This is a genomic window from Micromonospora sp. 4G55, assembly GCF_016803375.1.
The window spans coordinates 1-53,851 of record NZ_JAEVHN010000002.1; the positions used below are offsets into that span (position 1 = coordinate 1).

A 53,851-nucleotide genomic window follows, 5' to 3' on the forward strand; every position below is an offset into this window, starting at 1 on the left:
GAACGGACGGTCCTGGCTGCGGGGTCCGCGGCCGACCTCGGCGGAGGCGCCTTCGGCGGTACCGGTCGGACGACCGCACGAGAGTCCGGGGCCGTCCCGGCGGGGGCCGCCTCGGCGGGCCCGGTAGCGGGCGGAGCAGGGCTCCGAGCCGCACTGCTGGGACGGGTCGACCGCGACGGTTCCGGACGCTCGTCCTCGGCGTCCGGTGCCCGCAGGCGCCGTCGCGCACCCTCGAGGGCGGCCCGTACCCGGGCGACCAGGTCGGCCGCGGTGAAGGGCTTGACCACGTAGTCGTCGGCACCGAGGTCGAGACCCTCGACGGCGGCGTCCGCGCCGGCGCGGGCGGAGAGCACCACCACCGGCAGCGCCCGGGTGTCCGGCTGTCCCCGCAGGGTGCGCACCAGGGCGAAGCCGTCGACCTCGGGCATCATCACGTCGGTCAGCACCAGGTCCGGCGGGTCCCGCCGGATCGCGTCGAGGGCCTGCCGACCGTCGCCGATCGTGTCCACCCGCCAGCCCTGCGCGGTCAGCAACCGGGCCAGGTACGCGCGCATGTCGGCGTTGTCGTCGGCCACCAGGATCCGCACGCCCCGCCCGGCGTCGGGCAGCGTCCCGGGCGACCCTTCCTCGCCCGGCTCGGGCGAGACGGGGTCGACCAGCCAACCGCTCGCCTCCTGCGCCACGGCGCGGGCCGTGTCACCGAGGTCGCTCGCCGCCACGGTGTCGTCCGTGCCGCGGCGCAGCGCCGACCAGGGCAGCGCGACGGTGAAGGTGCTGCCGCGCCCGACCTGGCTGTCCACCCGTACGTCGCCGCCCTCGAGCCGGGCCAGCTCGCCGACCAGGGCCAGCCCGATGCCGGTGCCCTCGTGGCTGCGGGAGCGGGCCCCGTCCAGCCGGTGGAAGCGCTCGAAGAGCCGGGGCATCTCCTCCTCGGCGATGCCGATGCCGGTGTCGGCGACGGTCAGCCGCAGCTCCGTGGGGTGGGCGTGCAGCCCGACGCTGATCCGCCCCACGAACGTGTGCTTCAGCGCGTTGGACAGCAGGTTGGTGACGATGCGCTCCCAGTTGGCCGGGTCGAGCGTCACCGGCCGGGGCAGCGGCGGGCAGTCCACCTCCAAGCGCAGCCCGGCGCGTTCCACCGCCGAGCGGAACACGCCGGCCAGCTCGGCGGTCAGCTCCGGCAGGTCCACCTGTCGCGCCCGGCTGCGGGCGCGCCCGGCCTCCAGGCTGGAGAAGGTCAGCAGGCTGTTGACGAGGGTGAGCAGCCGGGTGGCGTTGCGCCGGGCGGTGTCCACCCGTTCCCGCTGTTCCGGTGGCAGCGGGTGCCGCTCGTCGGCGAGGGCGTCGGTCAGCGGGCCGAGCATCAGCGTCAGCGGGGTACGGAACTCGTGGCTGACGTTGGTGAAGAAGCTGGTCTTGACGCGATCGAGTTCGGCCAGGGCCTCGGCCCGGCGACGTTCCTCCTCGTACGCCCGGGCGTTGCGCACCGCGACGGCCACCTGCTGCGCCAGCAGGTGGAAGAACGACCGGTACGCCTCGTCCAGGGCGCGGCTGGGGCTGACCCCGGCCACCAGCACCCCGAGGGGCTGATCGGCCTCCGCGGAGGGCAGCGGCAGCGCCACGGCGGTGGCCGTCGGCTCGTCGAACGCCCCGGCCGGCAGCATCATCCGCTGGGCGACCCCGTGGACCTCGGTGGTCGCTCCCCCGCCGGCGGCCCACAGCCCCCAGGCCGGGTCGCCGTCGACCACGACGTCGGGCAGCACCGCCGCCACCGGACCGTCACCGGTGCAGGCCACCCGGCGCAGTTCCGTACCCTCCCGCAGGTAGATCGCGGCGAACGGTACGTCCAGCCGGTGCCCGCCGATCGCCTCGACCAGCCGGGCGCAGGTGCTGGCGACGTCCACCGTGCGCCCGTCGCCGCGCACCGAGAGGTCCCGCAGCAGTCCCAGCCGCCGTTCCCCGACCACCTGCTCGGTGACCTCGCTGCACACCGTGAACACGCCGACGGTACGGCCGTCGTCGTCGCGGGCCGGGGCGTGGGAGACGCTGAAGTAGGCCTCCTCCCGGTAGCCGGACCGGTCGAGGAGCAGCTGGAGGGCGGGCACCCAGCTGGCCACGCCCGTCGCCATCGCATCGTGGATCAGCGGCGCGAGCACGTCCCAGCCCTCGGCCAGCGTGGTCCGGACGTCGTCCCCGAGCGCCCCCGGATGCTTGTCGCCGATCAGGGCCGAGTAGGCGTCGTTGTACAGCTGGGTGAACTGTTCGCCCCAGAGCAGCAGCATCGGGTACCGGGAGGACAGGACGATCCGCACGGCGGCGCGCAGGCTCTGCGGCCAGGACTGGACGGGGCCGAGCGGGGTGGCCGCCCAGTCGAGCCGGGCCATCAGCCGCCCGGTGGCGCTGCCGCCGCCGAACAGCTCCTCGGTGGGGCTGGTCACGTTCGAGTACACCTCATCGCCGTGCCCGTACCCCGTCGCCGGGTCCGCCGAACCTCGGTGCCCGGGACGAGGGTCGTGCGTCCGGTCGGAGCGCGGCGCCCGAGGTCAGACAGCGCACCGCCGGGCCGGTCGCCGCCAACCGCCAGCCGCCCCGCTCCGGCATCCACGCCCCCTCGATCGCCCGACCCTGATGCCACCGCCGAGCAGGGGAAATGACCCCCGGACCGGAGCAGGGCCCCAGGCTAACCGCCGGCCCGGGTCCCCGGCGAGCGGGCGACCGGGTGTCGCGACAGCGGCTGGGGGACGCGGGCGCGGTCCGGGTGGCCGAGTGACGAAAGCCACTTCCTCGGGTGCTCGACCGGGTCCGGTGGCGGGGGGGTGAGCCGACCCGCCCGCCACGGCGGCACCTGTCGTACCCGGCTGCGATGCTCCCGCGGTGGAGATGACACTGCAGGTGACGATCGACTGCGCCGACCCCCGCCGGATGGTGGCGTTCTGGGCCGAGGCGCTGGGCTACGTGCCGGAGCCACCGCCGGGCGGCCACCGCACCTGGCGGGACTTCTGGGCGGCGACGGGCGTGCCGGCGGAGGAACTGCCCGAGGGCGCCGGTGACACCCCGGAGTCGGTCGTCGATCCGACCGGCCGGGGGCCACGCATCTGGTTCCAGCGGATGCCCGAGCCCAAGGTGACCAAGAACCGGGTCCACCTCGATCTCAAGGTCGGCGGCGGCCGCACGGTCGACCTGAAGCTGCGCACCGAGCGGGTCGACGCGGTGGTCGACCGGGCCGTCCCGGCGGGCGCCACGATCCTGCGGACGATGGACGAGCCGGCGATGGACTACTACGCCGTGGTCCTGGCCGACCCCGAGGGCAACGAGTTCTGCGTCGTCTGACGGGTGTCGCGGCGGGAGGGTGGCCGGCCCGCCACCGTCGCGGCCCGTCCGCGTGCCCGATGCGCGGGAAGCGGTTGCTGCCCCGGTGCGGGGCCGGCGCAGCCCTGCGGAGCACCTCCGCGCGGCCGCGTCCGCGGCTACGGTCACGCCGCATGCCGAGATCGAGGATCGACGGCGGAAGACCATTGCTCTGCCGACTGAGCTACCGACGGCAACGCCGGAGGGGATTCGAACCCCCGACCCATGGATTAGGAAACCGATGCTCTATCCCCTGAGCTACGAGGGCGCGATGGCCCAGCGTACCTGCCAGCGGATAGCCACGAGTGCCCAGGAGTGCCCGCCCGTGCTCACAGCTGGCAGCCGCCGTTGCTCCGACCGGTGGAGCACACACCGAGCATCTGATCATCGCCTGGCAACGCCTGGTACCCACCGCTGCCCGACAATGACCAGAGCTACCCAGGCCTGCCCATGACTCACCGAGCACGTTCCGAGCGCTACCACCAGTTCCGCTCGGTCAGGCGGCGGGAACGCGACAGGCTGCCGGCCCGTGCGGCGAAACGCGTCAACAGCCAGTCACGCCGGCGTCTTAGCCATCGAGCGCGTGTTGGCGCCACTCCTGACTGGGCGGGTCGAACTCCAGACCGTTCTCGTCCAGGGCGTTGTAGACCGTCAGCTGTCCCTCGGTGAAGGTGAAGCCGACAGCGACACTGCCGTCTGCCATCGTGCCGCCGATCCACTCCAGTAGTTCGGCGTGGTCGAGCTGCTGCCCGTGAAGCGCAGCCAGCTCTGGTAGGGGATCGGCACGCCAGGCAAGCGAGAAGCCATCGGAGGTTGGCCAGACAACCGGCTGAGCAAGGTCGATACTGCTGAAGGTGACAGAGAGATCGTCGGTCTTCTGATGGTTGACCTCGACCTGATCGTCGTCGAAGGCGAGGACCACTGGACAGTCGGGGAACCACTCGTCAGCGTCGAGGTCCCAGACCAGCCAGACGTGATGCAGGGTCTGACCGGCTAGGGCAGCCAAGCGGCGACCGTGTGCCGCGGCGATCGCACTACGGGCTTGCACCCACTGCGGCCGGTAGCCGGAGATACCGAAGTCGAACACGGGGTGATTGTGCCGCCGGAGCCTGTGTCCGGGCACGTGACTTTGCACTGCCCCTCAAGGGCTGTTGCTCCCAATCTCGGCAGGTGACACCCAGCGTCTGGGACACGTACATGTGCCCCGCCGCCCGGCACGCCGCCGACTGCCGGGGCGGCCACGGCCGGTTCAGCTCCTAGACGGCGGCGGTGAGGGCCTGCACCTGGCTGGTCAGCTCCGCCAGCCGGCTGGCCATCGCCCGCATGTCGCCGGCGACGTTGTCCCGCACCCGTTGCTCCGCCTGACCGACGGACCACACCACCGTCCAGCCCACCCCGCCGATGACGAGGAACGCCGCCAGGGTCGCGTCGGCGCACGCCGCTTCCGCTGCCGAGTGGATGCCAGCCGGACAACTCCGGTGGCGAGTGAGATGATTCGGCGGCCGACCTGACTGCGTACAGCGAGTAGCGCCCCCGCTGCCGCGCAGCGTTGCTGCTGGCCGGTACGTTGCCGCCCATGACCCGCACCCTTCACCTCGCCGCCGCCCTGCTCCTGGCTGCCACCGGGCTCGCCGGCTGCGCCAGCGACGAAGAGCCCGCCGCCGCCCCGTCACCCACGCCGGCAGCGGCCACCAGCGCGGCACCCACCGCCACCGCGGTGGCCACGACGTCGCCGAGCCCCACCGCCGCCGGCGACACCCCGCTAGCCCTCGGCAAGAGCCGCCCGTCGCCCGACGGAGCGGTCGTCTCGACCGTCTTCGCCTATAAGCAGCCCGTCGCCCGATCAGCGCCCCGCCCCGACGAGCAGCCCAACTTCGAGTGGGGTGCCGCCGACATCAAGGTGTGCGTAAACAAGGGCTACATCGAGAACCAGATCGTCGTCAGCAACTCGTCGTGGGCGCTGACGTACGCCGATGACACCCAGATCGAAGCGTCGAGCACCGGCTACGACTCGTTCCCGAAGCCGGAGTACCCGTGGGGTGAAAAGGCGCTCGCGCCGGGCCGGTGCGTGCGCGGCTGGATCACCTTCCCGGTGCCGGCGAGGAAGCGGCCGGTCTTCGTGGAGTACGCGGCCGACAGCGAGCCGGTACCGCCACGGTGGGCGGTGAAGTAGCCCTGACAGCAGGAAGCGCCCCCGCCTGGCCGGAGCCGAGCGGGGGCGCTGCACGTTGGCGGTGCCTGACCGGGACGTCACCGGCAGCACCGCGCCGACCATCCTACCGCGGATCACCTCCCCGGCAGGGCGCGGACGCCTGACCGATCGGCGGGCAGCACGCGTTGCCGCAGGTCGGTACGGTGCCGCCCATGACCCGCACCCTCCACCTCGCCGCCGCCCTGCTCCTGGCCACCGCCACTCTGGCCGGCTGCTCCGACGACGCTGAGCCCGCCGCCGCACCCACCACTTCGAACACCAGCGCCGCCCCGTCCAGCGCGGCGCACGTTCCCACGACCGCCTCCCCCACGCCCAGCGCCCCCCGGCCCCCAGCGGACGGCGGTTCCTACGACAGCCCGCTGGTCCTGGTCGAAGCCCTCGGCAAGGGCGGCATCACCTGCACCGGCTACTCGGCCATCGCGCAGCCGAGAGGGGCCCTCGCCCGCGGCAACTGCTACGTAGGCGGCGAGGAGTACACCGTCGGCATCTACAAGTCGCCGGCGCAGGCCCGGCAGCAGCCGAACACCATGGCGGAGCTGCTCGAAGGCGTGTCGGACGTCAACCTGGTGCTGGGACGCAACTGGACGGTGGGATGCCCGGACCAGCCGTCCTGCCAGCAGGTCGCTGCGGTGCTTGGCGGCGAGGTGTTCCACGAACCGGCGTGACCCGGACAGCACGAAAGCGGCCCCCTCGCCCGAAGGCAAGGGGGCCGCAGTCTGTGCAGCGGAAAGGTTCTACCGGCGGAGCAGCTTGCCGCGGCCACGAGCCCGCGCGGCGTAGGGGAGGGCACGCCGGCTGCGTCGGCGAGCTGGCGGCGGTCGCGGGGTTGCGGTTACTGCTGCCTCCGGCGGGGGCGCTCCGGCTCCAGGATGGCCGGGGCTCCGTCGGCGGGTCGCGGTTCGTGGGTGGTTGCGGTAGGCCATCCCGCCTGCCATCGACCCGGACGAGCCGAGCAGACCACCGCCCGGCCCGCCATCGTCCGTACGAGCCGTCAAGGTCCGCTTGACGTGGCGAGCCGGGCGGCGGCCGGCTCCCCGGTGGGCGGGTCGACGGCATACAGTGAGGATGGTGGGGTGGGTCGCCGGGTTGGTCTGACTCACCGGCAGACCGACGGTTGCTGTCCTCATCCCCGATTCGTCGGCCAGCTCGGTGGCTCCGCGATCTGCATGTCACCGGTCAGAATTCACCTCCGAGAACATCAAGGTGGCACCCGCCAGGCCCCGGCCTACTGGCGACCTCCGGCCAGTAGCAAATCAGGAAGACTCGCCGAACAACTCTTCGGTGAACGCTTGGTCGGTCAGCTGGCTGGCGCTGGAGAGTCTCTCGCCCAACTCGTCAACATGAGCTACCTCGGAAAGAATCTCAGCATTCAAGAGCCAGTACATGTTGCCATCGCGCTCAAGTTCTCCACTAACGGCGAGAATGAGATCCCCATCGTGGGCGTTAACAGCGCGATGGTAATTCTCAGCGTCGCGCAATCGAACTCGGACCTTCCGAACCGCGCCCGAGATGCTGTCTAGCCCGAAGACGCCAGGGCCGCCAAGATGCTTCTTCGTTAGGAGATGGACTCGGCCAATTACTGTTTGCCGCACCGTTGGTTCGCTCTCCGCGGCTAGGTGGGTTGCCGCCCGCGCGAGCGCCTGGCCGTCTTCGCGAGTAAAGACGAAATGACTATCGGCGATTTCGCCGAAGAGATCGGCACCTGAATCCCATGTGATTGTGATGTTCCCGCCGTCTCCATCGCGTGCTAGGCTCTCGAGCGCTGAAGACAGCTCGAAAGATACTCCTCTACCGACGCCAGCATCGAAGCCGCTTAGTGATGAGGTGCTTCGGTAGTGCTCTACGGCTTCAGCAGTTGCTTCTAGCGCGGAAGCGAAGTGCAGAGTGATGTCCCTGCCTTGGGCTATCCTGCCGGACGTGCTCGAGCCCGACGTGATAGGGATGGCGGCATCTGTTGGCGCATAAGCCGTCACGATGTAGCTGCCAACTCCTGTTTGCCCCATCAGGATGGAGTCTAGGAACCTGTTGGAGAACTGGCCGAACCGGTTACTGTACCGACGTAATCTTTCTACGTACGACTTCGCTCCTGCAACTAGAGCCAGTCGGGCAGCACCAAATAGTTCCTCTCCCTGCTTCCATGGGATTGTTCCGGGGGGAGCGTCAGTCTCCTTACGGAACTGGAACTGGTCCGCTGTATCCACGATTATTCTCGGTTGGATGACCCGTCGCCATAGGTCGCCAGCATCGGTATTGCTTACTTCCCGGACTGCTGCGGACATCATCTGGGGGAACTCTGGAGCGCCGCGATCAAGCGGGATAATCAGAGAACCTCGAAAACCGCTGGGATCATTTAAGCCCGGTGGAGCGAAGCGCTTATATTGCCCGCGACGGGCTCCAACAAGTTTCCAGCCAGCTTCTTCAAGTAGCAGTGTGAACCGGTCTGGGTCGATTCGCTCAGGTGAGGGGAGAGTGCCGGGGTTTGTCACAGGTCCTCCCCTCTTTCGAGTTTATCCATCATACCGCCGAGCACTTCCGCGTTGAAGACGTTCGCTGTCCGAATCTTCACGCTTGGCGACTTAATGCTCGCGTCAACCTGATGCCCTTCAGGTTGACCCAGTAGCAGCAGTGCTCAAGCCTCAGGAACTCATGGCTTGGGGTAGTCCAGCTCGCCTGACGCGGTGGTGAGGCCATCACGAGGCAGACACCCTGCACGCCTCGGCGGGGGAAGGCCAGTGCATCGAAGTACTTGCGTTGCTTGAACTGGTAGCTGAAGGTACCGCTGTTCGGGTCAGGCTTGAGTGTGGTCGTGTTCTTGAGTTGGACAGCTAGCGGAACCTCCTCGCCGACCCCGATTTGTAACGGAGGGCGAATCAACCAGGCATCAAAGCCCCAGACGTCACGGTCGACAGGCTCCATCGTGCATCCCGCTGTAGCGGCGACCGCCGCAACGTAAGCCATCTGTAGTTGCTCAAGCAGCGTGGTGAAGGTTCGAGCGTCGACCGGCTCGATGCGCTGGGTGGGCATGTGTAACGCAGCAGGCTCGTGCGTCAGACCGGCAGGCCCCGTGGCGAGCGGCGTGGGAATATCGCCTACCTCAGCCAAGGAACACCATCCACAGCCCCGTCGATGACTACGTTCCGCCTAGGCTAGATCACTCTCACGTAAGTTAGAAGCTTTCGCGGGTTGTGCCGCGTGGCGTCCGACCTTTGATCTGATCTGTGTAAGGCAGGGGTCGGCGGCGTGCCCGCTTCGTGGCCGACCGCGACCAGGCTCCCCCAGCCGGGGTCGGAGCCTCGTCCCGACCTGGTTGCCGAACAGCACAGAAGTACAGCAACGCACCCAACGGCTGGAGCTTCAGCCCGGCCGATCAGGGTTTGTGACCTGCTCACCCAGCCGTCAGCTACCGCCTCGCCGGCAATCGATAGGTCCAGGCCGGGTAGGTATGCCTACTCGCTGAACAATCGCGAAGCAGCGAGGAAGCATCGAACGCGTCGCTCTCGGGCGACACGCGACGGCAGCAGACGGGGCGCTGGCCGAGCTGAGCGGTACAGGCTGACAGCCCATGGCAGTAGACGATGGGCCGCCACCGCGTCCCCCGACGGGGGTCGGAAACCAGCGGGCCGGCGCTTTGAGTAGCCACGCGAGTAGCCAAGGCGGTGCACCCGGACGGACAATCCCCTACGTCGGCGGAACCGTTGAGCAGCGCCGCGCCACGCCGACCGCCCTCTGCCTGCTCCTGGCAGTGTGGGGCACAGGGGGCACAAGAGGTCGTCAAACGTCGTCAACCAGCGCTCAGCTACGGCAACCTCGTCAGCAGGTGTCGAGCGGTATTCCCGCTGGTTGACGGACAGCGGCTCTAGGTTCCGCTTCAACGTCTGACATTCGGCGCTTCAGTCCCGCTCCCAGTCCGGGTCGTCCACGGTCAACGTCTGCGGGATGGTGTCTGCCAGGTGTCGGGGCCATCGATCCGCCACGAGCGGACACAGCAACCGCAGCCGCCCTCCGATATCGAGGTCACGGCGTAGCGGTGGCGCTCGACCCACGCCTCGGCCTCAGCAACTTCGGTAGGACTATCCGACCGAGCCATCATGCTGAAACGTGCCACGGAATCACCGTAGCGGGACCGGTGCGGGAGTTCCGCGCGTCGTCGAGGAGGGCCAGGTCCAGCGGTCGGACATCTACAGCTGACATCAACAGTCGCGGACGGCGAGAGACGGACGCGCAAGTACGGCGGCGACGAGCAGGCTGTGGCGACCGACGGCGGACGCTACGACCCGTGTCGGAAGCGCCTTGTAAGCGAGAGGTCAGCCGGGCCAGGGCTGGCGGGACAGGCTTCCAACCCCGTCAGGTGAACCCGGTCGGCCTCGGAACGCAGAGGTCGTCCCCTGGCGGGTTTCCCTTCTAGACTGCGACGGTGATTCGGTCCGGTCGTGCGCTGTTGCCCCGCTACTGGCGTGACACGAACAGCACCACCAGCACGTATGAGGCCGGGTCCGCGTTGGCTCAAGGCCATGCTGGTATCGCCGGTCTTGTCCCGATGGCGGAGGCTGCGCCCACCGTTGCAGCGTGTTCCTCGCCCCGCCGGGTGCGGGAAAGTCGACGGAGCTGGAGAACCTCGTCCGTTCCCTAGGTGATGGGGCGGCGTTGGTCTCGCTCGGCAGTTCCGACAGTGAGGACCGGCTGGTCGGCAGGATCAGTCGGGCGGTTAACCGGATCGTGGGCGGCCCGGGTGCACTGCTTGCGCTCGACAGCCTTGACGAGTGCTCGCTGACCACGACGGCGCTGGCCGGACTGATCGAGGAGGTGGCGGCCGATCTGCCTTCGGGTGCGCGGCTTGCGCTCGCTTGCAGGACCGCCGCCTGGCTGCCGGGCGTCGAGCGTGTCCTACGGCAGTCGTTCTCCGACGTCGCGATCTTCGATCTGGCACCGTTGGCCGAGGATGACGTCGCCGCATACGCGCGCTCGGCCGGTGTCGACGAAGCCGCCTTCATCGGAGCCCTCCGAAAAGCCAACGCAATGGCGCTCGCCGCCAGTCCAAAGACGCTCGAACTCCTGGTCGACCAATACCTGTCGGGCGACCTGGCGATACCGGGCACCCAACGAGACCTGTTTGAACGTACCTGTCGCCGCCTGGTGACGGAGCCCAATCCGCTGCGGCGTCGGCCGTTGGCAGAGTCGGATGTGCCGGGGCTGGTGGATGCTGCTGGCCGGCTCGCCGTGCTCAGCCTGTTCACCGCAAGGGCGTCGTTCGCGCTCTCCGCCGAGCCTGCATCGGACTGCCTCACCGCCGAGGACTGCGAGGAGCCGGGATACTCCGAAGTCCTCAGAACGGCTCTTTTCGAGAGCGCGGGCGAGGATCGGCTGCGGTTCATGCACCAGACGATCGTGGAGTTCCTCGCGGCGCGTTACTTGGTCGGCTTGGGCCTGTCGCCGGTGCAATTGGATGCCCTCCTGCGCGGGCGGGGTGGTCGCCTGGCGCCACAGGTGCAAGCGGTGGCCGCCTGGCTAATCGCGTTGGATCCGTCCCGCTTCGCCGGGCTGTTAGATGACGACCCGGTCTCCTTCCTGCGCAGCAGCGTCGAGCTGACCGATCCGGTCTACCGACGGAACCTGGTCGAGCGACTGCTGGAGCTCGCCCAGCGGTTCGAGTTGCCGAACTTCTTCTTCGGCACGAGACTCGACGGGCTGGCGTACGACGGCGTCGTCGATCGGCTGCGCGATGTGCTCATCGACCCCGCAGCCAATGCGGACGTCGAGTACCTTGCGATCGGCATCGCGGTGAGCAACCGGCTGACCAGCCTCGCCGGCACGTTGGTCGAGTTGGCCCTCGATGATCGTCGGTCGGTGCCGACCCGGACGGGTGCCGGCCGGGCCGCTCTCGACCTGGCCGACGCGGCGACGACCCGCCCACTTGCCGTGCTGGCCGACCCTGAAACGGCACCTGCCGACCGGGAGGACCAACTGTTCGGCGTCGGCCTGCGCGCGCTGCTGCACGGCGGTCTGTCTCCGACGGCCCTGCTCTCTCGGCTGAGGCCGCCCGAAAATCCCGACTTCTTCGGCAGCTATCGGTCGCTGCTGACAATGGAGCTGCCCAGTAGGTTCGGGGCATCTGCGCTGTCTGTCGACGAGGCCCGCGATGCCCTCGCCTGGGTGGCCGACCTGGAGTCCTCGGCGAATCCATTGGCTGGTCCGGCCGAGAAGCTGTGTGACGCGGTTCTGCTCGCCGGGCTGCGCCGGCTCGACAGCGTCGCCGTTCGGACCGAGGTTGTGCGGCTGATCCGCATCCGGCTCGAGACCCGGAATGAGTTGTTCCGCGAGCGAAGATCCACCTTGCCGGAGCTCCCCGACCAGGTCCGCCGGGAACTGCTGCTAGCCCTGAGGCATGAGCTGACGGATACCGAGCTGGCCTGGGACCTCCAGGACAGCGGTCTCGTGGGGCCCGGAGAGCTCGTCTGGCTGCTCGATCGGGCCTCGGCCGCCGCAACTGACGAAGAGGCACAGCGATGGTCGCCGTGGCTATCGCTGGCCTACGACCGGACCCGCCCGGACCATCAGGCCGCGCTCCGGGCGGTGCCCGAGGCGTCGCCGCTGTACCGGCAGACTGTGCAATCTCTGCTGCAGCCCCCGGCGCCGAGACGCCGTAGCAATGTTGAACGGGTGTCACTCCCGATAGCGGACGAGATTAGGCACCGGCTGGTCGAGAGCCTGACGCTCGACGCGTCGGAGGCTTTCCCCGCCTTCTCTCGATATGTCGAGTTTAGGGCCGGTAACCGGCTCCCCCACGATTCGCTGAATCCGAGGATCACCAGTCTGCCGGGCTGGGCGCTGCTCAACGAGGATCAGTGGCAGCTCGCGGTGTCGGCCGCCCAGCGCTACCTGCCGGTGGCGACCGACAACGGCGAAGACCTGCTAGGCGTGGACAAGTACCGCCCGAGCGTGGTCGCCGTCGTGCGGGCGCTAGTACTGCTTGCCCAGTACGACATCGTTCCCGACTTGGAGCAGGACCGGTGGCGGTTCCTGGCCCCGGCCATTGTCCAAAGCCTCTTCGGATCCTCGAACGATTCAGCGGTCATCCGGGCGCTGCGTTGGGTCTCCGAGAAGGCAGCGGATGCCATGCTCGCCGCTGCCGAGAAGGAGATGCGCGGCCAGCCGGAGCATAGCGAGTTCACGCTGCGAGATATCGCCCCGGTTCTGACCCCAGCGATGGTCCCCTGGCTGGTGCGACTCATCGATGATGAGACGGTTGATGGCGGCGCAGCCTTCGAGCGGCTGCTCGGCCTTGATGAGCAGGCAGCGCTAGCCATGGTGCGCACGGCGGTAGCGAACCGGACGGAACTGCTGCGGAGGCTCGCGGTGATCACCGTTGCGCGAACCGGCTCCGCGGGCTGGGCGCTGGTCCGCGAGCCGCTCATGTCCGATTCCGCGCTGGCCGAATACGTCGTCGGTGAGCTGGCGGATGGCCGCGAGTTCCAGGCCACCACTCTGAATGAGGCCGACGTGGTGGAGCTATGGGAGCTGACGCAGCGGCGGTTCCCACCCGATGAGGACCCGGTCGTGTACGGGGCGCACTGGGTTGGCCGCCGGGAAACCATAGGCAACTTCCGCGACCGGCTGCTGCCCGCACTCGCTGAGCGGGGAACCATCGCCGCGGTGGTCTGCCTGCGCCGCCTCGCCGACAGCCGCCCCGATAACCCCGGACTCAAGCGACTCACCGCCCAGGCCCGGGCCGCCCTCGGTCGAGCCGACTGGTCGCCCCTACTCCCGCCCGAGGTCGTCGAGGTCCTGTCCAGCGCCCGGCGCGTGATGCGCAACGACGAGGATCTACTACACGCCGTGCTCGAAGGGATCGACCAGACGCAGCTGCGATTGCAAGGCGCGACGCCTGCTGCGACCTTTCTTTGGAACCACGGCCCCTCGTGTACGCCAAAGACCGAGGACGAGATATCTGACTACCTCAACGCTGAGATAGAGCGTTCGGTGCCCGGAATCGTCGTAAACCGCGAGGTACAGGTGACTCGCTTGCGCACATCCGGGATCGGTCAGCGGGTGGACCTGCTCGTGCAGGCTCTCGCCCCGGCGGACAGCGACCGGGTCCTACGGGTGGTGATTGAGGTCAAGGGCAATTGGAACGATGAGATCAAGGACGCCCTGGAGAGCCAGCTGGTGGAGCGGTACCTGGCCAAGTGGACCGGTGCCACGGGGATTTTCCTTGTCGCCTGGTTCGATCCGGCGCACGGGGCCAAGCCCGGCACCTGGCGCCGCGACCCCATCCGGGGCAAGCAGGCGGCGTTGGCAGCGAACCTGGCCGACCGTGCAGCGCGAGCTACGGCGGAAAGCGGGCACATAGTCCGGGCCGTCGTCCTGGACTGTTCCACGGCGGTCAGGTGCGCCGATCGGTCATGACCAGGTCAGGGCTGGCGTCTTTTCAGTGACCAGCCTGGACGTAAGGGGTCCATCGGCGGCAGAGCTACGACAGCCGCTACCTCCACCGACAGTAGTCGCAGGACGTCCGGGGCGGAGCGGGAGAGGCAGCACAAAGGCAGCGAGACGAGCAGCGGCGGACGGCAGGGGACGACACGGGACGGCAGAGGGGCCTTGCTTGGCGGTGCAAGACGACACCGGACGACAACGAACGATGCCGGGTACCCGCGTTCGGGACGAAGAGGCCATTTCCTTCGTGATGGGCCGGCATCGCAGTCATCGTCGCCGCTGAGGAGGCGCACAGGACCTTCCACAGCCCCGCTCGGTCAAGCCTGCGGACGCCGGGTGCTGCGCTGCCCAACGATGCGGCTTGGGCGTGCTGAGGCATCTCGTCTGATCCGTGACGCGCCTCGGGTAGCCCATCGCCGTTACCGTACTTGTTCGTGAAGACGTCCTTACTGACCTCCGAAGCACCCAAGGTCACCGACTGGATACAGGCATGGGGCACGATCGGCGGCGCCGTCTTCGGTGCGCTCGCCGTGCTGGCTGCGGCCCTCCTGCTGCGCCACGAGGCGCGATCGCGGAGCGACGAACGGCGCGATACTGAGGCACGTCAAGCAAGACTGATCTTTGTCCGGCTCGGACTCGGTGGGGGCAATCATAGGACCGGCATGACCTCAGTCACCTATGAGATCAAGAATTACAGCGACGGCCCGATCTTTGGGCTCTCGATGACGCTGACTCGGAGCGACCGGGAGGATGACTGCTTCTCCGATCCTGTCAATGACATTGATCCGGGGAGTGTCATGAAAGGGAAATGGAAGCTAGACCCGCCAGTGGCATGGGAGGACGGCGAGTCAGCCCCGCCGCTGGGGTGGATCAGTAGCCACATCGAGTTCATGGACTCGGCCGGCGTCGTCTGGGGTCGGGAAGACCGTGAGCCTCCAGTGCGTCACATCTGGCCGCGTGAGCCGGGGTTGGTGGGACGCTACCGGGCACGCCGAGTGCTTCGAGAACAGCGCAGGCAACTGGATACTCGCCTCTATGGCCCGTGAAATCGCTTCAGCGAGACCCTCCGGCAACACCGCGAGCAGCCAACCGAGCAGCCAAACCAGCGAGCAGCAGCGGACTGTCGGCTCCGCCTGAAAAGTTCCGCCGGCGTTGACACGGACGATCGCGGACCCGGACGCCACACGCGGCACGAGGACCAAGCGGTGATGCAGCAACCGGCCGCCGACTCGTAATGTGTAGGTCCCCCAAGGTAAGGGCGGCACTGTCGGCGGCCAGTGAAAGATCCCCATATGCGGCCATTTACCGCCCCGCTGGTGGCCAGGGTTCTCCCCGTGGACGGCCAGATACCTCCCCGCTGATCATGACGAGACGCTGGTCGGCGAGGGTCGGCGGCGTGAAACGCGGCAGGGAGATCGTGGAAATCTTGGAGGCATACGACCTCACGGGTAGTTACTGTGCGGCGGCCGAGCTGGCGGGGTGTGATCACCACATTGTGGCTCGGTATGTGAATTTGCGGGCCGAGGGGCGCAGCCCCGAGGAGCGGCTGCAGCGGGCTCGGCCGATCGACGAGTTCATGGACAAGATTGAGGAGTTGGTGGCCTGCTCGGGTGGCCGGGTCCGCGCCGATGTGGTGCACCGGCGGATCACCGCGATGGGCTTCGCCGGCGGGGAACGCACCACCCGCCGGACGGTCGCTGCGGTGAAGAAGTCCTGGCCGGCCGGTCAGCGGCGGGTGTTCCGGCCGTGGATTGTCAAGCCCCGGGTTTGATGGAGACTGGATTATCTGGTTTCCAGGGTTGCGGTGACCGGGTGGGTCATCGCGTGTAACGCCTCGTACTCGGCGGGCGGGACGTGCTCGAGTTCGCCGTGCAGGCGCCGGCTGTTGTACCAGTCGATGTATTCGACGGTGGCGACCTCCAGGTCGTCCAGCCCGCGCCAGGGTCCCTTGTTGCGCACGAGTTCGGGCCGCGCCCGCCCGACCCGTCGTGATCGACTCCGGTGCCTTGAACAGCGAGTTGAACGCCTCGGCCATCGCGTTGTCGTACGAGTCGCCGACCGAGCCGACCGACGCGACGCGCCGGCCTCGGCCAGCCGTTGGGTGTAGCGAATCGCACGATATTGGACTCCCCTGTCGGAGTGGTGGACCAGGCCGGTCAGGTCAGCGCCTGCGGCTCGCCGACGCCAGATCGCCATCTGCAGCGCATCCAGGGCCAGGTCCGTGTAGAGCGAGGTGGCCACCTGCCAGCCGACGATCATGCGGGAGAACACGTCCAGGATGAACGCCGCGTACACCCATCCCGCGCTCGTGCGCACGTAGGTCAGGTCCGCGACCCACAACTCGTTCGGGCCGGTCGCGGTGAAGTCACGGTCGACGAGGTCACCCGGGCGTGCGGTCTCGGGCGTGGTCCGCGTGGTCCGCGGCGACTTGTCCCGCAGCAGCCCTCGCAGACCGGACTCACGCATGAGCCGCTCGACCGTGCACCTCGCGATGGCCACACCCTGGCGGTTCAGCTCGTGCCACACCTTCCGGGCGCCGTAGACACCGTAGTTGTCCTCGTGCACCTGCTCGATCTTGACGATCAGCTCGCCGTCGCGGATCGTCCGGGCCGAGGCGGGGCGGGTCTTGGCGGCGTAGTAGGTCGACGGTGCGATCTGTGCCGGCGTGCCGTGCAGCGCCTGCAGGACCGGCTGGACACCGTGCTCCTCCGGCTGGGAGTCGACGAACCCGGCCTTCATCGCGACGGACGGTCCAGCTCCGCCGCAGAGAAAGACGCCGCGGACTTCAGAATCTGGTTCGCCCGCCGCAGCTCACGGTTCTCCCGCTCCAACTCGGCGAGCCTGGCCGCCTCCGGCGACGTCGTCCCCGCCCGGACCCCCTCATCGATCTCGGCCTGCTTCACCCACGTCCGCAACGCCTCCGGATGCACACCGAGCTGCCCCGCGATCCGCCTGATCGCCCCGACGCTCGACGCCGGATCCCGCCTCGCCTCGACCGCCAACCGCGTCGCGCGCTCACGCAACTCGTCCGGGTACTTCCGTGGTGCCGCCATGACAGTGAATCCTTCGGGTGTTCGATGTCTCCATCAAACCCGGGGCGGGACATAGCGCCGGGCGGGCACCCAGTGTTCGCCAATCTTCGTCATGTTCGTGCAGACGCGCCACGCGCTGACCACCTCATCGTCGGCGTTCACGCTGCCCCTGCGCGTTCATAGGGCCGTTGGTCTATCACATAGTGGATTACAACGACGTCAAGAGCGTGACGGCGGCGGTGACCTGCCGGCGGATGATCGTGTGGTGCGCGTCGTCTGTCGCGCGGCTATGGTGTCCGGCGGCGGCTTGGCTGAGGAACCAGTGGGCGGCCCAGATGCGGTGCCAGCCCAGTGCCCACCGGTCTGCGGGAAGCCCACCGCGACGACTCGCCACGCCTGCGTGGCCGCCAGCGCGAATGTAGGCATGGATGAGACGGTCCAGGTGCTGGGGTTGGGGAAGAGCACGGGTGCCGAACCAGGTGGCCAGATCCAGCAGGCCTGGGCCGTTGAATGCTTTGGCGAGATCGATGAGCCGGGTGCCCTTGGTGCCGACGTGCAGCGATGTCGGGTGAAGCTCGCCGTGGCATACGCCGAAGGGTGGTCGCTCGGCGCCGGCTGCTAGGGCCTTCGCGCACAGGGCGAGGCGCTGCAATGCTCGATTGATATCCCATGCGTTGAGGAAGCGACCCTGACGTTGCAACGCGGCGAGCGCGGCCAGCCCTCGTTCGGGCAAGCTCGTCAGTGCCTCCTCATCGAAGGTGTCGAGGTGGCCGAGGACGGGGGCGGCGTGAAGCAGTGCGGCCGTGGTTGCGGCGTCCTTCTCGGTCGCGGTCCGCACGGGTACGCCGAGGTCTTCCGTGAGCATGCCGAGCGTGTGGCCGCGTATAGCCCAGGCTTGTACTGCGACGACTGGGATGCCGCGTCCGGCGAGGTTGATCAGGATGTCCGCTTCGGTCATGAACGGCTTCACCGCGAACTTGAAGATCACGCTGGTGTCGGTGGTCAGGTGGAGTCGTTCGACTCCTGACAATTCCCATGTCCGGATGACTTCGGAGGTTCGCATCGTTGCGCCGGTCTGAAGCAGCAAACGCTCGCGGAGGACGTCGACAGAGGCTCGACTCCACCGGGTCCTGCTCATCGGGCCGCCTGCGGGCGTACGTTCGAGGTGGCCCGGTCGAGCAGATGAAGCACCCCTTCCAGGGCCGCTGACAGGCTCGCAGGGGTGTGAGGGCGACAGGCGTAGCTGTATGCCCGGAAGTATGGGAGCAGGGCGAGCAGCATCGGTCGCCCGGTAAAAAAGTCGGTGACTTCGCCGCTGGCGCGGGCGCGGCGTAGTAGCGAGGTTAGGGCGACGATCTTGTCGGCTGTTGAGGCGAGCACGACAGCGGCGTCCGCGACGATGATTGGCGGATTCGGCTGGTCGAGCGCCTGATGCTCCACGTGCAGCGCGGCGATGATCCGGGGCACTTCGGGGCCGTAATCCTCGGTCAGCGTCCGGTACAGGTTCTCCCTCGGCGGGGCAAAGTCGGGCACGTCGTGAAGAAGAGCTGCGGCGATCAGGGCTGGTTCTGGGGCGGCGACGTGGTCGCCGATGGTGACTGCGACACGGACTGCGTGTGCGAGGGCGGGCCGGTCGTCGATCGTGTGGCCGATGCACCAGCGTTGGGCGTCCCTCAATGCCCGGTCGACGAGTAGAGGACGGGGACGGGACAAGACGGTCATACCCGGATACCTCCCGGTTGTCGTAGCATCGACGCCGTGACAGGTCCACGGTCGGAGTGGTGTGAGCAGACCTGCGCGGTGTGCCCGGCTCAGGAACTGGGACCGGGCCAGTTCGACGTGATCGACCGACCCGGCCCCGAGTTCGCCTACAACAAGGACATCGGATGGCGCGTCGCGCGTCCGGCACCGCGGTGTGCGTGCACCCCTACCGGGTCGGGTTGCCTCCCGGCCGCTACGCCTCCGCCGGCGAGCCTCTTCCGGTGGAGTCAGCGCGGCCGGCGCCGACCGCTGCGGCTCTGGAGCTGCCCACCGAGCTGGTCGACCTTGAAGGCTGGCTGGTAGCGGTGTTGCGTAACGCTGACCCGGACGGCATTTTCACCGCGGTGGCCCGCGCGGAGCGGCTCGCTGGCGAACGGTTCGACCCTCGGCAGGTCGTGGCCGCGATGCGCCGGGTCCTGTCGGTAGAGCTTGCTAACCGTTGACCGACACCGCGGTGGCCGGGGGTCGGCGCGTCGAAGTCGAAGTCGTGGCTGCGGCCATCGTGCCCCAGCCCGGCCTGCTGGTAGTGCGCGTTGAGCACGGCCAGGCGGCGGGAAACTTCGGCGGAGTCGAGCCAGTACCGCAGCGGCTGCTCGCCCCAGCCGGCGGCGGCGTAATAGGCGTCGGTGATGCACCCGCGCGCGTAGGTGAAATCCTCGAGCTCGGTGGCGTGCGGGAAGACGACCTGCAGGTCGGCCTGCATGCGGCACATGAGCGTGAACTGGGCCAGCACCGCGTGGATCATCTCGTCGACCGGCGCCGGCACGAGCAGTTCGGCGGCCTGCTCGTCGCCGCCGGAGAGCTTGAACACCGCGGCCTTGAGCGCCAAGACCCGGAGGGCCTCCATGAGTAGCGGTCCAGCGTCGCGCTCCAGGGACCAACGGCTGATGGCCGGGTAGCCGGTGAACGTGGCCCAGCAGCTGGAGTACTTCATCGAGGAGCTGTGCAGCCGGTCGTACGCCGGGTGCTCCTTCATCCGGTCGAGGATTTCGGCGGCCCTTTGGCCGACCGCAGTGCACTCGGGCATGCTCTCCGAGGTCATGGCCTTTCCCTTCTGGCGACGGTACCGACGCTGACGCGCCGCTGGTTTGGATGTGAGATTCCCGCTGCCTCAGCAGGAGGCGGGGTAGTGACGCCTTCAAGGGGACGCCGTCACCGCTGATGTCGGTAAGGGTTGTCAGCCGCCTTCGACAATCGGCCGACATCGCGACAGGAAGATGCAAGCCGCGGGCACCCAGCGGCGTAGACATCGAGGATGCTCGCGCTCCATCACGCGAGCGACTCGGAGCCCTTGGGAAACTGGGAAGGTGTCGACAAGCCCGTTGGAGCAAGCGATGACATTTTGTTGACATTGTCGGCCCCCGAGCTAAGAGCTCCCGACACATAAGATCGGCAAGGAGATGGAGGCCGTGATCGATCGATAGCGAGTTCGTCGGGTGCAGGTGAGATGACTGAGGAAGCCATGCAGGGCGCGATTGGCCTCGACGACCGCTGGCAGCAGCTCGGGCGCCAGCTCGCACGTCTCCGCACTCTGGCCGGCTACACGCAGCACTCTCTAGCGCCGCTACTTCACTACGGACGTAGCACCGTCGCTAACGTGGAGGTTGGCCGTCAACGGCCCCCGAGGCGGTTCTGGGAGCGTTGCGACGAGGTCCTCGGCACCGGTGGGCAGCTGACCGCAGCGTTCGATCAGCTGCAAGTGCTCCGGCGTGCCGCTGGAGGGACAGGCTCGGCATCACAGGGCTTTTTGGCGGACCGCCAGCCAGCCAGATCCAGCCCGAGCTCGTGGAGGAGAACAAGGAGATGCACCGCCGGGAGTTCATCGAAGCCGCCGCGATGCTCGCGGCGGGCGGCGCGGCCTTGGTATGCCCCGCGGCAGGTCGTCGCATCGGCGTAGCGGACGTGGAGGAGCGTGCGAGGCGCACGGCGCGGCTGCGGCGGCTCGACAACTACCTTGGTGGCGTCGACACGCTCCGGCTTTATGAGGCAGAACTCCGAGCGACGATGGCCATGTTCAACACGACGTCGTTCAGCCAGTCGACGGCCAAGGCCCTGCTGTCACTCCTCGCCGAGCAGGCCCAATTGGCCGGCTGGGCGGCCTTTGATGCAGGCGAGAACGCCCACGCGAACACTATGTTCGCCATGAGCCGGTCCATCGCGATGCAGGCAGACGACGTGCAGTTGGCGGCCAACGCCATGGCGTTGTCGGCTTACCTGCGGGCGAGCCTCGGCCAGCCCGACATCGCCACCGCGGAAGCGTCCCGTGTTCCCATGAACGCCGGTGCCAGCCCCGCCGTTCAAGCCCTGCTGCTGGAGCGACTCGCGTTCACCTACGCGGTCGCCGGTCAGGAAAGGCAGGCCATCGCCGCGCTCGACGCCGCACATGATTCAGTCGCCCAATCCGGAACCGACGTTGCTCCGGACTGGGCGGCATGGGTCGATCACGACGAGATTCAGATCATGACCGGCCGTGTCTGGGCGGAGCTACGGCGCCCACTGAGGGCAATTCCTGAGCTGGAAGGCGCCCTTGAGCGATTCGACGACACGTATGCACGGGACAAGGCCCTTTACTCCACCTGGCTGGCTGAGGCCTACCTCGATGCTGGTGAGGTCGAGCGGGCGGCGATCCTGCTGGACCGGTCCAGGCGCCTCTGCCGTGGTGTCGCGTCTCCGCGTCCCGCCATTCGGATCGCCACCGTGCGCCGTCGCATCGCACCTCATGAGGCGCTGTCCGCAAGTGGGGACATCCTGGCGTAGACCACCAGGCGCCGTCACCTGTCCTGCGAATCGGTGGCCTCAGTGATACTGAGGACCCAGGCCAGGTAAGGCTCCGAACCAGCGACCACCTGCACTGCGGTTACCTCCGGGTTGGCCCACTCATGGTGCTCTTTGAGGTAGCTCTCCAGTGCGGGATACCGCCGGCTGCTGGACCTGAGCACCACCTGCCACTCCTGGCCTGTACCGAACTTCCCTTCGTGCCAGAACACGCAGTCCACCGGCCCGACGATCTGTCCACCAGCCGCCAGCCGCGCTTTCACAGCGCCCTCTGCCAGCCGCTGGGCGGCTTCCCGGCTACCTGCTGCGGTGTAGACCTGCAGAACCTCACTCATGCCCGCGACACTACGCATCCGTGCGTCGATGCGTCGCCTGCGACTGCCGCTCCTATCCGTTGCCCACGGACCTCGACCACGCCAGATCGGCTGATCCGTGCGTGGCTTCCCACGACGGCATCGAGACCTCTGGGGTTATCTGCCAGCCAACATGCTGTCGGCAGATTGTCGCGATCTACGGCTCGCCCCTTTCCGACATCAAGGTCCGCCCCATTGGCTGTAGTCGTGGCCCACACGCCAGCCGGGGCTGTTCGTCACTCCTACGGGCGCGGCTTGGCGTGGGAACCGGTCACCTCCCCTTGCAATCCGTCCGGAAGGTCCTTCATGTACGACCCTGACGAGCTGCTGCGATACGGCTATCAGCAGGAGCTGAGCCGGCAACTGCGGTTCCGAGACCTGATGGCGTATGGCCTGGTCTACATGGTGCCGATCGCGCCGATGGCGATCTTCGGCAGCGTGTACGCCGCCTCCGGCGGGATGGCGGCGTTGGCCTACGCGATCGGGGTGGCCGCGCTGGTGTTCACGGCGTTCTCCTACGCCCAGATGGTCAAGGCATTCCCCATGTCGGGCAGCGTCTACAACTACGCCGGCCGTGGCATGCACCCGGCGGTCGGCTTCCTCGCCGGCTGGGTGATCCTCCTGGACTACGTGTTGGTGCCCGGGCTGCTGTACCTGGTCGCGTCGGTGGCGATGCACACGACCGTGCCGGCGGTGCCGGTCTGGGTGTGGCTGGTCGGGTTCGTCGCCGTCAACACGCTGGTCAACTCGGTGGGGATCCGGCTGACGGCGGCGGTTACCCGGGTGATGCTCGTCGGCGAGCTGATCGTCCTGGGGATCTTCCTCGTCGTGGCAGCGGCGGCGCTGGTCGCTGGGAAGGGCCGCTTGAGCTGGGAGGCCTTCTACAACCCGCAGACTTTCACCTGGTCGCTGATCGCCGGGGCGGTGTCGGTGGCGGTGTTGTCGTTCCTGGGCTTCGACGGGATCTCCATGCTTGCCGAGGAGACCCGGGGCGGTTCCCGGCAGATCGGCCGGGCGATGGCGGCTGTTCTGGTCCTCGCCGGGGTGTTGTTCATCGCCCAGACGTGGCTGGCCGCCATGCTGGTCCCCGACTCTGCCGGCCTGCTGCAGGGGGGCGACCCGAACGGCACCGCCTTCTACGACGCCGCCGGATCCGCCGGCGGGGAGTGGCGGGCCACGTTGTGCGCGGTCGCGACCGCGATCGCGTGGGGGCTGCCGAACTCGATGGTGGCCCAGGTCGCCACCAGCCGGCTGCTGTACGCGATGGCTCGCGACCGGCAGCTGCCCCGCTTTCTGGCGAAGGTGTCTGTGCGACGCAGCGTCCCGATCAACGCCACCCTGCTCACGGGGGCGGTGTCTCTGATCCTCGGCCTGTACACGGCCACCCGCACCGACGGCATCACCCTGCTGTCGTCGCTGATCAACTTCGGGGCGATGGTCGCCTTCCTGGTCCTGCACGTCTCGGTGGTCGTGCATCACGTCGTCCGCCGCCGCAGCCGAAACTGGTGGGCGCATCTCGTCATGCCAGCGGTGGGGTTCGTGATCCTCGCCTACGTGGTGGTCAACGCCAACATCGCCGCGCAGCGCCTCGGGCTGGCCTGGCTCGCCCTCGGCGTGCTCGTCCTCGCCGGCCTCTACGCCACCGGCCGCCGGCCGGTGCTGTCCGGACTGGCGCCGGTCCAGCCGCTGCGCCGAGACGCCGAGCGGGTGTGAGCGCCATGGACAAGATCGTGTACCGGCCGGCCCGCGACGAGCTGGCCTACACCTTCGGCGGCCGGATGCCGGTGGCGCACCTGCGCTCCGGTGACATGCTGCAGGTCTTCACCGAGGACTGCTTCGGCGGCCTGGTCCGCGGACCGGCCGATCTGCCCTCGCAGAAATGTCGCATGCCCTACCTCAACCCGGTGTCCGGCCCGTTCTTCGTCGAAGACGCCGACCCCGGCGACACCCTGGCCGTGCACATCTGCGCCATCGTCCCGGCCAGGGACTGGGGAATCTCGACGACCTTCCCGCACTTCGGGGCGCTGACCTCCACCACGCACACCGCCACCCTCCAACCGCCCCTCGAAGAACGGGTATGGGTGTATCGGGTCGACCGGCGCGCCGGCAGCGTGCGGTTCGCAGCGACGGACAGCGACCACAGCATCGACCTGCCCCTCGACCCGATGATCGGCACGATCGGCGTCGCCCCCGGCGGATTCGAAGCCCGCTCCACCATCGTTCCCGACACGCACGGCGGCAACCTCGACACCCCGCACGTGCGCGCCGGCACCACCGTCTACCTCGGGGTCAACGTGCACGGGGCGATGCTCGCCCTCGGCGACGCCCACGCCCGACAAGGCGAAGGCGAAGCCTGCGGCACCGGCATCGAAATCGCCGCCACCACCACCCTCATCATCGACGTCATCAAAGGCGAACCCACACCGTGGCCGCGATTGGAAACCGACACGTCGATCATGTCCGTGGGATGCGCCCGCCCCCTCGAAGACGCCTACCGCATCGCCCACCACGACCTCGTCGGCTGGACCAGCAGACTCACCGGCCTGCACGTCCTCGACGCCTACCAGCTTGTCTCCCAGATAGGCCGCGCACCCATCGGCAACGTCTGCGACCCGAACTACACCGTGCTCGCCGCAGCCGACAAGGCGCTACTGCCCGCAGCCGCCGCCCCGTACAACGGGACACACGACCGGCTGCGGCAGCTCACCGTCGCACAGCAGTAGGGACAGCCGATGAGCCTCTCACTCCCCCGCCTGCCGCTCCGCGACGAGCTCTACCTCCTCGCCCACGACGACGACACCGGGCACCTCCATCTGCACCAGCGTGCCCTCGCGCTCGGCCTCGCCGGCGCCGTGCTGATCGACCTGTTCCTCGCCGGACGCATCCACCTCGGCCCCCGCGACGGCGTCCGCCCCGCCACCGACCAGCGCATCCGCCTGCACACCGACAAAGCCGTCGGCGACCTCATCGCCGACTCCGCTCTCTCCTCCATCCGACACGCCGCCCCGCCGCTGAAGATGTGGCTTCGCAGCTCCTCCACCGACATGTACGACCGGACCCGAGCCGGGCTCGTTGCCGCCGGCATCCTGCGCCAGCACAGCCGGCGACGCCTCGGCGGCCTCCTCCGCACCGACAGCTACCAGGCCACCGACAACAAATGGGCCATCGTCGCCCGATCCCGGCTGCGCTACCTGGTCGCCGGCCGGGAACAACCCGACAACCACACCGCCGCCCTCGCCGGCCTCACCGCCGTCCTCGGCCTCGCCGACCGGCTCTACCTCGACCAAGACACCACCACCGTCATTACCCACCTGAATGCGATAGCCGACCAGCACTACCAGGCCGTACGCGACATCACCACCGCCGTCGACGCCACCATCGGCGACCTCACCACCGCCGCATACCGCTAACCTCGCGCGCCACCACAAAGGACCTCCGAAACGTGCCCGCCCTGCCCCGCATCCGCGCCGCCCGCTGGACGGACAAACGCGCCGTCGCCACCCTCATCGCCGACGCCCTACACACCGAACCACTCGGCGCCTGGCTCGTACCCGACGAACACCAACGCAGGCGGATCCTCGCCGACATCGTGGAGATCTGGGTGGAGCACGCCCTGTTCTTCGGCGAAGTCCACGTCATGGACGACCTCTCCGCGACGGCGGTGAGCTTTCATCGCTACCGACCGATCCCGCCACCAACCGCCTACCGACAACGCCTCACCGCCGCCACCGGGCCCGACACCGAAGCCTTCGACATCCTCGAGGCATACCTGCACAGCAACCGGCTCACCACACCGCACCACCACCTCGCGTTCCTCGCCGTCTCGCCAGCGCACCGTCGCACAGGGCGGGGCGATGCATTACTCGCCCACCACCGCCAACAGGTAGACCTGGTAGGCCTGCCATCAAAGGTCGAGGTCACCCCGGCCCACCAGCGGCTGTACCTCCGCCACGGCTACCACCCCCAATCAGAAGTGATCTTGCCTGGCGGCATCAGACTCCTCCCGCTGGTCCGACCAACTCGACCCTGACGGCTATCTCAGCGCCTGGCCCTCCACAACGGGCCCTGTGAGCAGGGCGAGTGGCGCCGAACCCCGAGGAATCCGGGACAGCAGCGACACCACAACACTCGTTCTGTGCGCCCACGCCTACCTCGCAGTCACCACCGCTCAAACCAAAAAAGGGGCGCCGGACCCGACCACGACGGCCTCATTCCCCTCACCCTCGGCGAGGTCCGCCGTCTCCTGGCACACCTGATCACCACCACCACCCGACCCTTCGATCACATCCATCGATGATCACAATGGCGACGCCGACACCGGTATCGCGCCAGAACAGCCCACTACCAGCGAAGACTCCGACTCCACCAGGTGCGGCTGGAGTACTAGTTTCAGTCAGGCACCGGATGTCACACGGTATGCATCGAAGACACCATCGACCCTGCGGACACCCGCCAGAAGGTGCCCGAGATGCTTGGGATCGGCGATCTCGAAGCTGAAGCGGCTTACCGCCACGAGGTCTGAGGTGGTGGTTACGGTCGCAGAGAGGATATTCACCTGCTCGTCAGAGATCACCCGAGCTACATCGACGAGCAACTTCCGGCGGTCAAGCGCCTCCACCTGGATGACGACCAGGAAGCTGGAGGTCGAGGTTAGTTTCCAGCTGACCTCGACCACCCGTTCGCTCTGCGCCCGCAGGTCCTCGGCGTTGGCGCAATGGTCGCGGTGCACGCTCACGCCGTTGTTGCGGGTGACGAAGCCGAAGACCGCGTCCGGCGGCACCGGGGTGCAGCAGCGGGCCAGCTTGATCCAGACGTCGCTGACGCCCCGGACCACGACGCCCGGGTCCGCGCTGCTCTGCCGGCTGCGCGGCGGCCGGGTGGCGACGGCGGTCTCGGCGATGTCCTCTGCCGCGCCCTCCTCGCCCCCGTACGTGGCCATCAGCTTCTGCACCACCGACTGGGCGGAGACCTGACTGTCGCCGACCGCCGCGTAGAGCGAGGCGACGTCGGCCAGGTGCAGGTCCCGGGCGATCGCCATCAGCGCGTCGGAGGTGAGCATCCGCTGCAACGGCATGCCCTGCTTGCGCATCGCCTTGACGATCGCGTCCTTGCCGGCCTCGATCGCCTCCTCGCGCCGCTCCTTGTTGAAGTACTGGCGGATCTTGGTGCGGGCCCGGGGGCTCTTCACGAAGCCCAGCCAGTCCTGCGTCGGGCCGGCCGTGTCGGACTTCGACGTGAAGATCTCGATCACGTCGCCGTTGGAGAGCGTCGACTCCAGCGGCACCAGCTTGCCGTTGACCCGCGCCCCGATGCACTTGTGCCCGACCTCGGTGTGCACCGCGTACGCGAAGTCCACCGGCGTCGAGCCGGTCGGCAGCGGGATGACGTCACCCTTCGGGGTGAAGACGTACACCTCCTGGCTGGACAGGTCGAAGCGCAGCGCGTCGAGGAACTCGCTCGGGTCCGCCGCCTCCCGCTGCCAGTCCAGCAGCTGGCGCAGCCAGGTCATCTCGTCGATGTGCGCCGGCGGGCCGACGATCTGGGTGCCCTTGTGCTCCTTGTACTTCCAGTGTGCGGCGATGCCGAACTCGGCGGTGCGGTGCATCGCGTAGGTGCGGATCTGCATCTCCACCGGCTTGCCGGTGGGCCCGATGACCGTCGTGTGCAGCGACTGGTACATGTTGAACTTGGGCATGGCGATGTAGTCCTTGAACCGGCCCGGCACCGGCTGCCAGTTGGCGTGGATGACCCCCAGCGCCGCGTAGCAGTCCCGCACCGTGTCGACCAGGATCCGCACACCCACCAGGTCGTAGATGTCGTTGAAGTCGCGACCCCGCACGATCATCTTCTGGTAGATCGAGTAGAGGTGCTTCGGCCGACCAGTCAACTCCGCCTTGATATTCGCTTTCCTCAATTCAATGGACGCCAGCTGGGCCACCTGGCGCAGCAACGCCTCGCGCTGCGGCCGGTGCTCCCCGATCAGCCGGTTGATCTCCTCGTACCGCTTCGGGAACAACGTGCCGAAGGCCAGATCCTCCAACTCCCACCGCATGGTGTTGATGCCGATGCGGTGAGACAACGGCGCCCACAAATGCAAGGTCTCGAGGGCAACGCGTTCCTGCTCGCTGCGGGCGACGAAGGTGAGCGTCCGCATGTTGTGCAACCGCTGCGCAAGCTTAATCACCAGAACTCGGGGGTCCTTGGCTGCCACGACCACGAGCTTGCGCACCGACTCCACGCTCGTCGTGTCGTCGAGCCTTACCGTGTCGAGCTTGGCTACACCGTCGACCAGCAGCGTGACCTCGCCGCCGAACTCGTCTCTCATCTGCTCGGCGCTGTAGGCGGAGTCGTGCACCAAGCCGGACAGCAGCGCACCCATAAGTGTGGTGCTGTCCATTCCTAGGTTGGCCAGGATCGTCGCCACCGCCAGTGGATGGATGATGTAAGGGTCGCCGGACTTGCGGTACTGCCCGGAATGCCACCAGGCGGCCGCGTCGAACGCCTTCTGGATGCCCTGCACGTCAGCGCGGGGGTGGTTCTCTCTCAAGGTGGCGACGAGAGGTTCAAGGGCATCACTGACGACCGATGAGCTGTCGAGGATCTTCGGCAGTCTCAGACGGTAGATCATCCGCCGAACGGGTGAGCGGTTTCGCGTGCTCTGCGTGAGAGTTTGCGCCGCGAGTTGACGTTCTATGGACAGCGCGGACTCATCGCGAGCCAGCTTCCGCAGCAGAGATGCGCCGCGCGGATCCTCGGCGGCGACGAGGGCTGTTGCCGCTGCGCGCCGCTCGGCGGAGCCGAGCTTGTCGTCGCTGGCGAGTTCGACGAGAAGCTGGCGGCCCGTGGCTGGGTCTATCTGGGCGAGAGCGTCCGCGGCCCAGATCCTCTGCCTCGCGTCGAACGCCTTGTCCTCGGCGACTGAGGTCATGATGAGACCGGCGTTGACGCCGTCAAGTCCCACCAGCTGGGCCATGATCCACTGGTCACCTGCGGTCGCGCTGATCTCGGTTGAGGTGGCGGCCGTGGCGGCCATGGCACGAAGGGTCGTGGTCCGGAAGGCGCTGGGCTGTCGCGTGTCTGTCGCGATGCTCGTGGCCAGGGCCATCCCCCGGTTGCGGTCCAGCCGAAGGCACGTTGTCAGTGCCACGTAGCGGTCATCGTCGGGGCCATGAGGGTCGCGCGCGACCGCAGCCAATGCTCGCGTCGCGGCATCGACCGTCGCGTCATCAGGATCGGCGCCGTCCTCGATGACCGCGGCGACGAACAGCGCTCCCGGTAGCCCACCAGTAGCAGCAATCGACTGCAGGGCGGATGCCATCTGGTGAGGTTGTTTCCAGGCGGCCACGAGAAACCGAGCGAAGGACTGCCGCCATGCCGGTGGAGTCACCGCTCTACCGCTGGTGGTCTTGCCAAACAGATCCCAGAAAACAGCGCCGGCACGGTCCGGGTCTTCGGGGACGTATTGGGCGGCCAGGTACTCCTGGATCGTCTGGTGCAAGAAGACGTAGTCGTCGGCTCGAGCCACCACCACGCCACTGCCTCGAAGATAGTCCGCCAGCAGTTCACGCCACACGGCCTCAGGCACCGCGCTGCCACGGAGTTCCGCCGTCCACTGCTCCAGCTTGTCGATGGCCGGAGTCATGTCGTCGTCGAGACGATCGGCGGCAAGCCGTCCGATCAGCATGTCCCCTCGCGCGATGAGCCGTTCACCGGCCTGTTCAGCACCTGCGCCGTAACGCTGCAGGGCACGGCGTAGTTGATGACGCACGCCGCCGTCAGCGTCGCTGTAATGCCGGTCGCGAAGCAGCTGTACGAACTCATGGAAGATGCGGGAGCGCCCGGCAGGGAGGCGGCGTTGGGGGTTGGCGACGAACAACTGGCACAGCATCGTGGCCATCAACGGGTTGCTCGCCAGATCCTCAAGACCTAGGCGGCGCAACTCCCGGACGAACTGCGCCGCCGCCTCGTCGGGATGAGAAATTTCTGCTCGGGTGAGCCACGCTTGCACAAATTGGTGTCGCTGCTCCTTGTCAAAGGGCAGCAGTTCGTAGTGCAGTGGCAACCAGGTGCCCTCCCCCGCGTCACTGATCGCGGTGCCGGGGCGGGTCGCGATGACGAAACGGTGAGCATCGTCGACGTCGTGACGCGTGCGGAGAATCGACAGCACCTGCTGCCGCTTGCGGGAGTCCATGATCTCGTCGAGGCCGTCGACCAGCACGAGCCAACGTCCGGTCGGAATGGGTCGCTCGGCGAAAAATTCGGCCGACCACAACCCCCTGCCGTCATGCAGGCTGAAGTCGCCGCGGACACTGCGTGCGATGGCCTCGCCGAGGCCGGCGGTGGCGAGGATGTCGGTGGCCTGTACCCGAACGGGTACGTCGGTGATCTCGCTGTCCCGCTGTCGTCGTGCGATGTCGCCGACGGCGTACTGCAGCAGGCTGGACTTGCCCGCCCCTGCACCGGCGACCAAGACAGTGTCCTGATCGCCGTCGAAGATGATGTCTGCAGGTTGCGGTGGCGCTCCGACGGCAGCCCCCGTCGCCTCCCGCCGGGTCGTCTGCCGGACGTAGACCGCTGACAGCGGTGGCATGGGGAATGTCGGCGACATCTGGTAGGGATGAGTAGCGGCGGTGCGAGCGGCGAGGGTTAGGTAGGCGCGAAGCTGAGGCCCGGGAAAGCGCCACCGACCCGCTGTGACCTGCTCGTCGGTGAGCGCACGCAACCACTTATGGTGCTCTATCTGCGCGGTGGCCAGAGCAAGCCTTGCGGGCTCGCAGCGGTCGATGATCTCGGCGATCGGGAGCAGGTGGGTGCCCCCGGCTTCGTCCGAGGTACACACCATGCCGCAGACGGCACCCGTGCGACGGTTTACCACCGGACTACCGCTGAAGCCTCTCGCCAGGGGAGTTCCGCGTGCCCGCAGCAGCCCCAGGGTGTCTTGCTCGCTGCGGCGGGACTCCCCCTCGTACACCAGACGTGCTGGTTGACCCGCTCGAAACATCCCGTCCGGATGTCCGTACGTCCACAGGTCATCACCAACGCTGACGACAGACGAGGGCAACACTGGGGTTATGTCGACATCGACTGAGCATTCGCGGATCTGCAGCACAGCCAGGTCCAGACCGGCTGACGTGCGGAAGTATCTGTCAGCGTCGACTGTCAGCACGAGTTGAGCGCCGACGACGACTGCTCGACCTTTGACGAACTCAGGTAGCGGCGCCCCGTCGACTGCTAGCACGTGAGCGCAGGTGGCGATCACTCCAGGAGCGATAACGAAGCCGGTGCCGCGGGCAGGCGGCGCGCCGGACAACGAGGGAACCTCGATGGATACGGTGGCTGCCTGAAGCAGGTCCTCCCATCCGGCGCTCGGCTGTGCCGTCACAGTGTCGTGCGGTCCCACTCAAGACTCACCTTGACGCCCGCTTTTGCCGACGACTTGCCCACGATCGCCACGAACTTGCCCGACTCCACGGCGAACTCGCAGGAGAATTCCAGGGTAAGGCGACTCACATCGGCCGCCTTCAGGTGATCACCTACCTGACTCGCAAAAGCGGTAAGCGCCGCGAGCGCCTCGTCGAGGTTGGAGGGTCTGGCGGCGACTTCCACCTCGTCACTGGTCATCCCTGGTGGCAGCTCGCCAGCGGCCAAGTAGATGGTGTAGCGGTCCACGCTCACTGGTACCACTACTTGTCGCCCCGCAGCGGACTCCGTCTCGGCTTCCACGACTCCCCCCTTACGCATAGATCATTACGTGCATGCGAAGAGTAGTCGCCTCGCGCAAGCGCCGCCACCGGTGGGTCTGTCAAGCGAACGGCACCTCTTCGTGTCATCCAGGAAGGTGCGGGGCCGGTCAAGGCTCGGGTTCTGACCTGCTGACGTTGATTGCCCAAGATCGTGAGGCTGCCGGGGGGCGTACCGGTTCAACACGAACGTGGAGCGCACGGCCGACGAGTCGCGTTCCTCGACGGAGCGACGGTCGGCGAGGACCTGGTGTGCTCCCTGGAGGAGACGCTGATTCCGGCATGGAGCGAGAGCCGGACCCCGGACTGGTGGCGTGATGAATACTCCGGCAAGCCGGTGCGACTGATGATCGAGTGCGAGCGGGATGGGCTGCCGGCGTGCCGCGTTCCGGCTGAGGTGGACGTCATCCCCGACCTCTTGACCACTGTGCTGTGAAGAAAGTCGGCCTGGCTTTCTCCCTTCGAGGCGGCCCGGGGTAGGGCCATGGATCTCTGACGCCGGCCGGGACAGCATGCACGCCCGTCACGACGGCAGGTCGGAGTTGCCTTGGTCGCCCTCCTTGGTTCAGTCCCTTGACTTTCTTTCTACAAAGGCCACCTTGGTTGCATGACAACCACCGGTCTTCCGCGATTGATCCCGACAGGCACCTGCTGGTGTGGCTGTGGCAAGGAGACGGGCATTGGCTCGTTCTTCGCTCAGGGGCACGACAAGATTGCCGAAGCCGCCCTCGTGGCCGCTGAATACGGCAGCCAGGTCGCACAACTGCTGCACAAGCATGGCTATGGGCCCGGGCGGCCAGTCATCGACGAGGCCGTGCGCGCGGGCAGCTGGGTCTCATGCCCCGTTCGCGGCTGTTGGTACAAGGGCACCGAGCAGAGTGTGCACGGTCACCAGCGGAAGTACTCTCACTAGCGCCAGGCCACCGGCCTGGAGGAAGACGGTCTCGTGCAACTCCTGGCCCCGCCACCCCAGCGCCTCGTCGAAGGCGCGGGTCCGGCACAGGTCAGCCACGCCGAGGGTAACCGGGCTGATCCGCTGTTCCATGCCCAGGTCAGCGACCGACCCGCCAGAGCGGCACCAGACCACTCGTTCACCTGATGACCCCTGTGGATCCGGGCCCTACCGTGGACGGCAGGACGGAGGGGAGGTCGTGATGCGGAACCGATCACTACCCCGGGCGATGGCGGCGGCCACGGGGGTCGTGGCAGCCGCAGCCGTGGGCGTCGTCACCAACCTCGTCACCGCTGACTGGAGCTGGAGCATGGCCATGGCGCTGGTCGGCCTCGTGCTCGCCGGTGCGGCGCTGGCGGCAATGTCGGCGGCCGGCACCGGATCCGTCGTCGGCAGAACGGTCGTGAGGCAGGTCGCCCGGGGCGGTGCCATCGTAGATAGCGTCATCGAGGCCGCTGACGGTGCGACCGTGGCAGAACGGGCTGGGCAGCACGGCGAGATCCGGGACGGGCACACGACGGCGAGGAACGCCGAGGTCCGCCGAACCGCACGCAGGGGGAGGATCCAGGGCGGAAAGATCAGCGCAGAGTGAGCACCACGGACGAACGGCAATTCGTCGGACGCGACAGCGAGCTGGCAGTGGTGGGCGACTTCCTCTCATCCGATCCGCAGGTCCGGGTCCTGGCGTTTTGGGGACAGTCGGGCATCGGGAAGTCCGCCCTGCTGAGACACATCGCCTCGCGGGTGCGGGGGTGGCGGGTCCGGCTGCTCGACCTGGAGGCGACGGACCTCCCGCTGGCCGATGCGGGCGGGCCGTCCGCGCTGACCGACGGTCTGCTGTTCGGCCTGGCCCGCCTGCTCCTGTCGTCCGAAGGCGAGGCGGGTGAACGGAGGCTGCGTACCTTCGAGGAGCGGGCCTCCCGCGCCGCCCGCGATCACCTGACCCCGACGACTGACATCCGGCTGAGCCAGTCGGCTTCGTTCGGCGGGCAGGTCCGGGATTCCCACGTACACGTCCATGGCGGTCCAGTCGTGCCGACGGCAGCGTTGCTGGCGTACCGGCGGTCGATCGTCCGGGCCCTGCTCGACCAGGCGCGAGCTGCGGGCTCCCAGCGCATGGTGCTGCTCGTCGACACCGTCGAGTTAATGCGACTGGCGGACGAGCGGAACGCGGGTAGCGAACGATTGGTCGCCGAGCCCTCGCTGGGCCTCTCGCAGTGGTTCGTGCACGAGTTCCTGCCGGAACTCGTCGACGCGGCACCGGGCCTGCGCGTCGTACTGGCCGGGCGGGACCGGCTGCCCGGACGGGACTGTTGGTTCCGGCAGGCGGAGCTTGCCGAGTGGACCCCCGCCGAGACCGCCGGTTACCTGGCGGCCAATGGCTACCAGGACCCGGCCTTCGCCACAGTGGTACACGAGCTGTGCGCCGGAGTACCGCTGTGGACCGCCATGGTGGTCGAGGCATGCGCGCTATGGTCCGGGTCGCGCGAGCCGACGGCCGACTGGCTGCGGAGCGTCGCACACAGCCGGCCCACCGAGCAGTGGCTACCCGAGGTGTTCCTCGCCCGGCTGCCGGCAGTGCAGCGGCAGGTGGTCCGCTGCGCGGTGATCCCGCGGCAACTGAGCCTCGAGCTAGTGCACCACCTGCTGGAGCTATCCGGAGTCGACGTGCCCAACGACTGGTGGGACCGGTTCTGCCGGCACTCCTTCGTCCGCACCGCGACCGCCACGGACACCACAGGTCGCCGGCACGTCCACCGAATGGTCCGGGCAGTTGTGCTGATGCATCTCGAGCGACAGGAGCCACTGCGGTTGTCGAAGCTGCACCGCGCCGCCGCCGAATACCACCACCGGACGGGCAACCTCGCCGAGGAGAGCTACCACCGGTTCGCGGCAGCCGACTACGACATCTTGCCCCGTTGGCGAAACGCACTCTTCGAAGCCCGACGACGACGGGACTTAGAGGAGATAGTCCGGCTCGTCGACTGCGTGACCGCGCCGGAGCAACGCCACCGGATCGCCCGGGTCAACCGGGCGTTGCTGGCCGAGGGCCAGTTGCAATTCGCACTGCTCGGTTACACCGAGGACGACTACGAGGCAGCCGAACAGCGGCTCAGAGTCGCACTCCACGAGTATCGGGCCCTGGGAGACGAGAGCGGGCAAAGCAAAGTGCATAACTGGCTCGCCACCGTCCGGTGCTACCAGGGCGACTACCGGGCGGCCGAAGAGCACGGATGGGCAGCCCTCCTTGCCGGACGCCGGGCCGAGGACATCGGGATGATCCGCGACGCGCACTCCACCATCGCTATGAACTACGGGGAGTGGGGACGCTGGCGCGGTGCGATCGGGCACTACGCGGCGACGATACGACTGAGCCGGCAGCTCGGAGAACCAATGGAGGAGTCGAATCACCTCTGCCAACTGTCCAGCACTCTGCGCGCAATGGGCGAGGGGGACGCGGCTTCCCGGTACCTCGCCCGTGCGGAGGCGGTGGCGCGACTGTCAGGGGACCCGGGAGAGATCTCCTTCTGCCTGTACAGCCGGGGTTGGCAGGAAATTCACTGCGGTCGTCCGGCGGCCGCGCTCGCACCCCTCGAAGAGTCCCTACGCCTCACCCGTCCCCTCGGCAGACCGCTGCAGACGGCGTGGGCCCTCCGGCCGCTGGCCCTGGCCTACCTCCTGCTCGGTCAGGGGCACCGGGCCGGCCCATACGTCGACGAGGCCCTAGACACCTTCGAACAACTCGGCTACCGGGTCGGCCTAGCCCACATAAACAGCCTGCGAGCCCTCGTGATGCTGGCCGCCGGTCGCCTGGAGTCCGCGGAAGCTGCGGCCAGGGACGCGGAGCGCCTAATCCGGGCACGCCCCGCCAGTCACATCACCGGCTGGGTCCGGCTCGTCGACGGCGCAGTGCGGGCCGTCGCCGACCAGCACGGCTGGGCCGAACACCTACGGGAAACCCTGCTTGTCGACTACCGGCACTCACACGCCTACGGCTCCGCTACCGACCTCCTCCTCATCGCGGGTGTGCTCCATGCCCAGCGCGAGTCCCAGGCGGCTCGCCGGTTCCTCCAGTACGCGTTGGCCCACGCCCGGTATGCCGGACACCGGGACAGCCAGCACCAGGCCGTTCGACTCCTCGAGCAGGTGCGCGCGACCGTCAGACGGTAGGCCCGCGGCCGACCCGCCACAGCGGCACCAACCCCTGCGGCAACCAGCGCCGCGCCCACCAGCAGCAGGAGCCGCACGGTCGCGCACTGCAGGAGGGCCCCAGCCTCCTCGTCTCCGCCGGGCTGCTCGAACATCGCCGCGCGTTCAGCGGCGGTACTCGCAGCGCCTCGATGAGCCAGCCGCCCCGCGTCCCAGGTCGCGCGTTCACCGGGCGGGTGCCGCCGAGCGATGGCCTCGCTCTGGGCGTTTATCTGGTATCCGTCGAGGCCCGACCCACCCGTCGCAGGTCGGGCAGCCGAGGACCCGGATCGCCCGAAAGACGATCGGAGTCAGGAACTGCACGCTGGCTGCTCGGGGCAGTGCAGGTGACCAGAGCGGGGTGCGGTCACCGCAGCCATCCGAGGAACCGGGGATGGAGGAGTTCAGCGGGAGTCCAGCCCATGTCCTGGCTCGCCGCAACCATGCAGGACCTCGTACAGGGCGAGGGAGATGGGAGCGCTTTCGAACCCGGCTCGCAGCTCGGCTCGTCAGCGCCGCCCGATGAACCGGGCGCTGTGGCTGGCCGAACACCTCAACGACCAGGACCTGCTCGCCTTCACCCTCCGGATACACGGCAACGAACTGCGCAAGGTCGAACGGCACAACGCCGCCATTGCCCGACTCCGCCGCTCAGTGGAACTTGCACCCGATGCCGACCGAGGTGCCGCCCTGGTACAGCTCGCCCGAGCCGCCGGCGAACTCGACGACCCCACCCTGTTCGACCACGCCATCACCGACGCCTGGCGACTGGTCGACGCCAAACCCGGCACAGGACTCACCAGCCCATACGCCCTCCACGAAGTGCACCTGCGCGGGCTGGTAACACACACCGACCCGACCTGGCCACCGACCTGCTCGATTGCCACCGCATGTCCACCACCGCCATACCACCGCAATGGCAGGCGATCCTCCACGTCACCACGGGCGAAGTTCTCCTGGCCTGCGCCGACACCACCCAAGCCGAAGCGGCGCCCTCGAGGCTGCCATCACCATCGCCGAGGAGCACCGTCTACCACACCAGAACCAGCGCACCCTCCGGGCCTGCACATCGCATCTCTCCGCGGTCGGAGACCTCGCGCGCCAAGCGCTGGAAAGGCTCCGCATCCCCGAGCCCAACCTGGTCGGCATCATCCAGGCACCATAATCGGCTTTCGGATGCATTCCGACGACGACCCTGCGAACTCCAACGCACCACAGACCGATGAACGAGCGGCCGCTTCACCGGCGCCACGCGCTGCACGACGAGAACGGCAGGTACGCCCGAGCCTTCAAGGAGCCCAAGCGGACCGGCGTGTTCCGCTACCTCACCTGCGTCAAAGGGGTGGTGCTGTCGCCGCGGACTCGCCACCGGCAGGCTCAAGTCGTGCGCTCCCTTGCCGTACCGGTGGTGACGAACCTTGAGGGCACGCTGTGGTGGCCGATTCCGTACGCCAAGGCGTGGATGAAGATCGAAGCTCTTGTGGCGGACACGGAAGTGCTCGCCGACGACGAGAAAGCAGTTGCCCCGCACCAGGGGCGGCCGCGGTCGTCTACCGGGGAACCAGCACCGTCTTGAAGATCTCGGACCATCGGTGAACGAGACGGGAAGGCCTACGCGCTTCTTGGGCTCGACGGGGATGCCGTACGTCGAAGCTGCGTTTCGGCAAAGGCTGCAGCCTCCGCTGACGTCCACCGGTGTTCGGCTCCCAGGCGGCATCCGCCCCACTCGTCCGGCCTCGGCCGCCACCGCGATACGTTGGCCGCTCGGTAGTCCACGTCCTCGATCGCGGTGTCGATCTGCGCGAGGCGATCCTGCATCTGGGCGGCGCTTTCGATATCGCCCTGGCCTGCAAAGGCTGGACGGCTCCCGTTGACCGCCGAGATCCGTGCGGTGTCATGAACCAGCCCCCGGAAACGGTGGGCGCGTCACGGCTCGATGACCGAGTGGAACAGCAGAAGGGCGCTGCCGGCCGCGCCGCTACCCACCAGCACCGCCGACGGGGCCGAGTGGTCGACAAGGTACGACATGCCGCCGGCGAGCAGACCGGTGACGAGTGCCAGGAGCAGGATGACGGCGGTGCGGACCGTCATCAGCGGACCGAGAGACGGCGTCACGCGAGACCTCCAATCGTCTGGTGGTAACCAAAGCCTGCCGCCGGCCCGTAACCTGCCAACAGCCCGTCATGGGCGTTTCCTGGCGCCCACTGGACACCACTGGACACGGGCTGTCTGCCGTACCGTGGCCGTATGAGGGTCAATGTGGCTGTGCTGGCAAAGGCGCAGGGCTTCGGAGACGACTTCGACAGCCTGCAACGCCTACGCCGGGGCAGGGGCGTTACCGGCCCCGATGATCTCTCCTACCTCTCCGATTACGTCAAACGTCAGGTGCTGCACATCGAGAGGGATACCGAGAGCGAGCTCAGACGCGGCCTGGACAACCTCAAGCAGCTCATTGACAAGTCACCCCCGCACGAGCGGGAACTACTGCGGCTGTGCTTCAACATCAATCGCGCCTTCGGCAACTTCAACTGGCTGGAACGCGCCGAGAACTTCACGATCGACCATGAGTGGATCGGCAGCTCACGCAACGTCCGTCACCGCACGGACCTCGCTCTCCTCCAGCTGCTGATGCGCACGCGCCCGGCCGCCGAGTTCGAGCCCGTTCCCGCCGCGGACGGCAACGCCATTACCGCATCCGACGGCAGCGCGGTGAGCGCGTTGACGTTTTTCACCGAGGACTACGTCCGCAACAGCTCCCGCTTCACCGCCTCCTGGGAAGCGGCGCATGCCGTCGACATGTGCGGCTTCGGGCACAACCGCATGGCGGTCGCCTACTCGGCCGAGATCGGCCGGATCCTCAAGTCGGGCGGTCGCGTCCGGGTGCTGATGCAGGACCCGGAGGGCCAGGCGGTCCTGGAAGCGAACCGGCGCAGCTCCACCCCCAAGGCATCTCCAGGATCGGTACGCCATCAGCATCGCAGCGGCATCGCGACCTTCCATGCGATCCGGTCGGCCGCAGGCGCCACCGCGGGCAGCCTCCAGCTGCGGGCGTACGACATTATGCCGCCCTTCACCGCGTACCTCTTCAACCCGGACGACGAGACCGCGCACGCCTACATCTGGTTTTGGTCATGGCGGCAGCCGTCCTCGTGGCGCCCCGGGTTCTTCCTCCCGCGTTCGACCGACCCACTGTGGTACGAGCGATTCAGGAGCCAGTTCGAGGCCATGTGGGACGACGACGACACGCAGGAGATTGCGGACCGAGGACAGCCATGAGCGACCTCGCACGCTTCTTCGACGCCGCAGGTTACGTACGACTGCCCAACCGCCTGCCGGCCGCGCTCGTCGACCGGATGCGATCGATGGTGGACGACCAGTTTGCGCGCGGCGTGCCGCCGTACCGGATGAATCACCGGGGAGAGCCATGCCGGCTGGACGCGCTGCTCGAACGCGACGAGGTCTTCCTCGAAGCCCTCCGCCATGAGCATGTCGCGGCCGCGTTGGGGCAGATCCTCGGCCCGACGGTGGACGTCGTGCTGAACCGGCACAATCATGCGACGTTGAACAACTCGGGCGACATCCCATTCCGGCTCCACCGCGACATCCAGCAGTGGTCCCAGCCACTCGTGGCCGTCTTCCTCTACCTCGAGCCGGCGACCGTCAAGAACGGGTGCACTCACGTGGTTCCGGCCACGCACCGGCTGCCGTACGCCGGCCCGCAGTCGGGCAACGGCGGGGGCAACTGGGCCGATGAACACGACGAATACCGCCACCTCATCGGGCAGGAGGTTCCGCTGGAGATGCCTGCCGGAGGGGTGCTGCTGCTTAACTGCTTGTGCTTCCACAGCGTCGGACGCAACCTGTCCGGCCGCTCGCGGTGCAGCGCGGTTTTCGCGTGCCGTAGCTCAGACGAACTCAGCCAGGTGGAGGATCCCGGGGTGATCCGGTTGTTCGGGCAGCGCCGCTTCCTCGCCAACTCCGTGCTGGAGGTCTCCGGGTCGCTGCGGAAAGGATCGAGAGCAAGCTGATGCTCGCACTGTTCGATCTGGACAACACCCTGGTCGACCGCTCCGCCGCAATACGGCGCTGGGCGCAGATGCTCGCCGGGCACGAGGGGCTGTCCGGCGATGCCGTGGAGGCGATCGTCGGCGCCGACGGCGAGGGAGAAGTGCCACGCCCCGAGTTCCTCGCCGTCGTGCAGGCGCTGCCCGGTATGCGGATGAGGCTGAAGGAACTCCAGGACTGGTACGTGGCGAATTATGCCTCGTGCTACCTCCCGGACGACAACTCGGTCCGGGCACTCACCATGCTGCGCGACGCCGGCTGGACGATCGGAGTGGTGACCAACGGATCCAAGGTCCGGACGGTGGAGAAGCTTGCGAGGGCCAGCCTGGAACCCCTGATCGACGCGCTCTGCGTGGCGGAAGAATACGGCATCCGCAAGCCGGACCCGCGGATCTTCGTCGAGATCGCCCGCAGGTGCGGCGTCGCGCTGGATGGGTGGATGATCGGCGATGCGCCGGTCGAGGACATTTGCGGCGCCGTGCGGGCGGGCCTGCGGACCGCGTGGGTGCGACGGGGGCGGCGATGGGACGAACAGCTCTGCCGTCCCGACCTGGAGATCGACACCGTACTCGAAGCGGCAATTGCGATCCTGAAGTCCGAGTGAACCCTGGGCCCGCCGGCGGCTGAGGCAGGTATCACGTCGGCGCCGGGCTCGAAACCGACTGCCGGTACCAGGACCGCCGGTAGCCTGCATCGACCATGGCGGCTATCGCCGGCATGTCGAAGAGATCGTCGGCCCCTGCGTTGGGCCGGACTGCGCTTTAGATCTCCGCGAGGCGCACTTTCACGGACCGGACTACTGGTGTTGGCTCAGACCCAGGCGTGCACCATGGACGTTGGCACGCTCGCTGTGCTGGAACGGTTCCGGCTGCTACGCCGGATGTGAGGTCTCGGCGGCCCGACGTTCCACCCGGCCCCGCAGGAACAGGAAGTCCCGCACCGGAACTTGATCCTCGGGGTGGCCCGTCAGCGTCACCGAGCCGACGCTGCCGGAACCGCCCATGCGCAGATATGCGCGTCGATGTCCTGGGCCTTTCCGAACCGGGTCCGTCCGCCCCACTGTCCCGCCGCGACCGGGGTGACCTCGTACACCCGGTGGATCTCGGTGAAGACGGCGTCGAGCGTCCTGTCCGGATCCCCCACCCGGCCGGAGACAGCGCTGACCTGGCTTGTGTGATCGGGGTACCTCGGGTCCTGGTAGCTGATGGCGACGGAGCTGGTGAGGGGGCCATCGAGCAGCTGCGCGAGGGCTGCGGCGATCTTCCCGGTCTCCCCGTTCACCGCTGGGTCGGTCGTCGACCGGTAGAACCCCAGCTTCTCCGGCGGCACGATCATCTGCATCTCCACCTGCGACGAGACCGTCGGGGACGGGGTGGCGGACGCGTCGTCCCCGGACGGGCCCGAACAGCCGCCCAGCAGCAGCGCGGTGAGCAGGGCGATGCCGGGCGACGCCGGGTGCCGCCGAAGTACCTCCACCGTCGTCATCGCCACTCCCGCCCTTCCGCCGACGTGCGGCGGCAGCTTATCCGCCTCGGCGGTGGTCGCGTACCCGGTATCCGGCGGGGCGTTCCAGCTCGTCGCGTGCCTGGAGCAATCCGGTCGTCCGGCTGGCCAACGGGCCAGGGACGCCGCTCGGCGCGCAATGCGGCTCCACGATCGGCTGCTCACTGTCTGTCATCACGGTCCGACAGGATGGTGAACAACTTTCCACCGTTCAGCACGCTCTGCAGCGACCAGTCTGCCCCCAGCCCTCCGTCGCCGGCTTGCATCACCCTCTACCCCCGCCACCGCTGAATCCTTCAGCGGCTTCACTCTGGGCCATCAGGCGGCACCATGATCCACGCGGCGTACCTGACCTCGTCGAGCTGCGGCCCGCCGGCGTGCCGCAGCTGCGCGCCGACCCGGCGCCCGGTCTACACCTCGAGTCTCCATGTGACTCCGGTTGATCTTGGCAGGCAGGGCGGAACGACCGGCGGGACCGGGGTCGCGTCGGCGGGGAGCGATCTGGTTCAGGCTGTGGCGCGGATCGCCGGTGCCGGTCGGGTGAAGGTCTTGCGGTCGCGGATGAGGGCCCAGAGAACGTCGACGCGTCGTCGGGCGAGGGCCTACCGGCTCAGGTGCCGTCGTGTGTGGGTCAGAGGCGACCACCGGCAGCGGTGTCGGAGATGCGCTGGGCAAGGTAGATCGGCACGATCGAGAGCACGATCAGCACCGCCGCGACGACGTTGATGACCGGCGCCTGGTTGGGCCGGAAGAGGTTGTTGAAGATCCAGATGGGCAGGGTCTGGACGCCCGGACCGGCCGTGAAGGTCGTCACGATGATCTCGTCGAAGGAGAGCGCGAAAGCCAGCAGCCCGCCGGCGAACAGCGCCGAACGCAGCAGCGGGAACGTCACATAGCGGAACGTCTGGAAGGTGTCCGCACCGAGGTCTGCGCTCGCCTCCTCCAGGTTTCCCCCCATCCGGCGCAGCCGGGCCAGCACGTTGTTGTAGACCACCACGACGCAGAACGTCGCATGCCCGACGATCACCGAGAACATTCCCTTGCCCACTCCGAGCGGCTCGATCACCGTGCGGAAGGCGGTGTCCAGCGCGATCCCCGTGACGATGCCGGGCAGCGCGATGGGCAGCACCACGAGCAGCGACACGGCGTCGCGCCCGAAGAACCGGTAGCGCTGTACCGCGAACGCGACCAGCGTGCCGAGCAGTAGCGCGATGGCTGTCGCGCCGAGGCCGGCCTTCACCGAGGTCCATACCGCCTCGCGGGCGCCCGCGTTCTCCCACGCCCGCACCCACCAGTCGGTGGTCCAGCGCGGCGGCGGCCAGGCGAACGTGCGGTCGGCGTTGAACGAGTTGAGCAGCACGATGGCCAGCGGGAAATAGACGAAGGCCAGGCCCACCGTCATGGCCCCGCGCAGCAGCCAGCGCGCTCCGCGCGACAGCGTCACAGCTCCTCCAACGCGCCGGATCGGCGCACCGCGACCAGATAGATGACCATGATGAGTACGGGGATCGTGGCGAGTGCCGCCGAGAACGGCAGATTGTTCGCCGCGCCGATGTTCGCGTACACCAGGTTGCCGATGAGTTGGGTCTTGCCGCCCACGATCTGCACCGTGATGTAGTCGCCGAGCGACAGGGAGAACGTGAAGATCGAACCGGCGATCACCGACGGCACGATCATCGGGAGTACCACCGAGCGGAAGGTGCGCCCGCCCCGGCCACCGAGGTCCGCCGACGCCTCCAGCAACGAATCCGGCATCCGTTCCAGCCCGGCGTAGATGGGCAGGATCATGTACGGCAGCCACAGATAGCTCAGCACGAGGATGGTCGCGAGCAGTCCGTACCCGGGGCCGTTGCCGGCACCCCCGAAGAGCCAATCCACCGGGCCGCCGTTGGCGAGCATCACCCGCCAGGCGTACGCCTTGACCAGGTAGCTCGCCCACAGCGGGGTGAGGATCGCGATGACCAGCAACTGGCGGCTGCGCGGGGAGGCGACCTTCGCCATGAAGAACGCCATTGGCAGCGCGATGAGCGTGTCGATGACGGTGACGGCGGTGGCGACGCCGAGGCTGCGCAGGGTGACGGCGCGGTAGACCTCTTCGGTCAGGATGGTGCGGAAGTTCGCGAATGTCGGCTCGCGGACGAGGTCGCCGGTGAAGCTGTTGACCGTCCACAGCGCGGAGACGAAGAGGACCGCGAGCGAGCCGAGGTACGCCACGAGCAGCCAGAGCAGCGGCGCCGAGAGCAGCCCGGCGAGGCGTGCTCCGCGGTGCCGGTGCAGCCAGGAGGAGAGCCGGCGGACCGGCCCGCGGGCGGCGGTCGTGTCATCGCCCGCAGGTCGGTCCACCGTGGAGAGAGCCGTCACGTGTCTCAGCCCTTGATCGTGGTCCAGGCCTGGGTCCAGGCCGCGTAGTCCTTGCACTTGACGTCGGTGCGGCCGTCGAGGCACTGCTCCACCGGGGTGCTCCAGAACCAGACCTGGTCGAAGTACGCCTCGTCGGCGGCGTGGAACGTGGTGCAGTGGTTCTTGTCGGCTGTCTTGTCGCAGGAGAGCTTGTTCGCCGGGGCCTCGCCGAACCACTCCGCCACCGCGGCGTTGGCCTCCGGGCTGATGATGTGGTTCATCCAGAGGTAGCCGCAGTTCGGGTGCTTGGCCTTGGCGGAGATCATCCAGGTGTCGGACCAGCCGGTCGCGCCCTCGGAGGGCAGGACCGCCTCGACGGGGGCGCCGTCGGCCTTGGCCAGGTTGACGATGACCTGCCAGGCGGTGCCGACCACGGAGTTGCCGGACTTGAAGGCCTGCACCTCCTTGGTGTAGTCCGACCAGTACTCACCGATCAGCTCGTTCTGCTTCTTGAGCAGGTCCACGGCCGCGGCGAACTGCTTGTCGTCCAGCGCGTACGGGTTCTTGATGCCCAGCTCCGGCCGGTGCTTCATCAGGTACAGCGCCGCGTCGGCGATGTAGATCGGCGAGTCGTACGCCGTCACCGTCCCCTTGTACGGCGAGTTCGGGTCGAACACCGCGCTCCAGGAGGTCGGCGCCGGGGTGACCTTGTCGGTGCGGTACATCAGCACGTTCGCGCCGCGGCCGTGTGGGATGCCGTAGGCCACCCCGTCGACCGAGTTCCACTGCTTGAGCTTCAGGCCGTCGAAGACGTCCTTGTAGTTGGCGACCAGGTCGGTGTTGACCGGGGCGACCTCACCGCCGTAGATCAGTCGCAGCGAGGCGTCGCCGGAGGCCGAGACGACGTCGTAGTCGCCGGTCTTCATCAGCGTCACCATCTCGTCGGAGGTGCCGGCGACCTTCACGTTGACCTTGCAGCCGGTCTCCTTCTCGAAGCCGGTGACCCAGTCGACCTTCGGGTCCGTGGAGCCGTTCTCCACGTACCCGGCCCAGGCGGCGATGTTGACCTGGCCCTCGCCGGCGCCGAGCGACGCCAGCTTGTCGATCTTCGGCGGTTTGATGCCACCGGGGCCGGAGCCGCCGGCGCCGCCGCCGTCGCCGCATCCGGCCAGCGCGAGCAGACCGGCTGCGGCGAGCGCGGTGAAGACTCGAGTGGTGCGCATCTGCGCTCTCCTTCTGGTTATCAATAGGGGGTGTTTCACCGGGAGTTGACCGGAACCGCAACGACGTGCTCGGCCCGCCAGGTCAGCCGGATCGGCTTGCCACGCAGGGCCGCCACGTCGGCCGGGGAGGTCTGCTGGTTCTGCTGCATCGCGACGACGCGCGCCCCGGAGTCGAGGTCGACGACGAAGCGGGTGGCCGCTCCCGCGTAGATCACCTCGACGACCTGGCCCGCCGCGCTGATCTCCTCGGCCGATGCGGGCGCACCGCCGAGTCGGATCTTCTCCGGGCGTACCGAGAACACGCCGTCGCGCCCGAGCACGGCGCGGGCGGTCTCGCCCTCGAACAGGTTGGAGGTGCCCACGAAGCCGGCGACGAACGGGCTGCCCGGGCGCTCGTACACCTCGGCCGGCGTGTCGACCTGCTCGATCCGGCCCTGGTTGAACACCGCCACCCGGTCGCTCATCGTCAGCGCCTCCTGCTGGTCGTGCGTGACGAAGACGAAGGTTATGCCGACCTCGCGCTGGATCGCCTTCAACTCGACCTGCATCTCCTCGCGCAGCTTCAGGTCGAGCGCGCCGAACGGTTCGTCGAGCAGCAACACGGCCGGGCGGTTGACCAGGGCGCGGGCCAGCGCAACCCGCTGGCGCTGCCCGCCAGACAGCGCGCTGGGGCGGCGCTCGCCGTACCCCTCGAGGCGGACCGTCCGCAGCGCCGCCGCCGCGCGCTCACGGCGCTCGGCGCGCGCTACCTTGCGCACGCGCAGGCCGTACTCCACGTTCTGCTGCACCGTCATGTGCGGGAAGAGGGCGTAGTCCTGGAAGACGGTGTTGACGTCGCGGTCAAACGGGGCGAGCCGGGTGACATCACGCCCGGCGAGCAGGACGCTGCCGGCGGTCGGCAGTTCGAATCCGGCGATCATCCGCAGCACGGTCGTCTTGCCCGAGCCGGACGGCCCGAGCATGGAGAAGAACTCGCCGTCGGCGATCTCCAGGTCGATGCCGGCGACGGCCTCCACGGCGTCGAACGACTTGCGCAGACCGGTCAGGCGGATCGCGGGTTCCGACACGACGACAGGCTCCAACTCTTCAACGGATCATGGTCACGCCAGCAGCCAACGGCTACGGATTCCTTAGCGGAAGAGTAGAGCTGCAACGGATACCGCAGTCAAGGTTTTTGGCCGGATCGTTGAGTTGCGGCCCTCACCGGAGACGCGACCTCGAAAAAGAACGACTGGTCAAGGGTCGCGGAGCCACGGCCAGCGCGTCCGCACCGGCGGCCGGAGGACCAGGCTGCGTCGGCACGCTGGAGGCGGCCGGGGAGAATCTGTTGCATTGCCCGAGTCCAGGGATCGAGGCAGGCTTGACGGGTGCAGCGGTCGAGTCCTCGTCGTCCCTGGTCGCCGCCGAAGTCGGCGTTCACCGGGTTCCGGTTCCCCGCGGAGGTGATCGTCGTCGCCGTCCGCTGGTACCTGCGCTACAACCTCTCCTACCGGGACGTGGAGGAACTCCTGGCTGAGCGCGGTGTCGAGGTCGACCACGTCACCGTGCTCCGGTGGGTGCAACGGTTCACCCCGCTGCTGGCCGACGCCTCTACCGTGCCAAAACTCCGTCGCACAGGGTGTGAGCTGCTGTTTCGCGACAATGACGCAGGATGGCAGGCGTGTTGGTTCGGCTGCTGTACCTGAGTGCGGTGCGGATGTTCGGCTGGTTGCCGCTGGCCACGTGCAGCGAGTCCGCGCTGGTCGCAGAGTTGCTGGTGCTGCGCCACGAGGTGGCGGTGCTACGCCGACAGGTCGGTCGGCCGCGCCTGTCGTGGCCGGAGCGGGCGGTGTTGTCGGCGCTGGTCCCGGCACTACCGCGGGAACTGTGGAAGCATCGGATCGTCACCCCGGCCACCCTGCTGGCCTGGCACCGCCGGCTGGTCCGCCGGAACTGGACCTACCCGAACCGCCCCGGACGACCACCGATCAGCGACGACATCCGTGACCTGGTACGGACACCCTGCTGTTTCCCGAGCTGCTCCCCCGCCACCATCGCCGCGAACACCGGGAGCCGTGTGCCGACGAATGCTCCACCAACGGATCAGCCGCTTCGGCGGTTACCCCACTGGCGCGGGTTCTGGACCGAGCCCCGGCCGCCGAGGACCTGACCCTTTCCATACGGTTGAGGCGAGGCGACCTTGCCCTTCGCGCGTCGGGCAGCCCGATTTGCGTAAACGGCAGGCTCGTCGGTCTCGGTCTCGGTCTCGGCCGTGGTTGGCGTGTCGGCGTCCTGGGCGTGGGCGTCTTGAACGGGCTCAGGCTCCGCCATCGGTATCTCCCTGGATTCGTGGGGTGCCCTGCGGACCATCGCCAGCCGGCGGACGCGGACTGGTCGACGCCGGTGTGGGCACCTTGACGGTATCGCAACGCCGAGCCCGTCCGATCGACGGCCCGTAGGCCCCGCGTGGGTGGCAACCGCCATCAGATCTGTGGCAGCCGATACGCGACCGAGAGCTGGCCGGAAGGGCCACCCAACCGCCCGACTGATCTTCAACTGCCGAGCACACGGCCCGCCGGTTGCGACCCAAGAATCGAGGCGCAAAAACGAAAAACCGCAGGCCACGGGCCTGCGGTGACGATTCGAGCTGCGCATTAGTAAGTATCCGCTGTCTGCGCACCGGCATGCGGCGTGCGCGCCGCCCGAGATCACCTCTCGGCGACGGGCCAATTGTCGGAGAAGTAGCCGTCACCACCGCACCGGGAAGCGCACGCCCAAGCTAGTGGCGGCACGTCGGGCCCGGCAAGACGATTTCGATCCCGCCGGATCCCCCGCTCCATGATCACGAGATGGCAAATCCCGTTGTCCGCCCACCCCGGCCGCCACTACGGTCGGGCACGCACTTCCCGGTGCGCAGGTGACGGTTACATCTGGAGGGGCCCCGGCCCCGGTGAAGGGACCGTCCGTCACCGGCTCCGATCTCGGGAGGCGCGACCACACGCGTACCCGGTGCGCAGGCGACGGTTACTTCCGGATCCGCAGGTTGGAGGTTCGAGTCCTCCGTCACCTCAGGGTGGCTGGCTCAATCGGACAGAGCAGCGGACATGTTCCGTCGCCGACTCCGGTCTCGGGTACGCGTCGTGGTGGCGTCCTCCTGCTCGACTTCCATGGGGGACGCGATGGGCAAGTTCAACCTCAAGCTGCGCCGGAACCGGCATGAGGACGACGACGAGTACGTCACCGCCGAGGGCGCGCCCGGTTTCCGCCGCGGGCCGCGCGCCGAGCTGTTCCTGCTGGGCGTGTCGAACATGGTCGGTGAGGACACCTTCTACGAGGGCGCGGCCGAGCGGGACGCCCGGTTCCGTGAGCTGGTCGCCGCCGTCGCCGTCGCCGACCGGGACTGGTTCGCGCGTTTCGTGCCGTGGCTGCGTACCGGCGCGATGCTGCGCTCGGCGTCCATCGTGGCCGCGCTGGAGGGTGCCCGGGCCCAGGTCGCCGCGGGCATCCCGGGTTCCCGGGCGATCGTGGACGCGGCGTTGCAGCGCGCGGACGAGCCGGGTGAGGCGCTGGCGTACTGGCTCAGCCGGCACGGCCGGTCGCTGCCGAAGCCGGTCAAGCGCGGCATCGCCGACGCGGCGGTGCGGCTGTACCACGAGCGGAGTCTGCTCAAGTACGACTCCGAGGGCAGCGCCGTGCGCTTCGGTGACGTCATCGACCTGACCCACCCGATGGCGAAGGACGAGCGGCAGGGCGACCTGTTCCGGCACGCGCTGGACCGGCGGCACCGGCGGGACAACCCGCTGCCCGCGTCGTTGACGATGCTGGCGGCCCGGGCCGAGCTGATGGCGATGCCCGTCGCGCGGCGTACCGAGGTCACCGACCCGGCGGTGCTGGCCGCGGCCGGGATGACCTGGGAGGCGCTCGCCGGCTGGCGGCAGAGCGCGATGGACGCCGCGGCCTGGGAGGCGATCATCCCGACGATGGGGTATCTGGCGCTGCTGCGCAACCTGCGCAACTTCGACCAGGCCGGGGTCAGCGACGCGGTGGCCGAGGCGGTGGCGGCGCGGCTGTCCGACCCGGGCGAGGTGGCCAGGTCACGGGTGCTGCCGATGCGTTTCCTGTCGGCGTACAACGCGGCGCCGAGCCTGCGGTGGGCGTACCCGCTGGAGAAGGCCTTGCAGCACGCGCTGGCGAACGTGCCCGCGCTGGACGGCCGGACCCTGATCCTGATCGACACCTCCGGGTCGATGACCAGCTCGTTCAGCAAGGACGGCTCGCTGCGCTGCTGGGACGCGGCCACCGTCTTCGGCCTGGCGCTGGCCGCCCGCGCGCAGGACGCGACGGTGGTGTCCTTCTCCGACCACAGCCAGGTGTTCCCCACCGTCGCGGGCGAGTCGGTGCTGGCGGCGGTGCGCCGGTTCAAGGACGGCGGCTGGTTCTACGGCTGCGGCACGGAGACCGCGAAGGCGGTGCGGAAGCACTACGACCGGCACGACCGGGTGGTGATCCTCACCGACGAGCAGGCGCACTGGCACCGCTCGACGGACGTCACGGCCGCGGTGCCCGCGCCGGTCCCGGTGTACACCTGGAACCTGGCCGGCTACCGGGTCGGGCACGCGCCGACGTACGGGAACCGGCAGACGTTCGGCGGTCTGTCCGACGCCGCATTCGCGATGATCCCGCTCGTCGAGGCGGGGTCCCGGGAGCAGTGGCCGTTCTGATCCGCACCGCCGCGCCAGCCGGCGCGGCGGGCGGACCGGACGCGGGCGTGCGCCCGCGTCGGTCCGCCGGGCAGGTCAGCCCCCAGGACTGCCGGGGCCCCCGCGTACGGTCGACGGGGCGCCGGGTGCGCTGGTGGTGTTCGACGGGCAGGTCCGGCTCGCGCTCAGTTTCATCGTCACCGACCGGATCATCGGCATCGAGGTGGTGGCCGACCCGACCCAGCTGGCCGCGCTGGACCTCGTCCCCGGGGCGGCGGAGTCCCGCTGACCGCGACGATCGACCGCGCCGCCACCGGCTCAGCCAGGGCCGGGCATACCGCCGAGGGTGGGCGCAGCCGGCTGTCACCCGGTTCGCCACACCGCCGGTCCCGCGGTGCCGGGTCAGTCCCGGCGGTCCTCGTCGCCCGGCCCGACCACCTGGCGCTGCTCCAGGGCGTCGGCGGCGGTGGCGTCCTCCGGCAGGGAGGTCGACGGCAGCGCGTGCTCCCCCGGCACCGAGGCGCCCTGCTCGGCCAGGTCGGCCTCGGTGGCGTCCGGTTGCGGCTGCGGCGGCTCGTCGGGCTGCCCCTCGTCGAGCAGCGGCTGACGCTGCTCGACCGCGTCGGCCTCCGGCGGCACGTCCAACGGTCCATCGGTCATGCCGACGCTCCTCTCCCCCGCCGGCCCCTCGCGGGGCCGGCCTCGTGACGGCGGGTCAGTCCGGCAACAGCCGCCGGAGGACACCCTTCCCGGTGGCGCCCATCCGGTAGGACTGCACGAGGTACGAGCCGCAGACGATGTTCGCGCCGGCCAGCGCCGGCACGGCGAACTGCGCCAGGCGCTGGCGCCGCTGCCACGTCGCGATGTCGGCCGGCGTCCCCGCGGAGGGGATGGTGGCGTCGTGCACCTCGAGGCGGTCACCCCGCTGGTGCGCCGCCTCGGCCAGCTGACCGATCCGGTTGCCGCAGTAGGCCGAGTAGGCGGTGGCCAGGGCACCGGCGACGGTGATCCCCGCCTTCAACGCGCCCACCGTGCCGAATCCCTTCTGCAACGCGATGCGGCGTCCGCCGACCTGGGTCAACCGCAACCCGGCGAGCATGGTCGCGCCGATGCCGAGCCACTGCACCGGGCTGAACCGGTTCCAGGCGGACTCGGCGACCCGGATCCGGTCGATGCCCTGCTGCAGGTCGCTGCCGGACTTGTTGACGCCGGCGACGCCCATGACGGTGCCGCCGAACCACAGCGCGGAGCCGACGTCGTGGACGGCCTGCGCGACGGCGTGATTGTCGGTCGCGGTCATCTGCATCCCGCACTCCTCCGCTCAGCGGGCACGTTGCCCTTCGTCCCGATTGAAGCACTTTCGCCGGGGTCGCCACCCGGTGTTCCTCGACCCACCTACCTCCGGGACAACTCGCCCTGCGGGGGCTGCCGCCGAGCGGTCAGCGTCCGGCCAGGCGGCGGGCCAGCGTCCGGCGCAGCTCGTCGATGCCGGCACCGGTCAGCGCGGACACCGGCACCGCGTCCGGGTACCCGCGGCACAGCGCGTCGACCCACTCCGGCGGCGCAATGTCGATCTTGTTGAGCACCAGCAGTTCCGGCACCTGGCCCGCGCCGATCTCGTGCAGCACGCCGTGCACCGTGGTGATCTGGCCGAACGCGTCGGGCGCGGACGCGTCCACCACGTGCATCGCCAGGTCGCTGCGGGTGACCTCGTCCAGGGTCGAGCGGAACGCGTCGACCAGTTGGTGCGGCAGGTGCCGGACGAAACCCACGGTGTCGGTGACGGTGTAGGTCAGCTCGCCGGTGCTGATCCGCCGTACCGTCGGGTCGAGGGTGGCGAAGAGGACGTCCTGCACCTGGGCGTCCGCACCGGTCAGGCGGTTGAGCAGGGCGGACTTCCCGGCGTTGGTGTACCCGGTGATCGACACCGAGGGGATCTGGTTGCGGGCCCGCCGGCCCCGGGTGCGTTCCCGCCGCCGGGCCAGCTCGCCGGCGTTGCGCCGCAGCCGGGTGGCCCGCTGGCGCAACGTCCGACGCTGGGTCTCCAGCCGCATCTCACCCGGTCCACGCACACCGATGCCGGCGCCGCCGGCGACCCGGCCACCACCGACGCGGGACATCGACCGGCCGTCGCCGCGCAGCCGGGGCAGCTGGTACGCGATCTGCGCCAGCTCCACCTGCACCCGTCCCTCGCTGGTGCGGGCGTGCTCGGCGAAGATGTCCAGAATCAGGGCGGTGCGGTCCACCACCCGTACCCCCACCCGTTCCTCCAGGTTGCGCACCTGGCCGGGGCTCAGCTCACCGTCGGCGATGACCAGCTCGGCACCGGCGCGTTCGGTGGCGGCGGCCAGCTCGTCGACCTTGCCGGAGCCCAGGAAGGTGGCCGGGTCCGGCTTCGGGCGGTGCTGCACCACCGCGTCGGCGACGTTGAGGCCGTCGGTGTCGGCGAGCCGTCGCAGCTCCTCCAGGGACACCTCACTGCCGGGGCCGTTGCCGCCCGCGCCGTCGTCCTCGCGCACCGCGACCAGCACCGCCGTCGGCCGTTGCCGGGAGGTCTCGGCTCCCGCACCGAGCAACCAGGTACCCGCCATCGTCCACCTCACCTCGCCTCGCCTCGCGCCGGACTGCGGCCTACCCTGGCCGCCGCCGACCATGCCGCCGACGCCGCGTCCACCCCGGCCGTCAGGTCGCGTCGAGGTCCGAATCCGCCCAGGCCAGGACATCGTGTCCCACTCGCCGGTGACCGAGCGGCCCAGGGAGGAGCGCCCGGGACGGAGCGGGCCCGGGGCGAATCGGCCCGGGACTTGAGCGGCCCGGGGACGCCGGCGGGCTCCGGGCGGGACCATGCGTCCGGAGCCCGCACCGGTCATCGGGTCAGCAGCGCCCGGAGGGCCTTGACGACCTCGGCCGGCGCCTCCTCGGCCATGAAGTGCCCGCAGGAGACGGTGCGGTGGTGCAGGTCCGGCGCCCAGGCGCGCCAACGGCCGGCGGCGTCGAAGCCCAGCGCGGCACCCCAGTCCTGCTGCAGGACGGTCACCGGCATGCGCAGCTGCCGGCCGGCGGCGCGGTCGACGGTGTCGTGCTCCACGTCGATGCCGGCGGACGCGCGGTAGTCGGCGACGATGGACGTGACAGCCGCCCGGGACGCCGCCAGGTAGGCCGCCCGGACCTCGGCGGGGATGGCGTCGGGGTCGCGGGTCCAGATGTCGAGGAAGTGGCCGAAGAAGGCGTCCGGGCTGGCGGCGATGAGCTGCTCGGGCAGGCCGGGCGGCTGGGCCATCAGGTACAGGTGGAAGCCGACGGCGGCGGAGGTGCCGCGCATGACGTCCCACATGTCCAGGGTCGGCAGCACGTCGAGCGCGGCCAGGTGGGTGACCGCCTCCGGGTGGTCGAGGCCGGCCCGCACGGCGACCAGGGCGCCGCGGTCGTGGCCGGCCAGGGCGAAGCGGTCGTGGCCCAGGGCGCGGGCGAGCGCGACGACGTCGTCGGCCATGGTGCGCTTGGCGTACACGTCCGGGCCGGTCGCCGTGGGCTTGTCGCTGGCGCCGTAGCCGCGCAGGTCGGGGCAGATGACGGTGTGGTCGGCGGCGAGGTCGGCGGCGACGTGCCGCCACATGAGGTGGGTCTGCGGGAAGCCGTGCAGCAGCACGATCGGGCTGCCCGAGCCGCCGACCGCGGCGTGCAGGGCCACGCCGTCGGCGACGGTGACGCGCTGATGATCGAATCCGTTGATCCTGGGGTTCACCGGGAACTCTCCTGCTCGTTCGGGTGTCCGTCGACCGGCCGGGGGCGGCGCCCCGTGACCGGTCCTCGGGATCGAGCCTGACCGGCGGCGATGAGCAGCGGATCAGCAGCGGATGAGTGCCCGGCCGCCGACCGGTGTCCCGCTCGGCGCTGCCTAGAGTGGGTGCCATGGGGGCACCGGCGGTGACGTTCGGCGTGCTGGGGCCCGTGCAGGCCACCGGCGCGGGCGGGCCCGTACCGCTGCGGGGTCCCCGTCATCGGGCCGTGCTGGCCCGCCTGCTGGTCGCGCGGGGCCAGGTGGTGTCGGTGGACCGGCTCGTCGGTGATCTCTGGGAGACGCCACCGGAGCAGGCGGTGGCGGCGGTCCGTACCTTCGTCGCCGATCTGCGCCGGGCCCTTGAGCCGGAGCGGGCGCCGCGCCAGCCGGCCCGGCTGCTGGTGACCGCGCCCCCCCGGTTACGCGTTGCGCGCCGCCCCCCGAGGCGGTGGACGCGTGGCGGTTCGA

42 protein-coding genes and 6 pseudogenes are annotated in these 53,851 nt (G+C 68.7%); 24 read left to right on the plus strand and 24 right to left on the minus strand.

Annotated elements, in window-relative coordinates; translation table 11 throughout:
• Nucleotides 1-2,438 (minus strand): response regulator (locus JNW89_RS00300; RefSeq protein WP_238447110.1); only part of this gene is annotated, 2,438 nt, incomplete at its 3' end.
• A gap of 442 nt (nt 2,439-2,880) precedes the next feature.
• Between JNW89_RS00300 and JNW89_RS00305 the strand changes: the two genes are divergently transcribed.
• Nucleotides 2,881-3,330, plus strand: a complete 450-nt coding sequence (locus JNW89_RS00305; RefSeq protein WP_238447149.1) for a VOC family protein — start codon at nt 2,881-2,883, stop codon at nt 3,328-3,330.
• Nucleotides 3,331-3,916: 586 nt separating this feature from the next.
• On the opposite strand, the gene JNW89_RS00310 is transcribed toward JNW89_RS00305, so the two are convergent.
• Nucleotides 3,917-4,435 (minus strand): hypothetical protein, encoded by a 519-nt coding sequence (locus JNW89_RS00310; protein WP_238447111.1) that lies wholly within the window; start codon nt 4,433-4,435, stop codon nt 3,917-3,919.
• A gap of 489 nt (nt 4,436-4,924) precedes the next feature.
• On the opposite strand from JNW89_RS00310, the gene JNW89_RS00315 reads away from it, so the two are divergent.
• Nucleotides 4,925-5,521 (plus strand): hypothetical protein, encoded by a 597-nt coding sequence (locus JNW89_RS00315; protein WP_238447112.1) that lies wholly within the window; start codon nt 4,925-4,927, stop codon nt 5,519-5,521.
• A gap of 191 nt (nt 5,522-5,712) precedes the next feature.
• The gene (locus tag JNW89_RS00320; RefSeq protein ID WP_238447113.1) at nt 5,713-6,225 is read left to right on the plus strand and encodes a hypothetical protein; all 513 of its coding nucleotides are present in this window, start codon (nt 5,713-5,715) and stop codon (nt 6,223-6,225) included.
• Nucleotides 6,226-6,813: 588 nt separating this feature from the next.
• Here JNW89_RS00320 and JNW89_RS00325 read toward each other — a convergent pair.
• Nucleotides 6,814-8,046 carry a hypothetical protein gene (locus JNW89_RS00325; protein WP_238447114.1) on the minus strand — a complete coding sequence of 411 codons (1,233 nt, stop codon included), beginning with the start codon at nt 8,044-8,046 and terminating at the stop codon, nt 6,814-6,816.
• A 76-nt stretch (nt 8,047-8,122) separates the two neighbouring features.
• Nucleotides 8,123-8,662 carry a DUF4365 domain-containing protein gene (locus JNW89_RS00330; protein WP_238447115.1) on the minus strand — a complete coding sequence of 180 codons (540 nt, stop codon included), beginning with the start codon at nt 8,660-8,662 and terminating at the stop codon, nt 8,123-8,125.
• Nucleotides 8,663-10,126: 1,464 nt separating this feature from the next.
• Here JNW89_RS00330 and JNW89_RS00335 point away from each other — a divergent pair.
• From JNW89_RS00335 to JNW89_RS00345, 3 genes and pseudogenes are all read left to right on the plus strand, one after another.
• Nucleotides 10,127-13,963 (plus strand): hypothetical protein, encoded by a 3,837-nt coding sequence (locus JNW89_RS00335; protein WP_238447116.1) that lies wholly within the window; start codon nt 10,127-10,129, stop codon nt 13,961-13,963.
• A gap of 461 nt (nt 13,964-14,424) precedes the next feature.
• Entirely contained in the window at nt 14,425-15,036 is a 612-nt protein-coding gene (locus tag JNW89_RS00340) for a hypothetical protein (protein ID WP_238447117.1), read from the plus strand.
• 350 nt (nt 15,037-15,386) lie between these two features.
• Nucleotides 15,387-15,752 (plus strand): annotated as a pseudogene (locus JNW89_RS00345) (IS21 family transposase); the annotation flags it as partial.
• A gap of 20 nt (nt 15,753-15,772) precedes the next feature.
• Here the strand turns inward: JNW89_RS00345 and JNW89_RS00350 are convergent.
• The 4 genes and pseudogenes from JNW89_RS00350 to JNW89_RS00365 form a co-directional block, all read right to left on the minus strand.
• Nucleotides 15,773-17,043, minus strand: a pseudogene (locus JNW89_RS00350) (IS3 family transposase).
• A 187-nt stretch (nt 17,044-17,230) separates the two neighbouring features.
• On the minus strand, nt 17,231-18,109 hold the full coding sequence (locus JNW89_RS00355; RefSeq protein WP_238447118.1) for a phosphotransferase: 879 nt from the start codon (nt 18,107-18,109) through the stop codon (nt 17,231-17,233).
• A gap of 47 nt (nt 18,110-18,156) precedes the next feature.
• Nucleotides 18,157-18,744: a metal-dependent phosphohydrolase gene (locus JNW89_RS00360; RefSeq protein ID WP_238447119.1), complete on the minus strand. Its 588-nt coding sequence runs from the start codon at nt 18,742-18,744 to the stop codon at nt 18,157-18,159.
• A 511-nt stretch (nt 18,745-19,255) separates the two neighbouring features.
• A pseudogene (locus JNW89_RS00365) lies at nt 19,256-19,825 on the minus strand (hypothetical protein); the annotation flags it as partial.
• Nucleotides 19,826-20,245: 420 nt separating this feature from the next.
• On the opposite strand from JNW89_RS00365, the gene JNW89_RS38420 reads away from it, so the two are divergent.
• Nucleotides 20,246-20,680: a helix-turn-helix domain-containing protein gene (locus tag JNW89_RS38420; protein ID WP_375155021.1), complete on the plus strand. Its 435-nt coding sequence runs from the start codon at nt 20,246-20,248 to the stop codon at nt 20,678-20,680.
• Nucleotides 20,569-21,540, plus strand: coding sequence for an XRE family transcriptional regulator (locus JNW89_RS00375; RefSeq protein WP_238447120.1), 972 nt, complete (start codon nt 20,569-20,571; stop codon nt 21,538-21,540). The genes JNW89_RS38420 and JNW89_RS00375 overlap by 112 nt, the downstream gene beginning before the upstream one ends.
• A 14-nt stretch (nt 21,541-21,554) precedes the next feature.
• Here the strand turns inward: JNW89_RS00375 and cutA are convergent, their stop codons facing one another.
• The gene (cutA, locus tag JNW89_RS00380; protein WP_238447121.1) at nt 21,555-21,893 is read right to left on the minus strand and encodes a divalent-cation tolerance protein CutA; all 339 of its coding nucleotides are present in this window, start codon (nt 21,891-21,893) and stop codon (nt 21,555-21,557) included.
• Between the two features lie 324 nt (nt 21,894-22,217).
• Between cutA and JNW89_RS00385 the strand changes: the two genes are divergently transcribed.
• The 4 genes from JNW89_RS00385 to JNW89_RS00400 are packed head-to-tail and all read left to right on the plus strand — an operon-like array spanning nt 22,218 to nt 25,941.
• Nucleotides 22,218-23,624, plus strand: a complete 1,407-nt coding sequence (locus tag JNW89_RS00385) for an APC family permease (protein ID WP_238447122.1) — start codon at nt 22,218-22,220, stop codon at nt 23,622-23,624.
• Between the two features lie 5 nt (nt 23,625-23,629).
• Nucleotides 23,630-24,634 (plus strand): acetamidase/formamidase family protein, encoded by a 1,005-nt coding sequence (locus JNW89_RS00390; protein WP_255540205.1) that lies wholly within the window; start codon nt 23,630-23,632, stop codon nt 24,632-24,634.
• 9 nt (nt 24,635-24,643) lie between these two features.
• The gene (locus tag JNW89_RS00395; RefSeq protein WP_238447124.1) at nt 24,644-25,321 is read left to right on the plus strand and encodes a GPP34 family phosphoprotein; all 678 of its coding nucleotides are present in this window, start codon (nt 24,644-24,646) and stop codon (nt 25,319-25,321) included.
• A gap of 32 nt (nt 25,322-25,353) precedes the next feature.
• The gene (locus JNW89_RS00400; protein ID WP_238447125.1) at nt 25,354-25,941 is read left to right on the plus strand and encodes a GNAT family N-acetyltransferase; all 588 of its coding nucleotides are present in this window, start codon (nt 25,354-25,356) and stop codon (nt 25,939-25,941) included.
• A 363-nt stretch (nt 25,942-26,304) separates the two neighbouring features.
• Here the strand turns inward: JNW89_RS00400 and JNW89_RS00405 are convergent.
• From JNW89_RS00405 to JNW89_RS00415, 3 genes and pseudogenes are all read right to left on the minus strand, one after another.
• Nucleotides 26,305-28,500: pseudogene (locus JNW89_RS00405) on the minus strand (RelA/SpoT family protein); the annotation flags it as partial.
• A 2,262-nt stretch (nt 28,501-30,762) separates the two neighbouring features.
• Nucleotides 30,763-31,311: pseudogene (locus JNW89_RS00410) on the minus strand (serine protease); the annotation flags it as partial.
• Nucleotides 31,290-31,580, minus strand: coding sequence for a CU044_2847 family protein (locus JNW89_RS00415; protein WP_238447126.1), 291 nt, complete (start codon nt 31,578-31,580; stop codon nt 31,290-31,292). The gene JNW89_RS00415 and the pseudogene JNW89_RS00410, both read right to left, overlap by 22 nt.
• A gap of 225 nt (nt 31,581-31,805) precedes the next feature.
• On the opposite strand from JNW89_RS00415, the gene JNW89_RS00420 reads away from it, so the two are divergent.
• Nucleotides 31,806-32,087 (plus strand): hypothetical protein, encoded by a 282-nt coding sequence (locus tag JNW89_RS00420; protein WP_238447127.1) that lies wholly within the window; start codon nt 31,806-31,808, stop codon nt 32,085-32,087.
• 399 nt (nt 32,088-32,486) lie between these two features.
• Here JNW89_RS00420 and JNW89_RS00425 read toward each other — a convergent pair whose 3' ends face one another.
• Nucleotides 32,487-32,696: a hypothetical protein gene (locus tag JNW89_RS00425; RefSeq protein WP_238447128.1), complete on the minus strand. Its 210-nt coding sequence runs from the start codon at nt 32,694-32,696 to the stop codon at nt 32,487-32,489.
• Nucleotides 32,697-32,868: 172 nt separating this feature from the next.
• Between JNW89_RS00425 and JNW89_RS00430 the strand changes: the two genes are divergently transcribed.
• Both JNW89_RS00430 and JNW89_RS00435 read left to right on the plus strand, forming a co-directional pair.
• The gene (locus JNW89_RS00430) at nt 32,869-33,195 is read left to right on the plus strand and encodes a hypothetical protein (RefSeq protein ID WP_238447129.1); all 327 of its coding nucleotides are present in this window, start codon (nt 32,869-32,871) and stop codon (nt 33,193-33,195) included.
• A complete protein-coding gene (locus JNW89_RS00435; protein ID WP_238447130.1) occupies nt 33,192-35,774 on the plus strand; it encodes an AAA family ATPase in 2,583 nt (860 codons plus the stop codon). Before JNW89_RS00430 ends, JNW89_RS00435 begins: the two co-directional genes overlap by 4 nt.
• A gap of 669 nt (nt 35,775-36,443) precedes the next feature.
• Here the strand turns inward: JNW89_RS00435 and JNW89_RS00440 are convergent.
• Nucleotides 36,444-36,620 (minus strand): hypothetical protein, encoded by a 177-nt coding sequence (locus JNW89_RS00440; RefSeq protein WP_238447131.1) that lies wholly within the window; start codon nt 36,618-36,620, stop codon nt 36,444-36,446.
• 394 nt (nt 36,621-37,014) lie between these two features.
• On the opposite strand from JNW89_RS00440, the gene JNW89_RS00445 reads away from it, so the two are divergent.
• On the plus strand, nt 37,015-37,368 hold the full coding sequence (locus JNW89_RS00445; RefSeq protein WP_238447132.1) for a hypothetical protein: 354 nt from the start codon (nt 37,015-37,017) through the stop codon (nt 37,366-37,368).
• Between the two features lie 350 nt (nt 37,369-37,718).
• Here JNW89_RS00445 and JNW89_RS00450 read toward each other — a convergent pair whose 3' ends face one another.
• Entirely contained in the window at nt 37,719-37,907 is a 189-nt protein-coding gene (locus tag JNW89_RS00450; RefSeq protein WP_238447133.1) for a hypothetical protein, read from the minus strand.
• Nucleotides 37,908-38,039: 132 nt separating this feature from the next.
• Here JNW89_RS00450 and JNW89_RS00455 point away from each other — a divergent pair, with 132 nt between their 5' ends.
• The 3 genes from JNW89_RS00455 to JNW89_RS00465 are packed head-to-tail and all read left to right on the plus strand — an operon-like array spanning nt 38,040 to nt 40,461.
• Nucleotides 38,040-39,068 (plus strand): DUF5919 domain-containing protein, encoded by a 1,029-nt coding sequence (locus JNW89_RS00455; RefSeq protein WP_238447134.1) that lies wholly within the window; start codon nt 38,040-38,042, stop codon nt 39,066-39,068.
• Nucleotides 39,065-39,820 (plus strand): phytanoyl-CoA dioxygenase family protein, encoded by a 756-nt coding sequence (locus JNW89_RS00460; RefSeq protein WP_238447135.1) that lies wholly within the window; start codon nt 39,065-39,067, stop codon nt 39,818-39,820. Before JNW89_RS00455 ends, JNW89_RS00460 begins: the two co-directional genes overlap by 4 nt.
• Nucleotides 39,820-40,461, plus strand: coding sequence for an HAD family hydrolase (locus JNW89_RS00465; RefSeq protein ID WP_238447136.1), 642 nt, complete (start codon nt 39,820-39,822; stop codon nt 40,459-40,461). Before JNW89_RS00460 ends, JNW89_RS00465 begins: the two co-directional genes overlap by 1 nt.
• Before the next feature lie 368 nt (nt 40,462-40,829).
• Here JNW89_RS00465 and JNW89_RS00470 read toward each other — a convergent pair whose 3' ends face one another.
• The 5 genes from JNW89_RS00470 to JNW89_RS00490 form a co-directional block, all read right to left on the minus strand.
• Nucleotides 40,830-41,342: a hypothetical protein gene (locus tag JNW89_RS00470; protein ID WP_238447137.1), complete on the minus strand. Its 513-nt coding sequence runs from the start codon at nt 41,340-41,342 to the stop codon at nt 40,830-40,832.
• A gap of 649 nt (nt 41,343-41,991) precedes the next feature.
• A complete protein-coding gene (locus JNW89_RS00475; RefSeq protein WP_238447138.1) occupies nt 41,992-42,804 on the minus strand; it encodes an ABC transporter permease in 813 nt (270 codons plus the stop codon).
• Entirely contained in the window at nt 42,801-43,721 is a 921-nt protein-coding gene (locus tag JNW89_RS00480; protein ID WP_238447139.1) for an ABC transporter permease, read from the minus strand. The genes JNW89_RS00475 and JNW89_RS00480 overlap by 4 nt, the downstream gene beginning before the upstream one ends.
• 5 nt (nt 43,722-43,726) lie before the next feature.
• Nucleotides 43,727-44,923, minus strand: coding sequence for an ABC transporter substrate-binding protein (locus JNW89_RS00485; protein WP_238447140.1), 1,197 nt, complete (start codon nt 44,921-44,923; stop codon nt 43,727-43,729).
• A 35-nt stretch (nt 44,924-44,958) separates the two neighbouring features.
• Nucleotides 44,959-45,990: an ABC transporter ATP-binding protein gene (locus JNW89_RS00490; protein ID WP_238447141.1), complete on the minus strand. Its 1,032-nt coding sequence runs from the start codon at nt 45,988-45,990 to the stop codon at nt 44,959-44,961.
• Between the two features lie 375 nt (nt 45,991-46,365).
• On the opposite strand from JNW89_RS00490, the pseudogene JNW89_RS00495 reads away from it, so the two are divergent.
• From JNW89_RS00495 to JNW89_RS36370, 4 genes and pseudogenes are all read left to right on the plus strand, one after another.
• A pseudogene (locus JNW89_RS00495) lies at nt 46,366-46,503 on the plus strand (IS6 family transposase); the annotation flags it as partial.
• A gap of 80 nt (nt 46,504-46,583) precedes the next feature.
• Complete coding sequence (locus tag JNW89_RS00500; RefSeq protein WP_238447142.1) at nt 46,584-47,072, plus strand: hypothetical protein; 489 nt, start codon at nt 46,584-46,586, stop codon at nt 47,070-47,072.
• 934 nt (nt 47,073-48,006) lie between these two features.
• On the plus strand, nt 48,007-49,623 hold the full coding sequence (locus JNW89_RS00505; protein ID WP_238447143.1) for a TROVE domain-containing protein: 1,617 nt from the start codon (nt 48,007-48,009) through the stop codon (nt 49,621-49,623).
• A 133-nt stretch (nt 49,624-49,756) separates the two neighbouring features.
• A complete protein-coding gene (locus tag JNW89_RS36370) occupies nt 49,757-49,891 on the plus strand; it encodes a hypothetical protein (RefSeq protein WP_255540206.1) in 135 nt (44 codons plus the stop codon).
• Nucleotides 49,892-50,004: 113 nt separating this feature from the next.
• Here the strand turns inward: JNW89_RS36370 and JNW89_RS00510 are convergent, their stop codons facing one another.
• The 4 genes from JNW89_RS00510 to JNW89_RS00525 form a co-directional block, all read right to left on the minus strand.
• Nucleotides 50,005-50,262 carry a hypothetical protein gene (locus JNW89_RS00510; protein WP_238447144.1) on the minus strand — a complete coding sequence of 86 codons (258 nt, stop codon included), beginning with the start codon at nt 50,260-50,262 and terminating at the stop codon, nt 50,005-50,007.
• A gap of 55 nt (nt 50,263-50,317) precedes the next feature.
• A complete protein-coding gene (locus JNW89_RS00515; RefSeq protein WP_238447145.1) occupies nt 50,318-50,908 on the minus strand; it encodes a hypothetical protein in 591 nt (196 codons plus the stop codon).
• 133 nt (nt 50,909-51,041) lie between these two features.
• Nucleotides 51,042-52,193, minus strand: coding sequence for a GTPase HflX (gene hflX / locus JNW89_RS00520; RefSeq protein WP_238447146.1), 1,152 nt, complete (start codon nt 52,191-52,193; stop codon nt 51,042-51,044).
• A 275-nt stretch (nt 52,194-52,468) separates the two neighbouring features.
• Nucleotides 52,469-53,347, minus strand: coding sequence for an alpha/beta fold hydrolase (locus tag JNW89_RS00525; RefSeq protein ID WP_238447147.1), 879 nt, complete (start codon nt 53,345-53,347; stop codon nt 52,469-52,471).
• A 167-nt stretch (nt 53,348-53,514) separates the two neighbouring features.
• On the opposite strand from JNW89_RS00525, the gene JNW89_RS00530 reads away from it, so the two are divergent.
• Nucleotides 53,515-53,851 (plus strand): winged helix-turn-helix domain-containing protein (locus JNW89_RS00530; protein WP_238447148.1); only part of this gene is annotated, 337 nt, incomplete at its 3' end.

What these genes read in the sequence shown, in the direction of transcription:
- JNW89_RS00445 (WP_238447132.1), top strand. Translation starts at nt 37,015, where the DNA reads ATGAACGAGCGGCCGCTTCACCGGCGCCACGCGCTGCACGACGAGAAC.
- hflX (WP_238447146.1), bottom strand. Translation starts at nt 52,193, where the DNA reads ATGGCGGGTACCTGGTTGCTCGGTGCGGGAGCCGAGACCTCCCGGCAA.
- JNW89_RS00505 (WP_238447143.1), top strand. Translation starts at nt 48,007, where the DNA reads ATGTTCCGTCGCCGACTCCGGTCTCGGGTACGCGTCGTGGTGGCGTCC.
- JNW89_RS00460 (WP_238447135.1), top strand. Translation starts at nt 39,065, where the DNA reads ATGAGCGACCTCGCACGCTTCTTCGACGCCGCAGGTTACGTACGACTG.
- cutA (WP_238447121.1), bottom strand. Translation starts at nt 21,893, where the DNA reads ATGAGTGAGGTTCTGCAGGTCTACACCGCAGCAGGTAGCCGGGAAGCC.
- JNW89_RS00360 (WP_238447119.1), bottom strand. Translation starts at nt 18,744, where the DNA reads ATGACCGTCTTGTCCCGTCCCCGTCCTCTACTCGTCGACCGGGCATTG.
- JNW89_RS00455 (WP_238447134.1), top strand. Translation starts at nt 38,040, where the DNA reads ATGAGGGTCAATGTGGCTGTGCTGGCAAAGGCGCAGGGCTTCGGAGAC.
- JNW89_RS00305 (WP_238447149.1), top strand. Translation starts at nt 2,881, where the DNA reads ATGACACTGCAGGTGACGATCGACTGCGCCGACCCCCGCCGGATGGTG.
- JNW89_RS00510 (WP_238447144.1), bottom strand. Translation starts at nt 50,262, where the DNA reads ATGACCGATGGACCGTTGGACGTGCCGCCGGAGGCCGACGCGGTCGAG.
- JNW89_RS00385 (WP_238447122.1), top strand. Translation starts at nt 22,218, where the DNA reads ATGTACGACCCTGACGAGCTGCTGCGATACGGCTATCAGCAGGAGCTG.
- JNW89_RS00315 (WP_238447112.1), top strand. Translation starts at nt 4,925, where the DNA reads ATGACCCGCACCCTTCACCTCGCCGCCGCCCTGCTCCTGGCTGCCACC.
- JNW89_RS00425 (WP_238447128.1), bottom strand. Translation starts at nt 32,696, where the DNA reads ATGGAACAGCGGATCAGCCCGGTTACCCTCGGCGTGGCTGACCTGTGC.
- JNW89_RS00390 (WP_255540205.1), top strand. Translation starts at nt 23,630, where the DNA reads ATGGACAAGATCGTGTACCGGCCGGCCCGCGACGAGCTGGCCTACACC.
- JNW89_RS00395 (WP_238447124.1), top strand. Translation starts at nt 24,644, where the DNA reads ATGAGCCTCTCACTCCCCCGCCTGCCGCTCCGCGACGAGCTCTACCTC.
- JNW89_RS00485 (WP_238447140.1), bottom strand. Translation starts at nt 44,923, where the DNA reads ATGCGCACCACTCGAGTCTTCACCGCGCTCGCCGCAGCCGGTCTGCTC.
- JNW89_RS00320 (WP_238447113.1), top strand. Translation starts at nt 5,713, where the DNA reads ATGACCCGCACCCTCCACCTCGCCGCCGCCCTGCTCCTGGCCACCGCC.
- JNW89_RS00465 (WP_238447136.1), top strand. Translation starts at nt 39,820, where the DNA reads ATGCTCGCACTGTTCGATCTGGACAACACCCTGGTCGACCGCTCCGCC.
- JNW89_RS00470 (WP_238447137.1), bottom strand. Translation starts at nt 41,342, where the DNA reads ATGACGACGGTGGAGGTACTTCGGCGGCACCCGGCGTCGCCCGGCATC.
- JNW89_RS38420 (WP_375155021.1), top strand. Translation starts at nt 20,246, where the DNA reads ATGCAGGGCGCGATTGGCCTCGACGACCGCTGGCAGCAGCTCGGGCGC.
- JNW89_RS00515 (WP_238447145.1), bottom strand. Translation starts at nt 50,908, where the DNA reads ATGCAGATGACCGCGACCGACAATCACGCCGTCGCGCAGGCCGTCCAC.